General features: G+C 45.6%; 50 protein-coding genes and 2 pseudogenes (2 of these 52 cut by a window edge). 10 read left to right on the top strand and 42 right to left on the bottom strand.

All coding sequences use genetic code 11. The features are described 5' to 3' along the window. The 5 genes in view from HP568_RS17480 to HP568_RS17460 are tightly spaced (at most 37 nt apart) and all read right to left on the bottom strand, a layout consistent with a single transcriptional unit that may run on beyond the window. On the bottom strand, positions 1–1,184 hold the 5' portion of the coding sequence (locus HP568_RS17480; protein ID WP_173629765.1) for an aldehyde dehydrogenase family protein. The gene continues 316 nt to the left of window position 1, outside the view; 1,184 of the gene's 1,500 nt are visible here — the first part of the coding sequence; the start codon lies at positions 1,182–1,184; the stop codon falls past the left edge of the window. 37 nt (positions 1,185–1,221) lie between these two features. Then, entirely contained in the window at positions 1,222–2,910 is a 1,689-nt protein-coding gene (locus tag HP568_RS17475) for a flavin-containing monooxygenase (protein ID WP_305852942.1), read from the bottom strand. Next, entirely contained in the window at positions 2,903–4,342 is a 1,440-nt protein-coding gene (locus tag HP568_RS17470; protein ID WP_173629764.1) for a DUF1254 domain-containing protein, read from the bottom strand. The genes HP568_RS17475 and HP568_RS17470 overlap by 8 nt, the downstream gene beginning before the upstream one ends. Positions 4,343–4,360: 18 nt before the next feature. Next, a complete protein-coding gene (locus tag HP568_RS17465) occupies positions 4,361–5,779 on the bottom strand; it encodes a DUF1254 domain-containing protein (RefSeq protein WP_173629763.1) in 1,419 nt (472 codons plus the stop codon). A gap of 17 nt (positions 5,780–5,796) precedes the next feature. Continuing rightward, positions 5,797–6,741 (bottom strand): alpha/beta hydrolase, encoded by a 945-nt coding sequence (locus HP568_RS17460; protein WP_048032927.1) that lies wholly within the window; start codon positions 6,739–6,741, stop codon positions 5,797–5,799. A gap of 123 nt (positions 6,742–6,864) precedes the next feature. Here HP568_RS17460 and HP568_RS17455 point away from each other — a divergent pair, with 123 nt between their 5' ends. After that, positions 6,865–7,560 carry a response regulator transcription factor gene (locus tag HP568_RS17455; RefSeq protein ID WP_048032926.1) on the top strand — a complete coding sequence of 232 codons (696 nt, stop codon included), beginning with the start codon at positions 6,865–6,867 and terminating at the stop codon, positions 7,558–7,560. Positions 7,561–7,628: 68 nt separating this feature from the next. On the opposite strand, the gene HP568_RS17450 is transcribed toward HP568_RS17455, so the two are convergent. The 10 genes from HP568_RS17450 to HP568_RS17405 all read right to left on the bottom strand — a co-directional run bounded on the left by HP568_RS17450 (position 7,629) and on the right by HP568_RS17405 (position 18,138). Then, entirely contained in the window at positions 7,629–8,780 is a 1,152-nt protein-coding gene (locus HP568_RS17450) for an acyl-CoA dehydrogenase family protein (RefSeq protein ID WP_048032925.1), read from the bottom strand. A 16-nt stretch (positions 8,781–8,796) separates the two neighbouring features. Continuing rightward, a complete protein-coding gene (locus HP568_RS17445; protein WP_217366643.1) occupies positions 8,797–9,540 on the bottom strand; it encodes an SDR family NAD(P)-dependent oxidoreductase in 744 nt (247 codons plus the stop codon). Positions 9,541–9,579: 39 nt separating this feature from the next. Next, a complete protein-coding gene (locus tag HP568_RS17440) occupies positions 9,580–10,773 on the bottom strand; it encodes an acyl-CoA dehydrogenase family protein (protein WP_375154938.1) in 1,194 nt (397 codons plus the stop codon). A 135-nt stretch (positions 10,774–10,908) separates the two neighbouring features. Continuing rightward, positions 10,909–11,316 carry a MaoC/PaaZ C-terminal domain-containing protein gene (locus tag HP568_RS17435; RefSeq protein WP_048032922.1) on the bottom strand — a complete coding sequence of 136 codons (408 nt, stop codon included), beginning with the start codon at positions 11,314–11,316 and terminating at the stop codon, positions 10,909–10,911. A 27-nt stretch (positions 11,317–11,343) separates the two neighbouring features. Beyond that, positions 11,344–11,796 carry a MaoC family dehydratase N-terminal domain-containing protein gene (locus HP568_RS17430; RefSeq protein ID WP_173629760.1) on the bottom strand — a complete coding sequence of 151 codons (453 nt, stop codon included), beginning with the start codon at positions 11,794–11,796 and terminating at the stop codon, positions 11,344–11,346. Positions 11,797–11,833: 37 nt separating this feature from the next. Next, positions 11,834–12,649: an SDR family NAD(P)-dependent oxidoreductase gene (locus HP568_RS17425; protein WP_048032920.1), complete on the bottom strand. Its 816-nt coding sequence runs from the start codon at positions 12,647–12,649 to the stop codon at positions 11,834–11,836. 55 nt (positions 12,650–12,704) lie between these two features. Continuing rightward, positions 12,705–13,883 (bottom strand): lipid-transfer protein, encoded by a 1,179-nt coding sequence (locus tag HP568_RS17420; protein WP_082195929.1) that lies wholly within the window; start codon positions 13,881–13,883, stop codon positions 12,705–12,707. Positions 13,884–14,014: 131 nt separating this feature from the next. Next, entirely contained in the window at positions 14,015–15,601 is a 1,587-nt protein-coding gene (locus HP568_RS17415) for a long-chain-fatty-acid--CoA ligase (RefSeq protein ID WP_048032919.1), read from the bottom strand. Between the two features lie 185 nt (positions 15,602–15,786). Next, complete coding sequence (locus HP568_RS17410) at positions 15,787–17,322, bottom strand: long-chain-fatty-acid--CoA ligase (RefSeq protein ID WP_173629759.1); 1,536 nt, start codon at positions 17,320–17,322, stop codon at positions 15,787–15,789. A gap of 33 nt (positions 17,323–17,355) precedes the next feature. Then, positions 17,356–18,138: an enoyl-CoA hydratase/isomerase family protein gene (locus HP568_RS17405; protein WP_048032918.1), complete on the bottom strand. Its 783-nt coding sequence runs from the start codon at positions 18,136–18,138 to the stop codon at positions 17,356–17,358. Positions 18,139–18,415: 277 nt separating this feature from the next. Between HP568_RS17405 and HP568_RS17400 the strand changes: the two genes are divergently transcribed. The 3 genes from HP568_RS17400 to HP568_RS17390 all read left to right on the top strand — a co-directional run bounded on the left by HP568_RS17400 (position 18,416) and on the right by HP568_RS17390 (position 20,314). Beyond that, positions 18,416–19,339, top strand: coding sequence for a LysR family transcriptional regulator (locus HP568_RS17400; protein WP_173629758.1), 924 nt, complete (start codon positions 18,416–18,418; stop codon positions 19,337–19,339). 171 nt (positions 19,340–19,510) lie between these two features. Then, the gene (locus HP568_RS17395; protein WP_056494262.1) at positions 19,511–19,945 is read left to right on the top strand and encodes an SRPBCC family protein; all 435 of its coding nucleotides are present in this window, start codon (positions 19,511–19,513) and stop codon (positions 19,943–19,945) included. Continuing rightward, positions 19,946–20,314: an ArsR/SmtB family transcription factor gene (locus HP568_RS17390; RefSeq protein ID WP_048032915.1), complete on the top strand. Its 369-nt coding sequence runs from the start codon at positions 19,946–19,948 to the stop codon at positions 20,312–20,314. A gap of 117 nt (positions 20,315–20,431) precedes the next feature. Here HP568_RS17390 and HP568_RS17385 read toward each other — a convergent pair whose 3' ends face one another. The 7 genes from HP568_RS17385 to HP568_RS17355 all read right to left on the bottom strand — a co-directional run bounded on the left by HP568_RS17385 (position 20,432) and on the right by HP568_RS17355 (position 28,657). Continuing rightward, positions 20,432–21,007 (bottom strand): hypothetical protein, encoded by a 576-nt coding sequence (locus HP568_RS17385; protein ID WP_173629757.1) that lies wholly within the window; start codon positions 21,005–21,007, stop codon positions 20,432–20,434. Positions 21,008–21,181: 174 nt separating this feature from the next. Further along, positions 21,182–22,537, bottom strand: coding sequence for a M20/M25/M40 family metallo-hydrolase (locus HP568_RS17380; protein ID WP_173629756.1), 1,356 nt, complete (start codon positions 22,535–22,537; stop codon positions 21,182–21,184). Positions 22,538–22,573: 36 nt separating this feature from the next. Next, a complete protein-coding gene (locus tag HP568_RS17375) occupies positions 22,574–23,539 on the bottom strand; it encodes an ABC transporter ATP-binding protein (protein WP_173629755.1) in 966 nt (321 codons plus the stop codon). A 19-nt stretch (positions 23,540–23,558) separates the two neighbouring features. Continuing rightward, positions 23,559–24,524, bottom strand: coding sequence for an ABC transporter ATP-binding protein (locus HP568_RS17370; RefSeq protein ID WP_048032912.1), 966 nt, complete (start codon positions 24,522–24,524; stop codon positions 23,559–23,561). 10 nt (positions 24,525–24,534) lie between these two features. Then, on the bottom strand, positions 24,535–26,079 hold the full coding sequence (locus HP568_RS17365) for an ABC transporter permease (RefSeq protein WP_173629754.1): 1,545 nt from the start codon (positions 26,077–26,079) through the stop codon (positions 24,535–24,537). Positions 26,080–26,096: 17 nt separating this feature from the next. Then, positions 26,097–27,017 (bottom strand): nickel ABC transporter permease, encoded by a 921-nt coding sequence (gene nikB, locus HP568_RS17360; protein ID WP_048032910.1) that lies wholly within the window; start codon positions 27,015–27,017, stop codon positions 26,097–26,099. 29 nt (positions 27,018–27,046) lie between these two features. Beyond that, positions 27,047–28,657, bottom strand: a complete 1,611-nt coding sequence (locus HP568_RS17355) for a glutathione ABC transporter substrate-binding protein (protein ID WP_217366644.1) — start codon at positions 28,655–28,657, stop codon at positions 27,047–27,049. Positions 28,658–28,905: 248 nt separating this feature from the next. Between HP568_RS17355 and HP568_RS17350 the strand changes: the two genes are divergently transcribed. Together HP568_RS17350 and HP568_RS17345 are read left to right on the top strand one after the other, a co-directional pair. Then, positions 28,906–30,918, top strand: a complete 2,013-nt coding sequence (locus HP568_RS17350; RefSeq protein WP_173629752.1) for a sigma-54 interaction domain-containing protein — start codon at positions 28,906–28,908, stop codon at positions 30,916–30,918. 86 nt (positions 30,919–31,004) lie between these two features. Beyond that, positions 31,005–31,970 (top strand): DHH family phosphoesterase, encoded by a 966-nt coding sequence (locus tag HP568_RS17345; RefSeq protein ID WP_173629751.1) that lies wholly within the window; start codon positions 31,005–31,007, stop codon positions 31,968–31,970. 63 nt (positions 31,971–32,033) lie between these two features. Here HP568_RS17345 and HP568_RS17340 read toward each other — a convergent pair whose 3' ends face one another. Both HP568_RS17340 and HP568_RS17335 read right to left on the bottom strand, forming a co-directional pair. Continuing rightward, a complete protein-coding gene (locus tag HP568_RS17340) occupies positions 32,034–32,624 on the bottom strand; it encodes a dihydrofolate reductase family protein (RefSeq protein WP_173629750.1) in 591 nt (196 codons plus the stop codon). Positions 32,625–32,800: 176 nt separating this feature from the next. Next, a complete protein-coding gene (locus HP568_RS17335; RefSeq protein ID WP_173629749.1) occupies positions 32,801–34,282 on the bottom strand; it encodes an Lsa family ABC-F type ribosomal protection protein in 1,482 nt (493 codons plus the stop codon). Between the two features lie 418 nt (positions 34,283–34,700). Between HP568_RS17335 and HP568_RS17330 the strand changes: the two genes are divergently transcribed. Then, positions 34,701–35,330 (top strand): hypothetical protein, encoded by a 630-nt coding sequence (locus tag HP568_RS17330; protein ID WP_173629748.1) that lies wholly within the window; start codon positions 34,701–34,703, stop codon positions 35,328–35,330. Between the two features lie 119 nt (positions 35,331–35,449). Here the strand turns inward: HP568_RS17330 and HP568_RS17325 are convergent, their stop codons facing one another. From HP568_RS17325 to HP568_RS17245, 17 genes and pseudogenes are all read right to left on the bottom strand, one after another. Beyond that, positions 35,450–36,298 (bottom strand): VOC family protein, encoded by an 849-nt coding sequence (locus HP568_RS17325; protein WP_173629747.1) that lies wholly within the window; start codon positions 36,296–36,298, stop codon positions 35,450–35,452. Positions 36,299–36,504: 206 nt separating this feature from the next. After that, complete coding sequence (locus tag HP568_RS17320) at positions 36,505–38,550, bottom strand: (Fe-S)-binding protein (RefSeq protein ID WP_173629746.1); 2,046 nt, start codon at positions 38,548–38,550, stop codon at positions 36,505–36,507. Positions 38,551–38,677: 127 nt separating this feature from the next. Further along, complete coding sequence (locus HP568_RS17315; RefSeq protein ID WP_082195926.1) at positions 38,678–39,922, bottom strand: acyl-CoA dehydrogenase family protein; 1,245 nt, start codon at positions 39,920–39,922, stop codon at positions 38,678–38,680. 18 nt (positions 39,923–39,940) lie between these two features. Beyond that, a complete protein-coding gene (locus HP568_RS17310; RefSeq protein WP_173629745.1) occupies positions 39,941–40,321 on the bottom strand; it encodes a MaoC/PaaZ C-terminal domain-containing protein in 381 nt (126 codons plus the stop codon). 12 nt (positions 40,322–40,333) lie between these two features. Further along, positions 40,334–40,741, bottom strand: a complete 408-nt coding sequence (locus tag HP568_RS17305) for an FAS1-like dehydratase domain-containing protein (protein WP_173629744.1) — start codon at positions 40,739–40,741, stop codon at positions 40,334–40,336. 120 nt (positions 40,742–40,861) lie between these two features. Beyond that, positions 40,862–41,680: pseudogene (locus HP568_RS17300) on the bottom strand (acyl-CoA dehydrogenase family protein); the annotation flags it as partial. A 93-nt stretch (positions 41,681–41,773) separates the two neighbouring features. After that, positions 41,774–42,955 (bottom strand): lipid-transfer protein, encoded by a 1,182-nt coding sequence (locus HP568_RS17295; RefSeq protein WP_173629743.1) that lies wholly within the window; start codon positions 42,953–42,955, stop codon positions 41,774–41,776. A 172-nt stretch (positions 42,956–43,127) separates the two neighbouring features. Next, positions 43,128–44,306 carry a CaiB/BaiF CoA transferase family protein gene (locus HP568_RS17290; RefSeq protein WP_173629742.1) on the bottom strand — a complete coding sequence of 393 codons (1,179 nt, stop codon included), beginning with the start codon at positions 44,304–44,306 and terminating at the stop codon, positions 43,128–43,130. Then, the gene (locus HP568_RS17285; RefSeq protein ID WP_256434938.1) at positions 44,303–44,719 is read right to left on the bottom strand and encodes a PaaI family thioesterase; all 417 of its coding nucleotides are present in this window, start codon (positions 44,717–44,719) and stop codon (positions 44,303–44,305) included. Before HP568_RS17285 ends, HP568_RS17290 begins: the two co-directional genes overlap by 4 nt. A 240-nt stretch (positions 44,720–44,959) precedes the next feature. Further along, on the bottom strand, positions 44,960–46,864 hold the full coding sequence (locus tag HP568_RS17280) for an alkyl/aryl-sulfatase (protein ID WP_173629740.1): 1,905 nt from the start codon (positions 46,862–46,864) through the stop codon (positions 44,960–44,962). 60 nt (positions 46,865–46,924) lie between these two features. Next, positions 46,925–47,440, bottom strand: a complete 516-nt coding sequence (locus HP568_RS17275; RefSeq protein WP_254551300.1) for a zinc-binding dehydrogenase — start codon at positions 47,438–47,440, stop codon at positions 46,925–46,927. Further along, the gene (locus tag HP568_RS17270) at positions 47,431–47,745 is read right to left on the bottom strand and encodes a hypothetical protein (protein WP_173629739.1); all 315 of its coding nucleotides are present in this window, start codon (positions 47,743–47,745) and stop codon (positions 47,431–47,433) included. The genes HP568_RS17275 and HP568_RS17270 overlap by 10 nt, the downstream gene beginning before the upstream one ends. A 140-nt stretch (positions 47,746–47,885) precedes the next feature. Beyond that, on the bottom strand, positions 47,886–48,854 hold the full coding sequence (locus HP568_RS17265; protein ID WP_173629738.1) for an electron transfer flavoprotein subunit alpha/FixB family protein: 969 nt from the start codon (positions 48,852–48,854) through the stop codon (positions 47,886–47,888). Positions 48,855–48,875: 21 nt separating this feature from the next. Continuing rightward, positions 48,876–49,643: an electron transfer flavoprotein subunit beta/FixA family protein gene (locus HP568_RS17260; RefSeq protein WP_173629737.1), complete on the bottom strand. Its 768-nt coding sequence runs from the start codon at positions 49,641–49,643 to the stop codon at positions 48,876–48,878. Positions 49,644–49,676: 33 nt separating this feature from the next. After that, positions 49,677–50,212: pseudogene (locus tag HP568_RS17255) on the bottom strand (SDR family NAD(P)-dependent oxidoreductase); the annotation flags it as partial. A gap of 351 nt (positions 50,213–50,563) precedes the next feature. Then, entirely contained in the window at positions 50,564–51,814 is a 1,251-nt protein-coding gene (locus HP568_RS17250) for an MFS transporter (RefSeq protein WP_173629736.1), read from the bottom strand. A 284-nt stretch (positions 51,815–52,098) separates the two neighbouring features. Next, complete coding sequence (locus tag HP568_RS17245) at positions 52,099–54,165, bottom strand: sigma-54-dependent Fis family transcriptional regulator (protein ID WP_173629735.1); 2,067 nt, start codon at positions 54,163–54,165, stop codon at positions 52,099–52,101. A 211-nt stretch (positions 54,166–54,376) separates the two neighbouring features. On the opposite strand from HP568_RS17245, the gene HP568_RS17240 reads away from it, so the two are divergent. The 3 genes from HP568_RS17240 (at position 54,377) to HP568_RS17230 (ending at position 57,556) form a co-directional block, all read left to right on the top strand. After that, positions 54,377–55,573: an MFS transporter gene (locus HP568_RS17240; protein WP_173629734.1), complete on the top strand. Its 1,197-nt coding sequence runs from the start codon at positions 54,377–54,379 to the stop codon at positions 55,571–55,573. After that, the gene (locus HP568_RS17235) at positions 55,566–56,957 is read left to right on the top strand and encodes a M14 family zinc carboxypeptidase (RefSeq protein ID WP_053079573.1); all 1,392 of its coding nucleotides are present in this window, start codon (positions 55,566–55,568) and stop codon (positions 56,955–56,957) included. The genes HP568_RS17240 and HP568_RS17235 overlap by 8 nt, the downstream gene beginning before the upstream one ends. 134 nt (positions 56,958–57,091) lie before the next feature. Further along, a complete protein-coding gene (locus HP568_RS17230) occupies positions 57,092–57,556 on the top strand; it encodes a GbsR/MarR family transcriptional regulator (protein ID WP_235617693.1) in 465 nt (154 codons plus the stop codon). Between the two features lie 91 nt (positions 57,557–57,647). Here HP568_RS17230 and HP568_RS17225 read toward each other — a convergent pair whose 3' ends face one another. Beyond that, positions 57,648–57,671 carry the final stretch of a YdhK family protein gene (locus HP568_RS17225; protein ID WP_048035814.1) on the bottom strand. The gene runs 471 nt beyond the window's last position, so 24 of the gene's 495 nt are visible here — the last part of the coding sequence; its start codon lies beyond the right edge, outside the window; its stop codon occupies positions 57,648–57,650.

Genomic DNA, 57,671 nt, shown 5'->3' with positions numbered 1-57,671 from the left:
TTTTCTTCGAGATCAGTAAGGATGGTAGGCTCCAAATAGTTTCCGACCGCCAGCTCGCCTTCTTGTAGAATGTTTCCGCCTGTTAAAACGGTAGCTCCTTCTTTTTTGGCGATTTCAATATAATTTTTCACAGTTTGCAAGTGCTCTTTGGAAATCAGTGGCCCCATCTGTGTAGCTGGGTCTAGAGGGTTCCCAACTTTCATTTTTTGTGCCATTTCAACCAATTTAGCTGTGACCTGTTGAAAGACTGGCTTTTCAACATAGAGACGAGTCCCTGCCACACAGATTTGCCCCTGGTTCGTAAACATCCCAAGAAACGCACCTTGTATCGCTTTATCCAGGTCAGCATCCGCAAAAATAATGTTTGGTGATTTTCCCCCTAATTCCAAAGTGATTTTTTTCAAGGTGTCAGCGGATTTTCTCATGATTCCTTTGCCCACTTCCGTCGACCCTGTGAAACCGATTTTGTCAATATCAGGGTGATTCGCGATCGCTTCCCCGATTTTACGGCCAGAACCTGTTACAATGTTCACCACACCCGCGGGGAAACCTGCTTCCATAATCAGCTCACCAAGCAGCAAGGTCGTCAAGGATGTTTGCTGGGAAGGCTTCAAAATCACGGTATTCCCTGCAGCGAGCGGAGCGGCTAACTTCCAGACTGTCCCCAGCAAAGGATAGTTCCATGGCGTAATTTGTCCGCAAACACCTAATGGCACTCTAATTGTATAGGCATGAAAATTTCCGCCTGATGTAAGGGGTATCGTTTGTCCCGTTAATTTGGTCGCCCAGCCTGCATAATAGCGCAAGTGAGCCACGGCGCTTGGGACGAATGCATGACGAGTAAGCGTAATCGTGTTACCGCCATCCAGCGTTTCGAGATAGGCAAATTCTTCAGCACGTTGTTCCAGCAAATCTGCAAGCTTATGGAGGAGTAGTGTTCGTTCTACAGGGGATGTTTTTGACCATGGCCCGTTACATGCTGTTCTTGCTGCACGCACTGCCCGATCTACATCTGCCTCGTCTCCTTCATAGATTTTGGCGATCACCTCACCATTTGCTGGATTGATAGATTCATAGATTTTACCGGAGAGAGAAGGAACCCATTCGCCGTTGATCAGCATTTGTTTGGTGTCAAAAAGGAAAGTAGCCACGTTTTCCTGCGGTACAGCTCGTACTTTGGACATGCTATTCATCTCCTTTTGTTTGGAATGTTGCGTCTTTTTATGAAATGGTTTCTTTAGCCGACATAGGGGTTAAGGAGAAGCCCTCATAGCCTTTGGCTGCGACCTCGTCGCATATTTTGCGGTAGGCTCCAACACCGCCTACATAGATGAGGAATCCACGTGGTTTACCCTCAATATTTGCACCTGTATACCATGAATCTGTTTTCGTGTAGAGTGTCGCATCGGCCACTTCTCTGCAATGCGCGCTCCAAGCCTCCTCTGCCTCGGCTTTCGCCTCTATGGTTGTAATCCCATGCTCGCGCAAATATTCCAGGCAATCGCCAATCCATTCCACATGCTGCTCAATGGAAACAGGAACGTTTGACAGAGAGGAGGGACTCTCGGGACCCGTAATCATAAACATGTTCGGGAAACCAGCGTTTGCGATGCCTAGGTACGTTCTGGTTTGGGGACCTCCAGCCCATTTTTCCTTCAGGGAGATTCCGTCTTTTCCACGAATATCGATCTTGAATAACGGCCCTGTCATCGCATCGTAACCGGTTGCAAAAACGAGGATATCCAGTGCATACTCCTCTTCCGTCGTTTTGATTCCCTTGGGTGTTATCTCTGTAATTGGAGTACTCTTTACATCAACTAATGTGACATTGTCGCGGTTATAGGTCTCATAATAATTGGTGTCCAGAACAGGCCTTTTCGCAGCGAAATAATAAGTTGGTTTCAAAAGCTCCGCTGTTTTGGGGTCTTTTACGGTCTCACCGATCTTGCTGCGAATGAATTCGGCGACCGTTTCATTAGCTGTCGGGTTAATGATCAAGTCATTGTAAGTTGTACCTAACCCAAATCCTCCCCGATCCCAAACCTTTTGGTATTCCCGCTGGCGTTCTTCTGGAGAATCTGCCAGCGCGGATCGATCATGGATCAATTTGTGCAGATAGCCGGTCGCAGATTCACGCGTTTGCCGCTTAATCTCGCTATAGTTTGCTTTCGTTTGGCGGATGAACTCAGGATCATAGGCGTGGTTTCTCGCTGGCGTACAATACCCAGGTGTCCGCTGAAAGACGAAAAGATGACCTGCTTCTTCTGCAATGACCGGGATGGACTGGATACCACTCGAACCTGTACCGATCACTCCGACGCGCTTTTCTTTGAATTCTACCTTTTCAAGTGGCCAGTGTCCGGTATGGTACCAATCGCCTTCAAAGCTATCCAATCCCTTAAATTTGGGGATATTGGAGGACGAGAGATTACCGACGCCCGTAATAAAGTACGTCGCCGTTATATGCGTGCCGTCTTCCGTCTGGAGTCGCCACCTGTTATTCACCTCATCGTAATGGGCCGCCGTCATGCGCGTATTGAACTGGATGTCACGCCGCAAATCGAACTTGTCCGCCACATAGTTGAGATAACTCAGAATTTCTGCCTGCTCCGGGTATCTGGAGGACCATGTCCATTCCTGATAGAGCTCCTCGGAGAACATGTAATTGTAAATGATGCTTTCCGAGTCGCATTTCGCTCCGGGATAACGATTTGCATACCAGACACCACCAACATCTGGAGCGGCATCGTAAGCTTGCACAGAAAATCCTGCTTCACGCAAACGATAGAGCATGTATAGCCCCGAGAATCCTGCGCCGATGATCACCGCGTCGAAGTCGGTATTCGCATTCTTCTGGGATTTGTGCTGAGTAAATGTCATTTTTGTTCCAACCTCCTCATGTTTACTCATTCACTACTTTCACAGCCGGTACGACAAAGGTATTTTCCTGTAAAGACTCATCTGGGGTGTAGATTCTTAAGACCAAACTAAAATTCGGGGCTGTCGTTGAGGTAGGCGATGGTAGCCAGTTAGATTCTTTGCCCTCCGGTGGTGTGCTTTGAATGTAGATATCTAACGAACCATCCTCATTGTATTTCAGCCCTTCCGTGCGATCTCCAATCGAATAGCGATTCATCGGATTATCGATGAAGTGATTATCGGAATCATATATACTGAGCGACCAGAACGATTTTGTCTGTGGGATCTGATCTTTCTCAAAATGAATCACGTATTTTTTCTGACCGACCAAAGGATTCCCATCACCATCCACACGGGTTGTTGCGTATACAGCTTCTTTTGCCGTATTGGCTGCAAGTCCACGCTTGGCAATCATTGCTCTGTTTAAATAGTAGGTATCATAAATACCCACTCGTTCATTGTTTACCCGCCAATTTCCATTGTTGGGTCTTTGGAGAATACTCATGGAATTCTTTATGATCTCTTTTGCATCTTTTACCGCTTTCGTCAAGCCCTCCATAACCACTGGATCATTGTTTGCGTGAAATGTCCCTGCCTGGTAATCCAAGCCTATGAACTCAAGCTTGCTTAGAAAAGCCTCATCCTTTTGTGGCGGTGGGTTGAGCTTCATCAATTGGGCGAGTAACGGATAAAATTTTGACGGATCATCGAAGTCACCCAATTGAATTTTGGGTAGATGGATCGAACCCGGTTTCTGTTTGGCATCCAAGGGTGCTAATGTATACTCCTCCTGAATTTTATAAACATTGGGCAAATCTTTTTCGCCATTGACAGATGTTCTCCCCAGAAGCCAGAGCATATCCGTTGGCGCTCTGATGACCTCCACATCACTTGGCAGCTTTCCTTTCCACTCTGGTCCCACAATCACAACCTTTCCACCTTGATAGTCATCTAGATTGGAACCGCCGATATAATGGAAGGAGTTACTGTAGGCATCCATCATTTGCAGAGTGAAGTAACGGTCGATTTTGGGATAACGCAACACTTGTGGTCCCTTTGATAAATCAAGCCATGCACTTGAGTACAATGTGTCATTGTTTGGTGTAACAAAATCCCTGAAACTGGCATCAGCTAGCAGCTTGTCATGATGGAATGTGTTCAATGGGGTTTTTTCCGTGTATGTCTGCATGGTTCTTGCCATTTCAACCAGGGTATAGCCGTATATGTAAGCATCAACGCCTACACTGTACGCCAAATTGGTACGGAAGGGAGCTTGCACGAGTGGTACTGTATTTGGTGCGGCCGAAGCTTGTGACTGAACCATTCCTGCTTGGTATTGCCTGTTTTCTTTTGCATAAGCACTACCCGTCGCCATTGAAGTCAATACACTCAGTGCTGTAATGAACAGACCTGCCTTTTTCACAAGCACTTCCCCCTTTGCTTATTGTCTGCTTACTTTTTTCACCGTGGGAATTTCGTATTTGCCTTCCAGGACAATTGGCTTTGGCAAATACATTCTGAGCATCAAGTTAAAGTCTCCTTCTGGCGTCGGCAGCCAGTTCGATTCTTTTCCTGCTGGCGGTTCTTTCTGGAGGTAGATATCAAGAGAGCCGTCTGCATTGTATTTCAGCTCCCTCGTGCGGTCGCCAAGTGCATAACGATTGATATGGTTTGGTACGAAGTAGTAATCTGCTCCATACAGGGTTAGTGACCAGAAAGCCTCGACAGGAGGAAGGTTATCTTTTGCAAAGTGAATGACATAACGATTCTCTCCGGTTAATGGGTCCCCATTGTCATCCACAGCCGTTCTTTGATATACGCTTTCACTCGGGATGTTGGCACCAAAAGCCGTACGAGCTACGACAGCTCTCTTCAAGTAATCAACTCCATAAGTTCCGTAATCGAGGTTGAGGCTCCATCCATTTTCTCCTTGTCCTTTGCCAACACTTGCCGTTGCAATGATTTCTTCCCCATCTTTTACAGCTCGTCTTAACCCCGCCAGAGTGGCTTCATCAAGCGCAGTTTCATTAAAATTACCGGTAGCTGATATACCAATGTGTTCAAATTGCTTGACGTGAGCCTCATCCACTGGAGCAGGCTGATTGGCTTTCATGGAGTTGGTCAGCATACGAAAAAACGACAGCGGGTCCTGATCGTCGAATAAAGCAGCAGGTACATTTGTGGAAGAACTGGTCTGCGCAGATTGGACAAGGGGTGTAATCGTCATCTGCTTTTGAAGTTCTGTTACATTCGGTATGTCATTCTCCCCATCTATTAAAATACGTCCACCAGCGAGCACTGTATTGGTCGGGGACTTGATAACTTTCCTATTATCTGGCAGGTCACCTTCCCACGTTGGTCCAACGATCACATAGTCGCCTTCTTTTGTGCCTGTCGTTCTCGTCCCGATGTAGTCAAAGGAATTTGTCCATGCGTCCATCAATTGGATGGTATAATATCGTTTTCCGAAATCAGGTACGTGCAGGACCAGAGGACCTTGGGTAAGGTCAAGATAGGCAGCCGAGTACAGCGTATCGTGATTGGGGGAAACTACGCCCCGATAATCAGCAGCAGGTAGCGTTTGATGATGAAAAAACTGATTTAAAGGCCTTTTGTTTTGTATAGCATTCCGCTTCTTCATCTCCATGGTTACAAGAGGATAACCGTAAATGTACGCTTGGATACCCAGGCTGTACGCTAAATTCTCACGTGACTGTTTGGTTGATACCGTTCCTTGCTTCGCCAAGGGCACGATGGTGCTAGCCTGAGCAGGAGCTTTTAAAGCAGCATTACTAACAGAAAAGGACAGCGTTGTCAGGACAGTAGTCAGTGAGAAAATGAGTAGCTTTCCCTTCAACATTGATACACCCCCCTATCCTACTTGGTGATAATCTGATCGATCTTATGCAAAAATTCTGTTATACGAGAAATCGTTGCTTTTATACGCTCCGGAAATATAGCCATATTCGCAAAATACCCGTGTACCAAGCCTTTCTCACAAATCGATTCAACCTTTACCCCTGCATTCTTCAAGCGTTCGGCATAAGCCTTCCCCTCATCGCGCAGAACATCACATTCAGCGGTAATCACGATCGCTGGAGGTAGATTGCTCAAATCACTTGCTGAAAGTGGAGCGACATACGGATTGCTTTTATCATACTCATGATTGATATAATGGTTGGAAAACCAAATCATCAGGTCCCGATTCAGACCAAATCCTTCTTGAAATTCCATGTAAGACGAAGAGTCAAAGCGCATGTCCGTTACTGGGTAAATGAGGACCTGCGCCTTTATTGCAGGACCGTTTTGGTCTCTAGCAAGAAGCGAGAGCACAGCGGCAAGATTCCCTCCTGCACTATCACCGCCTATGACCAAATCAGAAGCGCTTCCATTCATAGAGGAAGCATTTTCACTCACCCACTTTAACGCTGCATAGGAATCTGCGACGGGAACAGGGAACTTATGCTCTGGAGCTAGACGATAGTCGACAGAAACGATGATTCTTCCCGTTTGATAAGCCAGCATTCGACAACTGGCATCTACGGTTTCAAGATCACCGATTACCCAACCTCCACCGTGATAATAGATAAAAAGTGGAAACGGACCTTGTCCTTCTGGTGTGTAAATCCTGATGGTTATTTCGCCTTCCGCTCCAACAGGAATCCGCTTGTCCTCCACTTTTGCGAGTGGTGCGAGCTTTACCTCGACAGGAGGGATCTGTGCGAATAAATCTCTCACTGCTTGCGGTTCTAACTTATGGAGAGGCGGTAATTGGTTAATCCTGTCCAAATAAACTTTTGCTCTTGGATCTAAATTTGCCACAAAACTTCCATCCTTCCCTTGCTATCATGTATGCTTTCTCTCTATCTAAAGCCTATCTTTTTCTGTATAATTGGAATATTCCCATTTTGTCGTATATAGATTCCCCCAAAAGGAGATGACAAAGTGACTGCAATCTATACCATTGAAGAACTAGTTCGAAAGCTGGATGCCATAACGAATCATGAAGAAAAATTATATAAAATTCTTGAGCTCTATATGGAGTTATTTCCAGTCCAGGATGCCTCGTTATATCGATATTCGCCTATTGGATATTTTGCAGAAGGAATTATATCCCTTTCTTCAAAAGGATTAAGTCATATACGGGAAAAACGGGATGATGCTCGGTCATACAATATTTTGCAGGGAGTCATCCGTGAAAGAAAAGCCAAGTACTGTTCTGGCATCGAATTTTTCAAACAAACCAGTAGCAATTACGCTCATTCCTCCAATGATCATGCTCTTTTAGTTTCCCCCATTTGCTACGGCTCTGTCGTCATTGGCTTAATATCCTCCAAACAATTTCATATAGGAGCGACTATTGATGAAGATCTCCTTACATCTGCCACTCTATATGGCAAACTCGTCGGCAGGGTTATTGAAGATTTTCAGGGTGCAGAAAATTCTTCTTCATTAAGCAAGAGAGAACTGGAAGTCATGCAGAGAATCGCGTGGGGACAAAGTACAAAGGAAATGGCTGATTCGATGAATATCAGTGAGTTGACCGTAAAACAGTACGTGAAATCCGCCATTCAAAAAACAGGTGCAAACAACCGATCTCACGCTGTTGGGGAACTCTATCGGCAAGGAATCATCTCCTAGACGAAGTAAAAAAACACCAAAAAGCCGACAGAGCTTTCTGTCGGCACTTTTACCACTCTTACAGACGATCAAGAAAAAGCGGAGATCCCTAAAATTTCTCGTCCAATAATCAGTTTTTGAATCTCATTGGTTCCTTCGGCGATCGTAAAATAACGAATATCACGGTAATAGCGTTCGACCGGAAACTCTTTTGTGTACCCGTAGCCGCCATGGATTTGCAAGGCTTCTTCCGCCACTTTGAGCACCTTTTCTGTCGCGAAGTATTTCGCCATCGAGCATTCCAGTTTGCACGGCTTTCCTTGATCCAGCAGATGGCTGGCTTGAAGACCCAACAAGCGCATCGCGTTCGTCAGCGTTACCATTTCACTGATTTTTGCTTGAATGAGCTGAAAGCCTCCAATCGGTTTTCCAAATTGCACCCGTTCTTTGGCATACCTCACAGAAGAGTCTATACACGCTTGGGCAATGCCTGTCGATATAAAGGCAACCATAGCACGAGCGCTATTGAGAAATTTTAGTCCCTGTCGTAATCCATCCCCTACTTTTCCTAGCAAATTCTCTGCCGGAATCTCACAATCTTCAAAAATCAACTCAGCAAATGGACAACTCACTGTGCCCATTTTTTCAATGGGCTTGGTTTGATAATGAGAGATCCCTTTTTCTACGATAAAAGCGGCAATCCCGTCATTTCCTTTGGATTTATCGGTTTGTGCGATGACGATCCCGATTTCTCCTTCCAGCCCATTCGTAATAAACATCTTGGAGCCGTTAATCACCCACTTGTCTCCCCTGCGTTCTGCACGAGTTTGAATGCTCGATGTGTCCGATCCCACATTTGGTTCTGTCAGGGCAAAAAAGCCAAATTTATCACCGCTCATTAATGGTAGTAAAAATTTTCTTCGTTGCTCTTCTGTTCCGTATTCATAGATATGAGTCAGTACCGAATTCGATAGTCCCACTGTCGCACGCAAGGATGGCCACACTCTGGACAATTCTTCGATCATAGTAAAGTAGGTTGTGTAATCGAGTCCGTTACCACCTGCTTCCTCAGGCAGCAGTCCTCCCAGAAACCCAAATGGCACCAATTTTTTCACGATGTCTTTTGATACCGCTTTTCCTGATTTCTCGTAATCATCAACCATGGGGTGTATTTCCTTATCCAAAAATCTTCGAAGGGTGTCCTTAATCATCGTTTGTTCATCGGATAATACGAGAGCCATGTTCAGTTCCTCCTTCTCAACCAAATCTTCCGCCGGAGACGTGCAGTAGATCACCGGAGATATATGAGGATTCATCTGATGCAAAAAACAAAACGGCATTCGCCACATCCTCCGGTAATCCAATCCGTTGTATGGGCGTAACTTTCTTTTGAAGCTCTTTGATTTTTTCATATTTGGGATGGTATAGGAGTGCATCCGTTTCAATAAGACCGGGTGCAATTGCATTGACAGTAATGTTGTTTTTTCCTAATTCTTTGGCCAGAGCGCGTGTTAATCCGACGATTCCAGCCTTGGCCGAGGAGTAGTTTGCCTGACCGGGATTACCTAAATGTGCTCGCGAGGAAATATTGACGATTTTCCCGTAATTTTGCTCGATCATATGAGAAGACACATATTTGGAGCATAAAAAAGCGCCCTTCAAACAAACATCGATGACAGAATCCCAATCATTCTCTTCCATGTCATTGATTCGCGCATCTTTCACAAATCCAGCGTTATTCACGAGAATGTCGATTCTTCCATAGGCCTCGATTGTCTTGTCAACAATCCTTCGTGTATCCTTCGCCTTGGAAACATCTGCCTCTACTGCGATTGCCCTTCCACCCGCCTGATTGATTTGCAGCGCAGTCTCTTCGCATGTTTGCTTATTGACATCCGTTACGGTAAGAAGTGCTCCTTCCTGAACCAGTTTTTGAGCAATCGTCTTGCCAATTCCTTTACCTGAACCGGTAACGATCGCGACTTTGCCTGCAAATCTCATACTCATCCTCCATTTCTGATTTTAGTAGATGATAGTCATTTACAAACCGAGGTTTTTGGCGATAATATTTTTCATAATTTCCGTTGTCCCCCCATAGATCGGCATCACAGCAACATCTCGGTAACGACGGGCGATCGGATATTCTTCCATGAAGCCGTATCCGCCATGAAGCTGCAAGCAGCGGGCTGACATCTTCCTTGCCATTTCGGTAATGAACCATTTTGCCATGGAAATTTGGGTCACGATATTATCACCTTGCATATGTTTTTCGGTTAAATTATCCAGGAAGGTCTGTGCCATTTTTAATTCGGTTGCCATTTCCGCGATCTCAAATTGCGTGTTCTGAAAGGAACTGATCGGTCTCCCAAAAGCCTGTCTTTCCTTCACATAGCTCATGGTTGTCTTGAGCATCTCTTCTGCTACGACCAATGCACCCAAAGCAATCAAGAGCCGTTCCTGTTGCAATTTTTCCATCAAGTAGTAGAAGCCTTGGCCTTCTTCTCCTAACAGATTTGCAACGGGAACTCGTGCATCCTCAAAAATCAACTCAACGGTATCTGTTGAATGCTGACCCAGCTTTTTCAATTTACGACCGCGGGAAAATCCGGGTGTATCCGCATCCACCAAGAGGATGCTGATGCCTTTCCGGGCTGGAGTTGCTTTTGGATCTGTTTTGACTGCAACGAAAAACAGCGATGCATTGATTCCGTTGGAGATAAAGGTTTTCTGTCCGTTTACGATATAGTGATCGCCATCACGAATAGCCATGGTACTCATACTGGCCAAGTCCGAGCCGATTCCAGGCTCTGTCATCGCTACCGAAGTCGTGATTTCTCCGCTTACACATTTCGGCAAGTATTTTTTCTTTTGCTCTTCGTTTCCGAAGCGCTCGAGATAAGGGACGATAATCGAAGAGCTCGTGCTAGCCAGTGTGCCTACGCCAACACGGTTTAACTCCTCCGCCAAGACGAGATTGAAACCAAAGTCGAGGCCAAGCCCGCCGTATTCTGGCTTTATTTGTGGACAAAGAAACCCTTGAGCACCCAGCTTTTGATAAAATTCTCGTGGCGTGTATTTTTCTTCTTCCCATTTTTCAATATTAGGGACTGCTTCTTTTTCGAGAAATTTTTGCAAGGACGTTCGGAACATCTCATGTTCATCTGTAAGAAAACGTCTTTCTCTTTTCCATAAATCAAAAGTAGTTCGTGTAGTTGAAGTTGATGGGCTTGACATCATATCATCCTCCCAATCATGATTCGTGAGTAGGCACATATAGGAAAGACCGTCTTTGAGAGCCGTGAAAGGCGAAAATTGCAACCAGTTTTCACGGCACTCAATCCGGTCAGTTAGGATACACAGCCTTATCTACTACCTGGAGGGCAATTTGGCTTCAAAAATGCCTGAAACTTTGACTTCGCCTTCCTTATTCTTTGCCAGTACTTCTCCCACTACGGTATTGTCCGGCTTTTTTTCCAACACTTTCCCAACAATCTGGATCGATTCGCCAGGCAGTGTCATTTTACTGAAACGAACTTGAATCTTCTGAACGTTTTTTCGAGTAACCCAGGAAGTGACTCCTTGGGACAGCATCCCCATGACTAGCATACCGTGAGCGATGATCTTCATTCCGGCTTTTTCTGCAAACTCTTCCACCAAATGGAGCGGGTGAAAATCGCCGGAAGCACCTGCAAATCGAACGAGTTGCACGCGGGTGATCGGTTCTTTTTCCAGAATGGGGAACTCATATCCTTCGCTTACATCCTCATAAAATATCATGTCGTTCTCCTTTCTTCTCATGCCTCATTAATGACGATGCACGATCGTGTTTCGCGTAATGGCTACCAGTTCGCCTCGCTGGTTTCGATACTGATTTTCAGAGGTGACCAAATCCATCGAACCGGTGCTTCCGGTTTTCGTTTCTGCATCCACAACCTTACTCGTGACAGACAGCACATCTCCCGCGAGAATGTCACCCACGTATTCGTAGGATTGCTGTCCATGCAAAACTCTCGCCAGTTTTAATCCCAGCTTCTCCATTTTTTCGACGGAACCCATGCCGCCCCATAAGTCAATGACTTGCAAAAAAGTTGGCGGAATCGGAATGCCAGCGTAACCTTCTTTTTTGGCAGCCTCCAGATCGTAATAGATCGGGTTGTCATCACCAATGGCGAGGGCCAATTCTTTTATTTTTCCTTTTTCTACTGTCATGGTGTACGGTTTAAACTCCAGACCGATCAAATCTTTCACATGTGACATGTTCATTCACCTCATCTACATAAATTGGACGAAATGATTACGTCAAGGAACCTCCGTTTACTCCAAGCACTTGTCCATTGATATAGTTGGACAATGGGGATGCGAGGAATAAAATGCTTTCGGCTGCTTCCCTTGCGCTGCCAACGCGCTGTTGAGGAATGTTGCTAATTAGCTTCTGCCGTACTTTCTCTGGAATGCCCGCGGCCTCGCCGTTGACGACCAGACCCTCTTCTTTTGGACGTGTAAGACGAGTATCAATGAAACCAAAAGCGACTGCATTGCTGTTGATATTGAATTGCCCCCACTCTTTCGCTACGACTTTGGTTAATCCGATAACACCTGCTTTTGCTGAAGAATAGTTAGCTTGACCCATGTTTCCTCTTACTCCAGAACCTGAGGAAACATTGATAATCTTGCGGTGATGAACGATGCCTTGCTCGATCTCTTTTTTGGCGACATCGCGCATGTATGGAGATGCCTCACGAATCAAGCGGAAGGGAGCGATCAAGTGGATGTCCAGCATCGCCTGGAACGCTTCGTCCGTCATTTTATGAAGCAGGCCGTCAATGCAATAGCCAGCGTTATTCACGATAATATCCAGTCGACCAAAGGCTGAGATCGTCGCATCTACCAATTGTTTCGGATAGGCTGGATCTGTTACGTTTCCGCAAAATGCGATCGCATCGCTTCCGAGATCCTTGATCGTAGAAACGACTTCTGCTGCCGGTTCTTCGTCTCGATCTGCCACAACGACTCGCGCTCCATTTTCAGCCAATACCAATGCCGTCTCACGGCCAATTCCGCGTCCTGCCCCTGTAACGATTGCTACTTGGTTTTCCAACATTTTCGTCATATCCACTCTTCCTTCCATTTCGTTATTATCCAACTCGTTATTATCCAACTCGTTATTATCCAACTCGATACATGGTTACGACGCAAGCGCCACCAAGACCCAAGTTGTGCTGCAAGGCGACTCTTGCATTGTCCACTTGCCGTTTCTGTGCTTGCCCGCGTAGCTGCCAGACTAGCTCCGTGCACTGCGCCAGACCTGTTGCCCCGATGGGGTGTCCTTTTGACATCAATCCACCTGAAGGGTTGACCACTACTTTGCCACCGTATGTGTTACTGCCGTCATTGATAAATTTCTCTGCTCCACCTTCTTCGCATATCCCCAGGCTCTCATAGGTAATGACCTCATTTGGGGTGAAGCAGTCATGGAGCTCCAGAACATCGACTTCTTCTGGACCGATGCCTGCTGCCTCATAGACCTGTTTAGCAGCACGACGTGTCATATCGGCACCCACCAGATTGAGGATATTGTCGTAACTGACGTTCATATCCGTTGTCAGCGCTTGCCCCACAATCTCGACCGCGTTGGAAATACCGTGTTTTTTGGCAAATTCCTCACTGCATACAATAGCCGCTGCCGCTCCGCAGGTTGGTGGGCAGGCCATGAGGCGAGTCAATGTAGGCATCAGCTCCGGCGCACTCATGACCTCTTCCACTGTCAGCTTTTGTGTAAAGAGCGAGTACGGATTTTGAACGGCATGATTCCTTGTTTTCACGGAAACTTTTGCAAAAATGTCGGGATTCGCCCCGTACTTCTCCAGATACTCCTTACCCGCCGAACCAAACAACCGGATTGCATTCGGTGCTTGCGGCACTTCCGGCCACAATTCCTTCAAGCGATCCTGCAACCAGCCTGTTGCCGGCGTTCGATCATCCCAATGGGATTTCAATGCGCCAGGCTTCATTTCTTCAAAGCCTACAGCCAATGCGCACTCTACGGTTCCAGACTCTACTGCTTGTCGTGCCAGGAACAGGGCATTGGAACCGGAGGAGCAGTTGTTATTGATATTAAAAATAGGAATCCCTGTCATCCCTACCAAATACAACGCTCTTTGGCCACACGTGCTGTCACCGTATACATAGCTGGCATAGGCTTGCTGGATTTCGGAATAGTTAATTCCCGCATCTTCCAGTGCACCTTTTACTGCTTTCGCTGCCATAACTTCATAGGGCTCGTGTGCCCCAGGTTTTGTAAACGGTATCATATTTACGCCGATTACTTTTACTTTTTTACCCAATAGTCTCGCCTCCTTTGTAAAATGGTGAAGTAGCTCAAAATATTTATGAATAATTTGAATCTTTAAATTAATAATAAATTTATGCTTGTATTTAATAAAGTTTAGAACGCTAAAGGTACATTAAGTAAATATTAATGGCTACGATTTTCCTCAACCAATGTACGGCGTAATATTTTGCCCACTGCCGATTTCGGCAATTGTTCCCTGAATTCGATCAATCTAGGCACTTTGTATTTCGCCAGCCGTTCTTTGCACCAATGCACAATTTCTTCTTCTGTCAGCGAATGGTCTTTCTTCACAACAATGGCTGCTTTGACGGTTTCTCCTCGGTAGGCATCCGGGATACCGAATGTACACGCTTCTGCAACCGCTGGATGCTGGTATAGAACCTCATCAATCTCGTTGGGATAAATATTGTATCCTCCAGCGATGATCATTTCCTTTTTCCTTCCGACTACATACAAGAAGCCATCTTCATCCAGCATGCCGGTGTCACCCGTGTAGAGCCATCCATCACGTATCGTTTGTGCAGTCTCTTCTGGTTTTTTCCAATAACCTTTCATGATTTGCGGACCTTTCAGGATAATTTCACCTGTAGCTCCTAGAGGCAGTTCTTCTAAACCCGTTTCCACATCCACGATTTTCACATCGGCATTAGGGACCGGGATCCCTACACTCCCTGTTTTTCGATCACCTTTTCCAAATACCCGAACGATAACTGCGTTGGATTCTGTAAGTCCATACACTTCAGAAATACGGACGCCTGACTTTTGTTCAAAGGCTCGAAGCACCTCCAAAGGGATCGGAGCAGCACCTGATCTGCATATTTTCAGCGTACGCAAATCATCGTCCCGAAAATCAGGATGGTTCACTAATGCTACAAAGACAGTGGGTGACGCTGAAAGATGAGAGGGTCGATACTTGCGAATGATGGGAAGTGCCTCGTGGATGCGGAAATGTCTGATGGGAATGTACGCACCTGCATGGAAGATAGAGGACATCATGACCATCAAGCCTGCTCCATGGAACATCGGGAAAACACCAAGAAACCGTTCACCGGGACGTTGAAGTGCCCCTTCGTCTGTGATAAAGGTATGGTATGTGCTCGCTACCGTGTTGAAATGCGTAATCATAACCCCTTTTGGTGTTCCTGTCGTTCCGCCTGTGTACTGTAAAACGGCAATATCTTCCTTGCTATTGATTTGCAAAGGAGGGAGTGTATCGTTTTGTTCTTCGATCCACTGATAGAAATAGGCATATCCATTTTGATTGTCATCTGTGGTTATGATCGTCAGCTTTTTTTGATAGCCGGTACTTTCTAGTTTCTCAATCTGACTGCTATCACAAATCAGCCAGCTCGGCTCCGAATCATCCAACATGATTTGCAATTCTCGCTGCTGAAACATGGGGTTTAGTTGGACGACAATCCCCCCTAATCGTTGAACGGCGAAATAGGCGATGATGTATTCCTTGCAATTGAATAGCATGATCCCCAAGCGATCTCCCTTCCTGCATCCACGTCGATACAAAGCAGCGGCAAACCGATCAACTGCGTGTTTCAGTTCGGAATAGGTCAGCTCCACATCCGCTTCGATCACGGCTGTCTGGTGAGGGAAATCTTGGGCAGCTCGCTCCAGGAAATGGTAGATTGAGCACAAAGGAATTTCCACTTCATACGGGATCGTTCGTGGATAAAAGGCATGCCATGGCTTTTTCAATACGACCAGCTCCTTTCCATATCTCAGGTCTTTAAAAACCCTTACATCGTTCTTCCATCCATTTGTCCAACTGTTTCGAATAAAGCGAGTCCAAACCTTCGGCAAACAACTCTCAAATGAAGAAAAGAATGTCTTATCATGGAGACATCCTTTCCTGCATGGCCATATATTGCTTGTTTCCACAATCACTGGGGAAAAGTAAATTCGGATGGATGATTCATGTAACGACTTCGCAATTCATACTTCAGGATTTTCCCGGAAGGATTTCTTGGTAATACGTCCATAAACATGACTTTGCGAGGGATCTTGTAGCCTGCGAGATGCTTTCGACAAAATTCAATCAACTCGGCCCTATCGATGGTACAACCAGGTTTTGCTACGATAATGGCTGCGACCGATTCACCCCATTTCTCATCGGGAACACCGATCACGGCTGCCTCTAATACACCATCAAAAGCGTACAAGATATTCTCCACTTCCACAGAATAGATGTTGCTCCCGCCCGAAATAATCATATCCTTTTTGCGATCCACAAGCGTTATGAACCCATCTTCATCAATAGAGCACAAGTCCCCCGTGTACAGCCATCCATCACGAATGGCCTGCGCAGTAGCCTCTGGATTTTTATAGTAGCCCTTCATAACCATCTCGCTCCGCAGAATCAGTTCCCCGATTTCTCCAGGTGCGACCTCTTTTCCACGCTGGTCAACAACTTTGGCTTCCGTCAAAAATCTTGCCTTTCCGCTTGTCCCGAGTTTTTCCTTATGATCCTCCGGATATAAGTAAATCCCGGAAGGACCACCTTCTGTCAAACCACATCTATTGTTAAACTGATCCGTCTTAAACAGCTCCATGCTTCTCTTGATCAGTTCGGGAGACATAGGTGCTCCCCCATACCTTAGGCTTTCAATCGAGGATAAATCGTATCGGTCTGCATCTGGAACTTGCAGCATCATGTTATACATCGTTGGGACGGCAATAAATGATTGAATTTTATACTGCTCAATTGCTTTCAATACTTCAACAGGATCAAATTTTCGTTGAATGACAAGCGTTTGGCCCAAAAATAAATCCTTGAAGAGGATACTGAAGCCTGCACCGTGGAAGAAAGGCATGAAATGCAGGATGCGGCTATTCATTATTTCCCCACTCATACCAAGCGAATGAAATACGAACAAAATAGCTCGGTAATGATCGAATAAAGCTCCCTTGGGTCTTCCTGTCGTGCCGGATGTATACAGGATGTGAGAATCATCATGCTGTTCAACTACAATATCAGGTTCATTTTCATTTTCAGTCAGAACCTGTTGCAACGACAAATGTCCTTCTGCTTGTGCATGGTGAACAGCAATACAATGAGCAACCTTGGCAGATCGAGCCTGTTCTATCAACTCTCCATATTCCTCATCATAAATGACCAGCTTGGCATCAGAATGATCGATGAGATATGCTGCTTCCGATTTCGTCAGCCGAACGTTAATCGGAACGGTAACAGCACCAATCTTGGCGGCCGCAAAAAAAGCGATCGGGAAGATATCTGAGTTTTTCATCATGAAGCATATCTTTTCATCTTTCGCGATGCCAAGTGAAAGCAAACCATGTGCCAGGCGATTTACGATTCGGTTTAGCTGTTCATACGTGTATGTCTGATCCTGATAGACGATCGCGACTCTATCCGGCATCATATTCGCGTTTCTGACAAGTGAACTCCCAATATTCACGATGACCCACCTCACCAACAAGGAACTCTCCTATCATTTCCCTTTAAATTGTGGAGCCCGTTTTTCAAAAAAGGCAGTAACTCCTTCTTTCAAATCTTCCGTCTGAAAGCATAATCCTTGACCAAAGGCTTCCAGCTCCAAAAACTCTTCCAAACTGACATTCGCGCTATAGTGAACGAGTTGTTTGATCAGTCCAATGGACAAGCTCGGCCCCTCTGCAATCTTTTGGGCTATGGAGCATGCCCGCTCCAGCAAGATACCATCATCGACTACTTCATTCACCATCCCTATCTGGTATGCTTGTTCAGCCGTGATGCGCTCTCCCAACATCATAAGTTCTTTAGCTCGGTGAGGCCCCAATGATTGTGTCAAAAAATGAATCCCACCGAAATCGGGAAGAGCCCCCACTTTCACGAAACTTTGAATGAAAAAAGCGGAACGGGCTGCAATAACCAAGTCACAGGCTAAAGCCAGGCTGACTCCTGCTCCTGCTGCGGCGCCATTTACAGCAGCTATTATGGGCTTTTCCACTTTTCTCATCATATGAAGCAGTTCATAATACTGTTTCATTCTTTTACGGGTAGCAAAAGCATCCGAAGTATCACGCTGAACGTTACCCAAATTACCGCCAGCACTAAACGCACGTTCTGTACCTGTGATGATAACGGCTTTGACTTGGTCGTCATATTGAATTTCCCTTAATGTATCGAGTAGTTCCCATGCTGCTTCCGTTAAAGGATTTCTAATTTCAGGCCTGTTCAATTTGATGATGCAAATGTTGTTTTCAATCGTGGTCAGGATGTTTTTTTCCTTCATACGACTCACCTCTTTGGTGTACTCGAACCGAGTTTTGTCAGATGCTACCAACCTTGCTTAAACGAAACTCTCCTCCTTCCTTTCAAAATTAACTTGGAAGCGTTATTATTAAAGTGACAATTCTGATTGTTCGAAATCTTACGTTCATGATATTCTTGTACTATCCATTTTTAAAGTTTAGAAATGAAAAGGTACGTTATGTAAATATTAATGGCTCATATTAGTAAGCATTCCTAAACACATTTTCCATGAAAATCAATGTTACTGGGGTGAAGCTATGCGTATCGAGCAGCTTATCTACATAACTGAAATAGCAAAAACAGGATCGATTGCGAACACCGCCGAACGACTTTTTGTGTCTTCTCCAGGTATAAGCCTTGCGATCAGCAGCTTGGAAGAAGAGCTCGGCGTAAAAATTTTTGAACGCTCACGCACTGGATTAGAGCCCACTGAAGTGGGAAGGAAGCTGATCTTACGCGCTCAGGAAGTATTAAACCACATCGAAGAATTCAAAAATGAGGCAAGATGTGATTCTTCTGAGTTCGAAGGACAGCTATCCGTCTCTATCGTCCCAGGCATCTGTCGAACACTCGTCCCGAAAACCTTGGCTGCGATTACGACAAAATTCCCGAAGGTCCATCTTCATGTCAAAGAAGCACATCTGATGCAAGTTCGAAAAGATGTTTTGAATGGGGATGTCGACATCGGGGTCATCTATTCCTTTCCCTCCTCCTATGAAGAAAACAAACTGCTTACTACAACCCACATTACAGATAGCTCCATGATGGTTTGTTTTCGAAAGGACTCGGAATTGGCTAGCAAAGAGATTGTTTACATGGAGGATTTATATAACTATCCAATTGTTGCCTCCACCAATTTGAGTGATACAAAAAAATTTTATTCCTATCTATTTGAGGAATTTCACAAAATTAACTTCTTCGTTCAATCCCAAAACTATGAAACAAAAAAACATTTCATCTCGCAAGGAATGGCATTGGGATTTGAAACTCGCCTGACGACGAAAACCGATCCATTTTTTCAAAGGGAAGACATTATTTGCAAGCCTCTCATTGCAAAGGAACCCGTAGTCTCCTATTATTGCATCAAATTAAAAAACCAATACGTTTCCACGGTCGGTAAGGAATTTTTGAAAGAGCTTCAAGTGCAAGCAGAGCCATTTAAAGAAGGAAGCAGACTATGAGTCGATCCATGAAAGTTACAAAGGAGCTTCAGTTAATCTGATCTCCTTTTTTTGTATAGTCTTATATCATTGGGGGAAAAATACCATTTACATAAAACCAAAAGGTGTTATATCATCATAAAGTAAAACCAAAAGGTGTTATATTTTCACTACGAAACGGAGAGATTCATCGTGGAACAGAACAACCAGCAAGCCGTAGAAGATATTAAACAAACCATCGTTTTCGACGCTCCTATTCAAAAGGTATGGGAGAAAGTATCCACTGCGGAAGCCATTTCAGCTTGGTTTATGCCGAATGATTTTCAGCCTGTAGTTGGTCATGAGTTTCATATCCAATCCCCTTTTGGGCCGTCACCATGCAAAGTGTTGGAAGTAGAAGCACCACATCGCCTTTCTTTTGCTTGGGATACAGACGGTTGGGTCGTCTCTTTTCTTTTAAAAGACCTGGGAGAGAAGACGGAGTTTACCCTCATTCATGGTGGATGGAAAGCGGCAGATGAGATCATCGGAAAAGCAAACGCGAAGAGCTCAATGATTCGCGAGAAGATGAATCAAGGTTGGGTTGGAATTGTTCACGAGCGCCTGAAAAAGGTTGTGGAAGGCTAAATGTCTGCCTCAGCAGAAAAGGTTGATGTATTTCAAGCGATTGCTGACCCTACTCGTCGAGAAGTACTTCGCTTGCTAGCTGAAAAAGAATTACCAATCTCAGCGATTACCTCTCATTTCCCCATAAGCCGAACTGCTGTGGTCAAGCATCTTCATATACTTGCCGACGCTGATTTGGTCACGGGACATAAGGTAGGTCGTGAGAAAATTTATCGGCTGCATCCCGGTCCCCTGACAGAAGTAAAGCAGTGGCTTTCCTTTTACGAGCAGTTTTGGAACAATAAGCTGTCTATGCTAAAGCACCTGGTAGAGACCGATGGCGACACGGCGTTAACTGTTGTGCAATCGGAACCAGATCAAAAAAGGTAATCATTTATCTTGCTCTTCCCTCTTGATCGGTTGCCCCAATATCAAGAGGGTTTTCTTTGATCAGGCATTTTAAATAGCAAAAAGACTGCCGATTGCTCGACAGTCTGGGTCGTTCGATTACTTATTCAACAGCTCGGTCAGTTCAGTGGATTCGGTCAATTGCAGCGGTGCAGTTCCATAAGCTTTGCCATCTTCTGAATCAAACATATGGTCTTTGTTTTCTCCGCTCAATACGAAGAACAGTGTCTTCGCCTTTACTTCTGCTTTGTTATCTGTACTAACAGTCGCTGGCAAAGTATTTGTCGTTACTTCAGCGTAGTTGAATTCAACCGCCAAAGCCTCTTTCTTGTCCTTCTCCACCGCTTGGGTACTCTCGTCAAAACGCATTTGGTTCGCTGGCGTTTCAAAGCGTTTGTTCATGAGCGCAAGAATTTCCTTGAACTTATCATCTTCCGGCTTCAGCGATGTTTTTTCCCCTTGCTTGTACACTACGATTTCCTGTGGAGCAGCGATCACCTGTTGCTCTTCTTTTTTCGCTTCTTCAGGCTTTTGCGTAGTTGCTTCACCTGCTGGCTGTTGGGTGCCTGTTGCTGCTTGATTTTGATTTACTGGTTGCTCCGTAGGCTGCGTGTTGCCGCAAGCAGTCAGGACTGCGAGCAGAAGTGCAGCGGGGATCAATGCAGACTTTTTCATGTTGAGGACCACCTTTTCCATATTCTCTCTCCACTATTTTACTCGTGTAATAGAAATAAGGGCGATCGCGAATAATCGCGAACACGCCCGTGCCGTTACTGATACGTGGAGTGCTATTAACCCAAGCATTATATTACATATGGATATGAATAGCAAATTACCACTTATTGATTCTTACTTTGAAAGCTCCCCTAATCGATGAATCACATGGCATGTACATGAAATGCCCTGATAAAAAAGGGCCACTTTCATATTTTCATTCGGCGCATGATTCGCCTCATCTGCGTTCGCATACGGGACCATCACGGATGGGACTCCGAGAATCTGAGTCCAGACATAATCGGGGAGGCTCCCGCCGACTCCAGGTACAAGAAGAGGATCTACTCTGTACGCGTCTCTGACTGCCTGTGTAACCACTTTCACGATCTCCAGTTCAGCAGAAGTACGTGAAGGTTTCATTTCTCCTTGATGCAAGACCTCTATGGAAGGATTGTGTTTTTTCACATGTTCGCAAAGCTTTTGAAAAATATCGTCTGGGTCTTGATCGATGACTAGCCGTATATCCATTTTCACACGCGCAGTGGCAGGAATAATCGTCTTGGAGCCGTCTCCCCCGTACCCACTGTGAAAACCGCAAATATTGAAAGTCGGTTCCAAGGATACCAAGCGATAAAAGGTTTCGGCGTCCGCTTCGATATCTGGATATCCGATCTGCTCGATTAACACCTCACGTTCAAAAGGAAGCTTGCGAAGCAAATCCAGCTCATAGGCAGTCGGTTGGCGGATATTATCGTAAAATCCTTCGATTAGCACCCTCCCTTGCTCATCACGCATCGTTTTTAACAAGTCAATAAGAATCCATGCCGGATTGGGTGCGATATTTCCCATATTTCCCGAATGATGATCCCATTTTGCTCCGTGTGCTACCAGTTCGACACCAAGAATACCCCTGACACCTAACTCAACAGAAGGGATACCACTTCCATGCATGGGCCCATCTGATGTGTAAACAAGGTCACATGCCAATAGCTCTTTATTCTCTTCAACGAAAGTCGCGAGATGAGGACTACTGTTTTCCTCCTCCCCTTCAAATACCAGCTTCACATTGACTGGCAACTCACCAAAGCTGTCCAAATACGTTTGAATCGCCAGTACCTGAGCCATTAACTGACCTTTGTTGTCACCTACTCCTCGACAATAAATCCTTCCGTCTCGTATGTTCGGTTCAAAGGGTGGCGACAGCCATTCCTCGAGCGGCTCAGGGGGCTGGACATCATAGTGACCATAGATCAATACTGTGAATGCATTCTCAGCCTTTATCCATTCTCCATATACAATTGGATATCCCGCTGTTTCCATTAGGCGACTCTGTATCCCACATGCCTGCATCATCTCATTCAACAGCTCCGCACATTCTCGTACGCCTACATTGGTTGTACTTATGCTTTTCTGTTTCAACAAGGCAAACAGTTGCTGTAAATATTGTTCTTTTCGCTCCTCTATCAGACGCTGAACAGTAGCCAAGCTCATTGTTATATTCTCTCCTATCGATTGTTTCCTTTTGGATCAGACATAGAGATGACAAGCCACACTATGCGCATCGGTCACTTGCCGCATATCTGGTCTGATTTCTTTACAAATCTCCATCACACTCGGACATCTACTGGCAAAAGCACAGCCCTGTGGAGGGTTGGCTGGCGAAGGCACGTCCCCTTGCAAAATAATTCGTTCCTTTCTCAATCGGGGATCTGCCACCGGGATGGCGGATAACAACGTCTTGGTATAGGGGTGTAATGGATTGGCGTACAATTGTTCCGTTTTCGCAAGCTCCGCCATTCTTCCTAAATACATCACCCCGACACGATTGCAGATATGTCGAACCACCCCGAGATCATGGGAAATAAACAAGTAAGTCAGTTGAAATTCTTCTTGTAAATCCTGCATAAGATTTAAGATTTGCGACTGGATCGATACATCTAGTGCAGAGACGGGTTCATCAGCCACTACTAGCTGTGGTTGAAGAATCAGTGCACGAGCAATGCCAATTCGTTGCCGCTGCCCACCCGAAAATTCATGAGCATACCGCTCAGCATACATGCGATTTAACCCGCAAACCTCCATCATATGATGTATTTTTTCCAAACGCTGATGTTCATCACCCAATCTATGGGCTTTTAGCGGCTCATCTAGAATTTCCTTTACCGTCAATCGTGGGTTAAGCGACGAGAATGGATCTTGGAACACCATTTGAAAATGCTTGCGCTGTTGCCTCAGTTCACTCGCTGATAAGGAGGACAGACTCCTGCCTGCAAAGCTGATATCTCCTGAAGTTGGCTTTATCAGGTGCAAAATCGCCCTGCCCATCGTCGATTTTCCACATCCGGATTCTCCTACCAGCCCGAGCGTCTCTCCTTGATTGATGGTAAACGAAACATGATCGACGGCCTTCACTACACTCTTCGTTTTTTGCAGCAGCTTGCTCTTCCCTGGATAAAACACCTGTAACTGTTGTACTTCTACTAATGGGTCCATCCCAACACCTCCCGTTCTCCTAGGCATGTAACCAGCAGCGGCACGTATGATTATTGCCGACCGAAACGATCGCGGGGTCTTCCCCCCAGCAACGGTCAATAACACGATCGCACCGTTCTGCAAAGCGACAACCCTTGGTGATCGACCCTGCTGGCGGGACTTGCCCTTTGATCGTATATAGGCGGCTTCTCTTTTCTACTGAAGAGGGCATGGATTGCAGTAGACCAATGGTATAAGGATGCTTAGGATTATGGAATAAATCATCGACGTCAGCTTCTTCCACGACTTCTCCTGCATACATCACCAGAACGCGATCACACATCTCAGCGACCACCCCCAGGTCATGAGTGATTAGCATGATGGCTGTATTTTCTTTTTCTTGCAATTTTTTCATCAGGTCTAAGATTTGCAATTGAATCGTTACATCCAGCGCCGTTGTTGGTTCATCCGCAATCAACAGCTTTGGCTGGCATGCCATCCCAATCGCAATCATTACCCGTTGCCGCATTCCACCCGACAATTCGAACGGATAGCTTCGGTAGATTTGCTCAGCACGGGATATACCGACGCGCTTTAGCATCTCAATGGATTGTTCTTTTGCTTCCTGTTTGGATGCGCACGTATGAAGTAGAATAATCTCATCGATTTGTCGGCCGATCGTAAAAACAGGGTTTAAGGAGGTCATCGGCTCCTGGAAAATCATCGAGATCTCGGTTCCTCGGACCACACGCATTTCTTCCTCGGAGAGTTGGGTCAAATCCCTGTTGTTATAAACAATTTGTCCATTCGTAATGCGGCCGGGTGGGTTGATCAGGCGCATGATCGATAGTGAGGTAATGCTTTTGCCGCAACCGGATTCTCCGACGATCCCCAAGGTTTCACCCGCATGAACAATAAAAGAAATACCGTTGACGACAGTTATCTCTTCCTTTTCTTTCTTAAAAGAAACCTGTAACTGGTTGACCTCTAAAATAGGCGTATTCATTCGTTCACTTCTACTCCTTTAGCTTGGGATCGAGCGTATCTCGCAGACCGTCGCCAAACAAATTGAAGCAGACGACAGTCAGTACAATGGCGATCCCAGGAAAAAATGTTGGGTAGAAAAAATTCCGGCTGTTGTCTTTGGCTGCGCTCAACATCGCCCCCCATTCCGGAGCTGTTATGTCACCACCTAGACCGAGAAAGCTAAGAGCAGCTCCAAGCAGAATCGCTGTACCAATTCTCATCGTCAAATAAACCATGACCACAGGAAGCATACCAGGCAAAATATGCCGTATGATAATCACAAAATCCTGCACACCGATTGATTTAGCCGCTTCCACATACGTCATTTGCTTTAACGCTAAAGCACTCCCTCTGACGATGCGGATGAAGATGGGAACCGTAAAAACTGCTACTGCAAAAATAATGTTCACCATCCCAGCCCCTAGCACGGCAATCACTGCGATCGCGAGCAATATCCCCGGAAACGCCAACAAAATATCGGTTAGACGCGTAATAATCGAGTCAATCCACCTTCCGTAATATCCAGCTAATAGGCCAAGCAGCGTCCCAATAACAGCACCGATCCCGACAGATACGAAACCAATGAACAGTGTTTCACGAGTCCCAGCCAAGACACGACTGAAGATATCCCGATTTTGATGATCGGTTCCGAACCAGTGCAGTAGGGAGGGCTGTTGATGTTTCCTATTGTCCATAAGTGCGATATGCGTCTGACTAGGCTGTATTTGGACGAGTACAGGCTCTTGCATCGATGTTTCAACAGCTATCGGGACAATGGTAGATACAGGCCCGATTGATACTTTCACTTGCCCGATACCCTGACCAAGCGCGGTCACCATCCCATCAGGCGTTACACGTACTACTTTTTCATCTGTCGACTGGTAATGAATTTGTCCGTCCTCTTCCGATTGCTTTTTCTTGGCTGTTACGAACCCGTTGTTTTCTTGTGAGACAGCCTTGTTCGCCCCCACTACTTGTTTCAGGTTGCTACGAATTTGTTCAAAGCCGATCAGCTTAACATCATTTGAAAGTCTGGCCTCTAGGTTAAGCTGGAAGATGTCCCCCTTCTTTACCATGCCTGCCGGACCTTGAAGCAGCAGCTGCGTAAGAATCGGTGGGGAGTCCTCTGCAGAAACGTCTAGCTTGATCTGCGAAGCGACATCTCCTTTTGCCATCAGCACCGTTGTGCTTCCTTGCCCGACTGGTGTTATGGTGATCGAGCCATTCGATTCACTGACGGTGGAAATCTGTCGGTTCGTACTTTGCAGCATAAGCTCAGACACAGGGAGTTCTGTACCATCACTCATGATCCCGCTTATTTGAATCGATCCGGTCAATTCTTTCGTTTTGTCGATTCCCTTTTCCTCATACTGCTCTGTCACAGGCCGATTCGGATCATAGGGTGTGATCCATGGCCCTGCCAACCCTAGCAGAAAGATGCCGATTAATATCCAGAAGGCTACTACCGCCATCGTCTGTTTCTTGAACTTTTTCAAAAATAGCTGAAAGGGAGAGTGAGTATTCTGACTTTTCATTCGTCTGCTCCTCTTTGTTATTCATAACGGATTTGCGGATTCACAAGACTGTAGCTGATATCTACAAGAAGATTGACGATGAGAAACTGGACGGAAAAGAGCAGAATGAGCGCTTGCATGGCCGGATAATCGCGAGCGAGAACAGAATCAATCAAATACGATCCCAGCCCTGGCCAGGAAAAAACTTGCTCAACTACGACTGCTCCTCCGAGCAAAAAGCCAAATTGCAACCCAGTCATCGTGATCACAGGAATCAGCGCATTACGCAATACATGCGTCCAAATGATGACTGACTCTCGCTGCCCTTTCGCCTTGGCTGTGCGTACAAAATCTTCCTGTAATACTTCAAGGACACTGGAGCGTGTAAAGCGGGCAATGATCGCAGACACTCCGAATCCTAGTGTTATCGACGGAAGCAGAAGGTGCGCAAAAGTTCCGCTGCCACTGGTTGGGAACCATCCCAACTGCACGGCAAACATTTGCATGAGCATGAGTCCGAACCAAAACTCCGGAATGCTAATGATCGTCGTGGTTGAGATAATCCCGATGCGATCCCAAATCGACTTGCGCCGAGCCGCTGAATAAATTCCGACAACCAGGCCTATAATCAGCGCCCAGAACATGGCGGCAAACGTTAATCCAAGCGTGTATAAGAACCGCTTACCGATCTCGTCAGACACATTGGTCTTTGTTTTATAGGAAACACCGAAATCGCCGGACAAAATTTGCTGAAGATAACGACCGTACTGCACATAGAGTGGATCATGAAAGCCTAGATTCGCTTTTACTTTCTCATAGGTGGCCATATCCATTTCCGCACCGTACATGATGCGGATCGGGTCGCCAGGGGTAAGATGTACGAACAAAAAAGAAAGGATCGAGATGATCACTAAAATGGGAATCATGCCCAATATGCGACCAAAAATATATCTAGCCATTTCCTACACCTTCTCTTTAGAAAACTAACTTATTGTTTGTATGCAGCCTGGAGACGAACTGTATCAAGAGTAACCCCAACATCCAAGACATTTTTCCGTTTTGCGATCACCACATCCGGGACGTACAGGAATATCCATGGGGCTTCATCCATGATGACTTTTTGTGCTTCGGTGTATTTTTGCTGTGCCATGCTGTTGGCTGTTGCTTTCAATGCTTCATTTAGCAGCTGATCGACTTGTTCGTTCTGATAATAGCCAGAGTTATTATAGTTCGGTGGAATTCGGTCAGATGCAAAGTTCGGCCGCATTCCCCAATCCGCTTCCGCTGTACCCGTACCCCATCGCCCGATATAGAGATCCGTTCCCTCTCCGGCATCCAGCCTTTCAAATAGCGTGCCGCTCTCGTAAGCTTGCACCTCTACTTTGATCCCTACAGCTTGCAGCTGCATTTTGATATTTTCAGCAATCGCGACGAATTCCGTTGAATTGCGCGTCCACAACGTAGCTGCGAAACCATCTGGATAACCAGCCTCTGTCAAAAGCTGTTTCGCTTTGTCAACGTTGTACGGATAGCCTTGCTGTTTCGCGTAGCCTTTTACCAATGGCGAAAGCGGTGAATCGGCAGCTGTACCAAAACCGTCAGCAACCTGACTGATCAATTGTTCTTTGTTGATCGCGTAGTTCATCGCCTGCCGCACCCGCTTGTCCTTGTACTTATCCAGCTTTGTATTCATACCGACATAAATCATGTTGAGCGATGGACCGGAGTAAACATCGAGATTCGGATCTGTTCCCATACTCCGCGCATCCAGGGTCGGCAAACTTGTCACAATGTCTACTTCGCTGGCTTTGAGCATATTGACCCGCGTACTCGCCTCCGTCACAGGCTTAAACAGAATCGCTGCTAGCTTTGCCGGCTTCTCTTTATCCCAGTAACCATCAAAGGCAGCTACCTTCACAAACTGCCCGTTCTTCCATTCGCGGAATTGGTAGGGTCCTGTCCCTACTGGATTGCGGTCCAAATTGTATTTCGGATCATCGATTTTTTTTTGCAATTCTTTCAGCGATTTAAAGGTGGCAGAAGGATGTGCCATAAAGGCAACCATCGCAGAATTTGGTTCTTTCGCCACAACAGTGATCGTGTACGGGTCTACTACAGTAACCTCCTTGATAAATCCAAAAAAGCTCGCTCTTGCCATGCCATTCTCCTTGTTGCGTACGTAATCCAGATTCTTTTTCACTACTTCTGCATCAAAGGGTGAACCGTCATGAAAAAGGATTCCTTTGCGTAAATGAAAAGTCAAAGAGGTTGCATCAGTGCTTAATTTGTAATCGGTTGCAAGAATAGGGACAACCTCCCGATTTTCATCCAGCGTAAGCAATCCTTCGAACATCGTGGACAAAATATGCAGCGTGTTGCTATCCGTGGAATTCCAAGGATCAAGTGAGGTGGCCTCCGCTTCAAGAGCCACTGTTAATTCCGCATTTCGTACTGCCTTTGCTGGTACTTCTTGTTGTTGAGCATTTCCAGGCGCTGGTCCGCTTGTTGGCGGGGGTTGACCAGAATTGCTCGTACAGGCAGATAGCATGGCTGTTGCCATCAAAAAGCTGACTGTGAGTAATCTCACTCTTCTTCTCATCTGCACGTAAATCTCTCCCCTTTCTATCAATGAAGTGAAACTACTGAATTAATTAGCATGATCTATGCCAAAAAAATAGGGAGCAGTCTATGCTGCTTCCTCGTCCTGAACCGTTGATATTTGCTGGTTTTCTCCATCAATTAATCGTGCAATGAAATACTATTTGGTTTACGATATAGAATATTCGGTTATTTCTTGCAATTAATTCAACCAAACACACCCAAATAACCAAAAGCGAGGAAGGCATGATGAACGAATTCATTTTACTAGCTGGCAGCAAAGACACCCGAATCGCGCTTGTCAATCAACTTCAGGAGATTATGGACGGGTATGTGCGGATGAGTAGTTATTCCGTCGAGGAGGAACTTCCAACAACCCTTCATAATCAATTGGTCGTCCTCTCCCACCCGCTCGTATTAGAAGAGCCAAAAATAAGAGCATGCCTTGGAACAAATTGCAAACTCATCATCGCCAATAGGATCATCAATTACGAAAACATCGACAGGCTCTTATACTTACCAGCTGGAACCAAAGCTTATTACGTCAATGACTCCTTAGAAACATGTTTGGAGTCCATTGAATCACTGAAAAAGCTGGGGATTGACCACATTCATTACATACCGTATTATCCCGGCATTCCGCACGTAGAAATAATTGATCTCGCAGTGACACCAGGGGCGTTCGAGCTAATCCCTGACCATGTTCAAGATGTAGTGAGTATCGGTCCCCGCCTGATGGACATCTCGACGATTCATCAAATACTCGACCATTTCCAACTGAACGGGCCAGGAGACGTGATCTCTCAGCGCTATTTGCGTAAAATCATTCAATTGAGCAAGCGGCTGGCTGATGCCAACCAGATAGCCACAGATTTGAATAAGCATTTGAATGAGGTGCTGGATGGCGTAAACGACGGGATCTTGACAATTACGCAAGATGGCAAGATCACGGTCTTCAATGAGGAGCTCGGCCTTCTGCTCGGTGTCTCTGCCAAGCGTGTTATTGGCAGACATATTCGTGATGTCATGGATCATCCTGAGCTCATCGACTTTTTATTTGCCCTCTCACAGGAAGAGGATCGCTGGTTTACGTTCGGTGAGGTTGAAGTCATTGTTCACCGCTTCCCTTTAAACAATGACCAATCACTCGTCGCTACGTTCAAGAATGCGAGAAAGACAATCGAGTTGGAAAGATCGCTGCGCTCCGAATTGAAAAAGAAAGGCTTTGTGGCCAAATACACATTTGACGATATGATTGGGGAAAGCTCAATCCTCACGCGCACAAAGGAAAAGGCAAAAAAACTGGCAAAAACAGACCTCACCCTCCTGATCCAAGGAGAGAGCGGCACGGGCAAGGAACTTTTTGCGAGTGCCATCCACAACGCATCGCTGCGGGATAAGAGGCCGTTTCTCGCTGTCAATTTCAGCGCCATTTCTGAGGATTTGATGGAAAGCGAGCTGTTCGGCTATGATGACGGTGCATTCACAGGGGCTAAAAAAGGTGGAAAAGTTGGCTTGTTCGAGCAAGCAAACGGCGGCACGATCTTTTTGGACGAAATCGGTGACAGTAGCCTGAAGCTACAGGCACGACTTCTGCGGGTCCTGCAGGAAAAAGAGATTATGCGCATCGGGGGAAGCCAAATCATTCCAATCGATGTTCGGATCATTGCTGCCACTAACAAAAATTTGCTGCATATGATCGAACAAGGAACTTTTCGGGAAGATTTGTATCATCGGCTACGTGTTCTCTTTGTCGATCTCCCCTCCCTGCGAACTCGAACCGATGACATCCCGCTGCTCGTTCGGCATTTTATCCGACAAAGCGTACACCCACAAGTGACTATCAAGCCGGAAGTCATCGAGAGGCTCACTACCCTACCGTGGTTTGGAAATGTGCGGGAGTTAAAGAACACCATCGATTACATGCTGGCTGTCTGTGACGAGGATATCATCCAAATTGAGGACATGCCGTGGGAAAATAGCTTTTTAAAAAGCGATCATTCACATACCGAAGCGCCGGTCATTCCTGATGAAGAAGACGAGCTGCTGCTTATCTTACGGAGTATTCAAACCATCGCTGAACGTGGCGAAAGGCCAAATCGACGGAGAATAACCGAGATGAGCAAGGATTGGGCAAAGCCACTGAGCGAGCAGCAGATTCGCAGCAGATTGGATGTACTTGAATCGCGTGGATATATTGTAAAAAGCCGGGGTCCTTTTGGGACGAGGTTAACCGATGCTGGATTGAGGGTATTGAAATAAAGATGGTCTATCTATTGCGGTCCTAGGAAAAATGATTTATGGTAGTGAACTACGAAATCTGGACTCATTTGATAAGGAGATGCTCAATGAATCATCAAAAAATCGTCCATTTCAGTGATAAGGACTTGGATGGCGTATCCTGTGCGATCCTGAGTCAAATTGCTTTTTCCAAGCAAGAAGTCGATTCCCGCGGGGTAACTCCTTACTCTGTCAATCAAGACGTACAAAAGTTTATCGAAGAAGAACTCACCCCCGATATGTATGTCGTCATTACCGATGTAAGTGTCAATGACGAGGTCGCAACGCTCATTCAGAAAAAGATCGATCAGGGTCATGCGTTTGTCTTGATCGATCATCACCCAACCGCCTTACCATTGGCCTCCAAGTACGAATGGGCAAAGGTTATTACGGAAGAATCAGGAAAAAAGACTTCGGCAACGAGCCTCTATTATGATTACCTGGTAAAGCAGGGATATCTGATACCAACTAGCGTTCTCTCTGACTATGTGGAGCTGGTTCGTGCCTTTGATACGTGGGACTGGGATGCAAGCGGTACTGTACAAGCCAATCAACTGAACATTTTATTCTATATGGTCGAGCGAGACACGTTTGTTCAAAATGTGCTGGGGCGCTTGCGAGGTGAAGGTGCTCATTCAGATCAATTCGTATTTGATGAAGTAGAATCGATCCTCATCTATACAGAAGAAAAACGAATCGATGAATTTGAGCAAAAAAAGCTGAAGCAAATGAAGCTGATTCCGGTTGAAATTGATTTAGACGAGCCAAAAACGTATCAAGTGGGCGTGGTTTTCCTCGAGCAATATCACTCCACGACAGGCAATTTCTTATGTAAAAATGCGGAGATGATTGATTTCGTCGCGATGCTTGATCCTGGAAAAGGTAGAATTAGCTTTCGAACCATTCGAGAAGACGTGGATCTGTCTGTGATTGCCCAGCATTACGGTGGTGGCGGTCATCCAAAGGCTTCTGGATGTTCCTTTACGGGTGTTACGTTAAAGGCTTTCGTATACCCTGCTTTACGAACAAATTAGTGTAAAAACCAAAAAGTCCAATTTCTCCATCCATGAAATTGAGAAATTGGACAAAAACCTTTTTTATTCTACTTGTGCCTTTCCGATCTCATATCGTAGTTGTATGGAACCACTTTTTCCGTAAAGCTTCGTTTCTATCAACTTCATGTCGTGACGTGTATGAATGTTATCAAAGTAATGTTTGCCGCTGCCCAATAAGACCGGATGAATAATCATTCGGAGTTCATCAAGTAAATCAGCATGGATCAAACCTTGAACAAGACCCGCGCTTGCAGGAACAATGATATCACCCTTGATTTGTGTTTTAAGCTCTTTTATTTTGGTCATGACATCAGAATGAAGGAGTGTAATCGTATTGCCGTAGTCACCCCAATGAACTTCCGTAAGCTCACTATTATTGGTTGCTACAAACTTTTGAGTCTTATTTATCGCATCAGCCCAATCTCCCTCTTGGAACGGCCAATAGCTTGCAAAGCCTTCATAGGTGACTCGCCCCATCAAGATGGCGTCAACCCTCTGGAATAACGCAAGACCGTCATCTGTGGCGTCGATGATTCCAGGCAATGCCCAGCTTACCATATTATCTTCTTCTCCTGTCGGCCCAGTATAGATACCATTTAATGTACTGCTTACATTTGCAATTATTTTCCCCATTGGATCTCCGCCATTCTTTTAAAAGTATTATCTAAAAACTACCACATTTCGCTGCTTACTATTTCTTCTCGATTGCTCAATTTTCCTTACGAACAGTCCCTGACCTCCTACGAAAAAGGAAGGTGAGGAAAACGAAACGGTTCTCCCCACCTTCCTTCTTTTAGACACTTTTCGTCCTAGTATAGTTCAACGATCTTTGTAGCGATGTTATTGCAAAATTCCCTGTCGTGCTCCACAAAAAGAATTGTTGGCGAGTGTTCCAGGAGCAGCTCTTCAATTTGCATGCGAGAAATGACGTCAATAAAGTTTAGCGGCTCATCCCAAATATGAAGATGTGCTTTCTCGCAAAGACTTTTCGCAATGAGTACTTTCTTCTTCTGTCCGCCACTAAAAGCGGAGATATCCTTCTCAAATTGCACGCGGGAAAAGTCCAGCTTGCGCAGAATTGATTTGAACAAGCTCTCTTCGATCCCGTTGTCTCGCGCAAAGTCAGTGAGATTGCCCTTTAGATGGGAAGTGTCTTGAGAGACATACGAGATTTTCAATTGACTCCCCTTTCGGAAGGTCCCCGTATGTTGGATGTTCTCCCCACAAATGAGCTTGAGAATGCTGGATTTTCCTGAACCGTTCTTGCCTGCCAGCGCTATACGCTCTCCCTGCTCAATCGTAAAGTTGACATCTGAACAAACTAGCTTCTCTCCGTAATAAATCGAGACCTTCTCCAGTTCGGCCAGTTGATTTTTATGATAAGCAAGCTGTGCAATCTTTAAGCTCTCCTGGTTTTCAATGTTTTTCAGCAGCTTCGACTTTTCATCAATGGCGGATTGCTGTCTTTGCTCCATCGATTTGGAGCGCTTCATCATTTTCGCAGCCTTGTGGCCAACATACCCTTTGTCTATTTTGGAACCGGAATTCAATGTTCCATTTTTCGTCTTTTCCACAGCGTCTGACCAGTTGCTTGTACGTTTGGCTGCGTCCGACAAGCGTTTAATGTCTTTTTTGAGCTTCTCATTCTCAGCGAGTTCATAGTTATCCTGTCTCTGTTTATTTTCCCACCAATCAGAGAAATTCCCTTTTTGCACCTCGATGTTCGTCTTGTTGATGGATAAGATGTGATCGACACAATTGTCTAGAAATGCTCGGTCGTGAGACACCAAAATATAACCGTTTTTGGAATGGAGATAATCACTGACGAGCTCCCTTGCATGCATATCGAGGTGATTGGTTGGCTCATCAATTAACAAAAAACTGTTTTCCTTTAGAAACAAGGCGGCTAACATTACTTTCGTTTGCTCCCCGTTAGACAAAGATTCAAAGGGACGATACAGAACATCCTCTGAAACCTTTAAGAGGGAGAACTCGCGCATTAATTCCCATAGCTGATAATCCGGGACAATGTCTTGAACGATATCAATGGTCAGATATTCTTTGTTCTCGACTTGGAAAGGAAAGTATTCAAAGCTGACATGAGCAGTAATCTTTCCGCTGTATTCATATTTACCAAGCAACAGGTTGAGAAAGGTCGTCTTCCCCCTCCCGTTTCTTCCCGTAAAGCCCAATTTCCAATCCGTATCGATTTGGAAGCTCACGTTTTCAAAAATATTATCGAAACTGCCTTCATAGGCAAACGTTAAGTTATTTACATTGATTAATGACATACAATCATCCTCCTGTATAAAAATAGAAAAGCTACAAGAAAGTTACCCTCTCTTGTAGCTCAAATAAATACAGCAAATCCAACTCAAAAAGAGTTAGATATGGATATATTGATTGAGTGAAAAGATAATGTAACTTTCTTGCGTATAAAGAATAAAACATGCGAAGGATATCGCTTTTTTGTTTTATTTTTTAAGCAAGAAAAGAATCCATTATACCTTTCAGCTCCCGTCATTAATTTAACAGTATTGTATCATATCCATTTTTTAGTTTCAACAAGTTTTACTTTTTATAATTCCGACGACACGACTCCCTCGTTTTTTTTCCAGAAAAAGAAGGAAATTTAAAAAATGTTTAGAATTCTCATGCTTATTGAAATTCTTTTTTTTACTTATTGCATTCATATGGAGGAGTTACGCTATGAAAAACGTGGTAAGAAGTTTGGGTATTCTCGTCTTGGCATCATCATTCCTGATCGTACCGACACAAGCAGCAGATGCAGTAGGAAAAGGAAAAGAATCTAACGTCCGTCCACAAAAGTATATCTTTGATGGAAACTGGAAGTACGGTGATACGTTAGTAGTCGCATACGACACGTTCTTTCCGAATGGATGGATTTCGATTGAAAAAGAGCCACATCGTGGAACACAGCTTGGATATGAAATAGCGAAATATATTAATGGCGCTAATTATGGGCAAGTGGAAAGAAGCTTGAGCTTTAACATCCCTTCTGGTTGGGTAGAAATCGGTCGAGGTTATAACAGCAAGAGACAGGCTTATATCGATATCAGAAATGAGAATAAAAAACGGTACCAACCTCAAGAGCTGGAGAATAAATGGGTCGGTACCGGGGTGCCTGTACCATATGGCTGGGTCGTGGTAAATGTAAGTCTCTATGAAAAACAAATCGTAAATATCACCAGTATCCCTATTGAATCCAGCATTGAAGCGGTCAAGCACCCTTCGCCAGCCTTTGCTTATGAAATCCCAAGAGGCTGGGAGATCACTGTAGACGGAGAGCATTCTCGAATCCTCACGAGAAAGTACTAATCATTAATCAATATCTGAGATAAGTAGTCGACCTGTAGGTAGCACGATGGAAAACCATTCATGCCAACCCACAGGTCGTTTTCGTTTATCGAGCTGAAAGCTCTCCTGCGGCTTCCAAATTATATGTGCAGTTGAATCCGATTGCCAGAAGGATCCTCCGTAACAAAATGACCGCTCTCCTCCTGAACACTTGCACCGATCTCTCTTAACTGAGTGATTACTTGATTTCTCGCTCTTTCATTCGGAAGCACCAGGATAAACGATTCGAGCCCCGGACTCTTCGGATGTGGCGGTGGAGCGCCGACACCCGCCCATGTATTCAACCCGATATGATGATGGTACTTTCCAGTGGAGATGAACAGTGCTTGTGCTCCATATCGGTTCACTACTTCAAAGCCAAGTCCTTTGGTATAAAAATGTTCAGCTTCATTCAACTTCGATACATGCAGATGAATATGTCCCATGATGGTACCAGCAGGCAGACCCTTCCACGCGGTTTGTTCCCCATTTGACAACAAATCTGTAAAATTCAATGGATCTGTTGCCATGTCTACGGTACCTTCATGCCAGCTCCATTGATCAGGATCACGATCGACATAAATTTCAATCCCATTTCCATCCGGGTCCGATAAGTATAGCGCTTCACTAACGAGATGATCCGAAGACCCGATACGCAAATTCAACGCAGAGAAGTGTCGCACAACGCTAGCCAAATCAGAGCGTTTTGGCAGTAGAAGCGCGAAATGATACAAACCTGTCGAATGATTTTGTTTCGGTAATGCGTCATGAAGTTGTTCGATGGATAGTAGCACTGTTTTGCCGTCAGCAGTCAGCTCCGCCTTTGTGGCAGATTGGTTCAAGATTTTAAATCCGATTACTTCCTGATAATAAGCCAGGGAGCGATCCAGGTTCTGTACCTTGAGATTGACCTGTCGGACAAACGTATGGGGACTTTGATGAAAAGTCATGAGCGTGTTCCTCCTCGTTTATATACATGGGTGTTCTTCATACTTCTGTCAAGCTGACCATAAACGACCTTCTCTATTCCGAGATGAAGTTCCGTTTTAACTTACGATTAGTAATAAAGTTACTATAATATATCAAATGCCGATTGTCACGAAAAATCCTCTCCAAACAAAAAAGAGCGGTCTATCGCTCTTTTTTCGACGTTCTTTTAGATCGCTTTCTCCACGATTTCTGCAATGTCCAGCGTTTTGACGAGGTGCTCCATCTCTTTTGCCTTTGTCCCGTCACTCATCATGGTCAGACAGTATGGACAGTTGCTGCCGATTGTCGTTGGATTTAGACGGAGTGCCTGCTCCGTACGCTCAATATTTACACGTTTTCCTTGTGTTTCTTCCATCCACATCATCCCACCGCCTGCCCCGCAGCACAGCGCATCTTGTTTGTTGCGCGCCATCTCCAGCATTTGAACACCTGGAATGTGGGTAAGGATTTGCCGCGGGATATCGTAAATATCGTTATACCGCCCGATGTAACAGGAGTCGTGATAAGCAATGGATTCGTCGACTTCCTTCGTCGGCTTGATCCGTCCTTCCTGCATCCACTTCCAGATCAATTCTGTATGATGATAGACTTCTGCCTCGAACCCGAATTCTTGATATTCATGCTTAAACGTATTGTACGTATGCGGGCAAATCGTGACGATCTTCTTGACGCCATAAGCTTGGAAGTTCGCGATGTTTTCCTGGCAGAGCTGCTGGAATAAAAACTCGTTCCCCATGCGACGAGCTGTATCCCCGGAATTACGCTCCTCATTGCCCAGAACAGCAAAAGAAATACCCGCCGTATTCATAATTTTGACGAAAGCCTGCGCGATCTTTTGGCTACGAAGATCAAACGATCCCATGGAGCCGACAAAGAACAAATATTCGAACTCCTCTACCTCACTCACGGTAGGCACTTGGATGTCTTCGCGCCCCTCTCGCCACTTCAACCGCTCTTTTCGGTTAATCCCCCACGGATTGCTCTGTCGTTCGATATTTTGGAAATAGCGAGATGCTTCATGCGGCATACTACCTTCCGTTAACACGAGATAACGGCGCATATCGATAATTTTTTCCACATGCTCATTCGCTACTGGACATTGATCCTCGCAATTTCTGCACGTTGTACAAGCCCATAGCTCTTCTTCCGTAATGACGTCTCCGATCAGCGTAGGAGCTTGTACTGCGGTAACAGCCACTTCATCATACATTGGATGGTTCCCTCTTGCCTGCGCAAACGCAAAGGAAGGCATCCATGCCGTACGTGATGTAATCGCTGAGCCTTTTTCCGTCAGATGATCGCGCATTTTCACAATCAGATCCATTGGCGATAGCGTTTTGCCTGTACCGGATGCAGGACACATATTGGTACATCTACCGCATTCCACGCAGGCGTACAGGTCAATCAACTGATTTTGCCGGAAATCCTCGATCTTTCCGACGCCATAAGTCTCTTGCTTTTCATCCTCAAAATCAATGGATGTGAGCTTCCCGACAGGTTTGGTATCGCGCAACATGATATTTACAGGCGCGAATAGTACATGCGCGTGCTTGGATTGCGGGACATAGACCATAAACGCAAGGAGCGTAAGTAGATGAACCCACCAAAACAGATAGAACAGTGCACCAGCTATCTCAGGGGGTATCCCAGCGAACAAGCTAGCGATCAACGATGAGATGGGAGCATGCGCCCCACCTGAATCTCCCAGCCATAGGTGCTCAAAGGCTAAAGTAAAGAAAATCGATAGCATCAGTGTTGTTAAAAAGATAATCACAAGCCCTGATTTAAACCCTCGTTTCAAACGCTTTACTTTCTCAATATAGCGACGATAGTAGGCATAACCAACTGCGAGCAGCACGAGAAAAGTCGTAATCTCCTGACTGAGACTGAAATACTTGTGAGCCTCTCCCATCGGGTATTCAAAGCCTTTGACGAACCCTTTGATAATGAGTTCAATCGCCCCAAACTGAAGAATGATAAAGCCGTAAAACATGATGATATGCATGACACCGCTTTTCGGATCTTTCAAGAGCTTTGTTTGGCCAAATACTTGCGTGAGAAATTCTTGGATGCGTATCGCGGCATCCTTCTTCAGGTTTGCTTTTTTGCCGAGCTTGATAAAGGCGATTCGGCTGTACACGATTTGTACGAATAAATATGTGGCATACCCTGTTATGGCGAGAAATGCTACAAAGTTTAGGAAGGATAACATGGATGAACCTCCTCAAGTAAGACCAGCAATGAATCGGAGCAACTTTTCATGCACCGATTCATTGCTTGGGAAGCCTACAGTGACGATAGCTACTTTCCCTTGAAATCTCATCTGGTTCCTCCAGATTCTACTGAAAGCTTTGATCGCCTTGGAGCAAGCGTCGGGCAATCGTACGCTTTTGGATTTCCGTCGTACCGTCAGGAATTCGCAAGGTTCTTGCCCATCTCCATACTTTTTCCAGCTTCATTTCATTCGTTAAGCCCATGCCCCCGTGGATTTGTATGCATCGGTCGACAACTTTCTGCAACATTTCCGTACAATAAGCTTTGATCATCGAGATTTCCTTGAGCGGGAGCTTTTCTTGATTTTCCATTTTCCACGCGCAATGCAGCAGCATATTACGTGCGGCATAGATCTCCATCGCGCAATCAGCGAGCATCATTTGTATCGCCTGATGGTTCCCTATTGTGACGCCGAAGGTCTTGCGTTCATTTGCGTATTGGATCGCTTTGTCCAGCGCCCACTGTGCCGCACCTACACATGTCGCTGCCATAACTACCCTTCCCACATCAACGCCGTGCAAGGCTTTACCGAAACCTTGATTTAATTCGCCGATGATATATTTTTCATGAACCCGCGCGTTTTCTATGGAAATGATCCCGATCCGCGACCCCAGGTGTCCCATATACGGAATGGATGAGGTTGCTACACACGTTTTTCCGTCAAACGGGACAAGGAAGCAGGTAATTCCGCCCTTTCTTTTTTCCACTAGTTCGGGATCGGTGATGGCGAAAATGATCCCGTATTTGGCGTAATGCGCATTGGTAATCCACTGCTTCGTCCCATTCAGAACCCAGTGTTCCCCATCCTTCACGGCTTTGGTCTTTATCGCCCATACATCAGAGCCTGCGTCTGGTTCACTCAGTCCGAAACATAACGTAATTTCGCCTCTGGAGATACCGGGCAATAACTCGGCTTTGGTATCAGGGTGCATCCCCAACAGTGCTGGTGTGAGTCCGCCTGTAAACAGACCCGCCGGGAACATTTCCATGACTAACGGGTCCAGACCGTATTTTTTCATGATGGCTTCATATATCAGAGCGACAGAAATCGGGCCAAAATCATCTCCCGATCCCCCCAGCTCTGACTCACCAAACATCGTATAGAATCCGGCTTCTGCTGATTTTAAGCGAACTTGTTTCAGCGCTTCTTGTACCCCAGGTGAAAGCAAGCCATTCTCGTCATAAAAATATCTTTCATTTTCCAGCTCTTTTTGATATTTCTTGCGAAGCGGGTCAATTTCTACTTCAACGAATCGATAAATCGCGGAGATTACCTCTTTGATTTCCTCTGAAACCTGAAAACTGATCATGTCTGATACCCTCCCTCATTATCCTTTTCTAACCTCAAACTGGGCACTGACCTTCACTTCTCCTGCTTCATTGACGGCTTCTGCTTCACATAGCCAACGATCTTCCTTTTCAGCTACAACGGAGCCTTTTACGATGATTTTTTCTCCCGGTCGCGTCATACCTCGAAACCGAACGGAGAACTTCAAGAGATCATCTGCATGAAACCACGTATGGATTGCTTGCCCGACAAAACCCATGATCATCATGCCGTGGGCGATGACGCCACCAAGCCCCGCTTTTTCGGCAACGGGCACTACCGTATGAATAGGATTGAAATCACCTGAGGCTCCGGCATAGCGGACGAGCTGGCTATGCGTTATTTCTTCTTTATAAAGCGGTTCGAATGGTTTACCGATCATGTTCAGTCCCCCCTAATGTCTTTCGATGATGGTCGAACGTCCAACGACAACGGTTTCACCATGTTGATTGACGAACTCTTTTTTGATGACGACGAAGTTCATGGCCGCTTTTGTGTATACGTCCTCCACTTCTCCATAAACCGTTATGTCATCCCCGATTCGGATTTTGCCTAAGTACTCATATTCTTGTCCACCGTGGAGAACTTTTTCAATTTTCAGACCCAAATTCATTGAGACGGACGTTTGAGAACCCCAAAATTCGATGACAGTGGGAAACGTTGGGGGAATGAACTCGTCCTCACCGTCAATGGACTGATTATTATCAAGGGCGCACAATAGCTCCCTGACTTTGCATCGCTCCACTTTATAAGTAAAAGGTTCCAGCTTGATCCCAACCCGATCGTCTTTTTGTTTGTTCATGAGTTTCCTCCCTGATATGGCATCGATTAACCGGTTGAGTTGTTCTTTCTTTTCTCTTCGCCCACCAAAGCTCTGCGGACAGTATTACGCCTACATCCCGAGATTTTTTGCGATAATGTCCATGGAGACTTGCGTCGATACATTTTCTCCATTCATATGCCGGTAGGTCAGATCATCGACAAAGGTCTGAGCCATGGAAATTTCCGTAGCCATCTCCGCCATCTCGAATTGTGTATTTTGAAAGGAACTGATTGGTTTACCGAAAGCGTGTCGCTCTTTTACGAAAGTCATGGTCGTCTTGAGCATCTCTTCAGCCACAACTAACGCGCCAATTGCGATCATAATCCGCTCTTGTTGCAGCTTATCCATCAGGTAGTAGAAGCCCTTGCCTTCTTCACCAAGCAGATTGGATACAGGGACACGTACATCCTCAAAAATCAGCTCTGCCGTATCCGTAGAATGCTGCCCCAATTTCTTCAATTTGCGACCACGAGAAAAACCCGGTGTACCGTCCTCAACTAAAAGGATGCTGATGCCTTTATGAGCAGGTGTAGCTGTTAGGTCTGTCTTGACGCAAATGAAGAATAGCCCTGCATTGATTCCATTAGAGATAAATGTTTTTTGTCCATTGATGATATAGTGGTCTCCATCTCGCACGGCAGTTGTCCGCATTCCCGCCAAGTCGGAGCCGATGCCTGGTTCCGTCATGCCGATCGCTGTCGTAATCTCACCAGATACGCATTTGGGCAAGTACTTTTTCTTCTGCTCCTCGGTACCGTAGCGTTCCAAATAGGGAACGATAATGGAACTACTCATACTTGCCAAGCCGCCTACTCCAACTCGACTCAATTCTTCGGCCAAAACCATGTGAAAACCAAAGTCGAGTCCAAGTCCGCCGTACTCAGGTGCAACTTGCGGGCATAGAAACCCTTGCTCGCCAGAAAAGGGCGATTTCTTTTAAATAAATCAAATGTCGCTGGCTTCGATGCCGGAATGGTTTGTGACATCAATTATCCCTCCAAGTACAGTTGATTAGCCGATACGATACATCGTAACGACACACGCCCCGCCAAGGCCCAGGTTATGCTGGAGAGCGACACGCGCACCCTCGACCTGCCGTTTGTCCGCCTGGCCACGCAGCTGCCAAACTAGCTCGGTGCATTGTGCCAGACCAGTTGCGCCCAATGGATGACCTTTTGACATTAAACCGCCTGATGGATTGACAACGTAGGTTCCACCGTATGTGTTATGGCCATCGCGGATGAACTTTTCTGCCCCGCCTTCTTCACACAGTCCCAAGCCTTCGTAGGTAATAACCTCATTGGGAGTAAAGCAGTCGTGGAGCTCTACTACGTTGACCTCATCGGGACCGATCCCGGCCATTTCATAGACTTGATCTGCTGCACGGCGGGTCATATCAGCTCCAACTAGATTGAGGAGAGACTCATGTGTCACATCGGTGTCTGTTGTGAGCGCCTGCCCCACAATTTCAACGGCATTGGTAATCCCGTGCTTAATCGCGAAGGACTCACTGCACACAATCGCTGCCGCAGCTCCACAGGTTGGGGGGCAAGCCATCAGCCGTGTCAAATTCGGCATTAAGGCTGGAGCGTTCAATACCTCTTCCACCGTCAGCGGCTTATGAAAAAGCGAATAAGGATTCTGAATGGCATGACTTCTCGTTTTCACAGATACTTTGGCAAAAATGTCTGGGTTGGCTCCGTACTTTTCAAGGTATTCCTTTCCTGCTGCTCCAAAAAACTTAATCGCGTTCGAAGTGGAATCCGGCACGTCTGGCCACAGCTCTTTCAAGCGATTTTGTGCCCACCCTAACGGAGGAGTCCGATCTGTCCAGACACTTGCCAGTGCGCCTGGTTTCATTTCTTCAAAACCAACTGCCAGTGCGCAATCTACCATACCCGATTCGACTGCTTGCCTCGCCAAAAATAGCGCAGTAGAACCGGAAGAGCAGTTATTATTGACGTTAATGATCGGAATCCCTGTCATCCCGACCGTATACAAAGCTCGTTGCCCACATGTACTGTCTCCATATACGTAGCTCGCATAAGCTTGTTGGATGTCAGAATAGTGAATGCCCGCCTCTTCTATTGCACCTTTGACTGCTTTGGATGCCATCACTTCATACGGTTCATGCGAGCCAGGCTTAGTAAACGGTACCATATTTACTCCGATGACTTTTGTTTTTCGACTCATGCTTCTTCCCCCTTTGGACGATCACTGAACTTTTCACATCTATTAGGTAAAGCAAATGTCGTGCCAACACGTTTTTTCGCCAATGATCGACTCTGTCAAAGTCTCCTTGCACATTGTGTATGTGTTGAATACAAAAACAACGATAGAACTGTATAAAATCCATACACTCCTCTTAAACAAATACCTCTTTTTCCTTAAGCACTGCAATTTGTGCGTCGGTATAACCCAGAGATTTCAATACCAGAATAGAATGCTCACCAAGTTTGCTTCCGATATGCTTATATTCTGGCTGGGCTGCGGAAAATTTGATTGGAAAACCAAATTGTCGCTGTGTTGTTCCGTCCGGTTTCGGTACATCCACAATCATCTCACGCGCCTTCAATTGCGGATGCTCGCACGCTTCTGCAAAAGTGAGTACGGGTTCAACACACGCTTCCATCTCCTGAAAAATAGCTGTCCATTCAGAGAAGGTTTTCGCTCGAAACGCGTTACGAACATAATCTTTAAAAGCTTGGACATCCTCTGGAGATTCGCTGAAAGACAATGGCAACAGATCCTCGCCTCCTATTGCCTCGCACAACAGCTTGCGGAATTGGGGTTCGAGACTTCCTACAGAAAAATACCGTCCATCTTTTGTTTCATAGTAGTCGTAAAAGATCCCGCCGTTTAACCGCATTGCCTCTGCCTGAGGCTCCACTCCACACGCAAGATAACCAGCGCCATGGATCGTATTCAGTACGAATGCAGCATCCGTCATGCTGACATCAATGTATTGACCTTCACCCGTCCGCTCGCGATGCAGTAAAGCTGCCAGCATCCCGATCACGGAATGAAGCGAACCACCCGCAATATCAGCGATATGAAAACCATGCGGAGACGGAGGCGATCCTTTGCGCCGGGAGTAATCATTGATTCCTGCAATGGACAAGTAGTTGTTGTCATGCCCAGGTCGATGATGGTACGGTCCAGTCTGACCATATCCGGTGATGGAACAATAGATTAGTCGTGGGTTAATCGCTCGCAGCGTCTCAAATCCAAGACCGAGTCGCTCCATGACCCCTGGACGGAACTGCTCAAGGACAATGTCGTATTCTTTTACGAGCTCTTTCACGATCTCTACGGCCTCTTGCTTTTTCAGATCCAGTGCGATGGAAGATTTCGAGCGATTCAAATAGCCATGGGCTGCCGTTACTCCCCCATCTACTTGCTTGCCTTGTCTGATACTGTCAGGTCGGGTGAACGATTCCACGCGAAGAACTTCTGCTCCCAGATCAGCCAGCATAGTCGTGGCAAAAGGCCCCGGCAGTAAATTCGAGAAATCTAGCACTTTATAGCCTCGTAACAAGCTCATTCTTTCACCTCATTCAGATTTTTGGGTAACTGTTTAAAGGTAGCGCTGGCTATCGCCAGAAGTTTGCCTGTACCGTTTCGTACTTCTCCCTCGCCTGTTGCAAGACTTTTGCCTATATGGCGGATTTTTGCTGTTCCGACGATGAGATCACCCTCTTTGGCAGAGGCCAAATAATGAATGTTTAAATTGACCGTGACCAAGCGATGCCCCGTATGCGTGCGGATTGTCAAACCAATCACGTGGTCGAGCAAGCTCGCTATGACACCTCCGTGCAACAAATTTCCGGCATTCAACAATTCAGGCGTGATGGGCAGCTCAACTACCACATGACCTTCTTCCATACGGGTAATTTGCATGCCAATATGTTGCTCGAATCCTGCTTCTATCCTTTTTGGGCGTTCTGTAATGGACATACTCTCACCTCGCTTTACTGTTTACTAAGACAACATCAGTGTTGGTTTATATAGAAATGCAAATGCCATGCCATGCCAAAGAAGCTTCGTTCATATTTGAATGAAATGCATGCGATGTAAGTTCTTTGCGCAAGAAAATCGTACACATCTAAAACAGTTGTATGAAATCTATACAAGATGACAGTCGACAACCAAAACAAAAAACCCTTGATTTCTCAAGGGTCAACTCACGGGCTCCTATTAAGGTGTCACAATAGCGGGAAATGGATCAAAGTCATCCAATAATGCTAAAAACCCGTTGATATGAGTCGCGTCACCGGATACTTCTATTTTTCCCGTTGCCATAGCTTGATCGAGTGGTAGACGACCAAGCATCAATGCAAAGAAGTTCATGCGATCCGTAACTATCGTAACATCTGGATGAGTGGCATGCTTATTTCCTTTGTTCACGAGAACGGAATTTTCCAGATACATCACAAACGATTGGTCTGAATCTGAGATCGTTACATTCATCGTGAGCTTTTTGCCATCTGCTTTTGGGCCGTTAAGTTTCACGGCTAACAGGGTTAAGAAATCGGAAATGGGCATGTAGGTAATGATTCCCGATACATCAACTGAAGAGTTGTCCTTATTGACCCCATTGCGCAGCTCTTCGGCCCCAACCAAATACATGTTTCGCCAATTCGCGGATTCCGCTTGATACCCCAATTGTTCAAACGCATTGGCCAGCAAATTCTTCGCTTCTGTATGAGTGGGATCAGCCATGACCACATGCTTGAGTACTTGCGCCACCCAGCGATACTCTCCTTTTTCAAAATCAGCTTTTGCCTGCTGCAAAATGTTACTTGCCCCACCCATGTACTGAACATATTTCTCGGCAGCTTCCACCTGTGGCAGCGGGTCCAAATCAGAAGGATGCGCACTGTAATAGCCGAGATAAAAATTGTAGATCCCTTTTACGTTATGCTTAAGCGTTCCATAGTACCCTCGATTTCCCCAGTATTTATCTAAGGTGTCGGGAAGCTTGATTGTTTCTGCTATTTCCTCCATTGTATATCCGTGATTGGCTAAACGCACCGTTTGATCGTGCATGTATTTATACAGATCGCGCTGCATTTTCAGATGCGCAATGGCGTTTTCTTTGCCCCATACTGACCAAGCATGGATCATTAACAGGGCATCAATTTCTTCTGCCTCAAACAAGTCAATCGTCTTATCCAGGGCGTTTGCCCATAGCAAAGCATCTCGCGTTTTTGCTCCTCTAACGGTGTAGATTTGATGCATGGTTTTATTGGCATTTTCCGAGACAAACAATGCTTTGTAATCGCGAATATAGAAATGCATTTCAGCAGGTGCTTCTGTATTGGGCGTTAATAAAAATTCGAAGGTGATTCCGTCGATTTCCATGGTCTGTGTCTCGTTTACGATATCAACCGTAGGCAGTGCAAAGCTGAACTTACCCGAATTGGTTACAGGGCCAATCCCTACAGAAATTGTTCCAGTAGTGCTGACGGGTAGATTTTTACCAAATTGATACCCAGCACGACGAGCCATAATCGTACCAAGCAGCACATTTTCGCTCAGTGCTTCTTTTGTAAAATGCTGTGGTGCGATAATCGGGATGTCGGGATTCTTCGCATACTGAAGTGCGGCTTCGGTACCAGCAAAATGATCTCCGTGACTTTGGCTGATAATAATGGCGGTAACCGGTTTTTTTGGACGATGCTGATAATATAACTCCATCGCGGCTTGCATGGATTCTACCCCTGCTAACGTATCAACAACAATGACTCCCTCTTTACCTTCGATGAAAAATGTCGTGACGATAGATTGTCCACGAATTTGATAAACGCCCTCTAGTACTTTGAACAACCCTGTAATCGCATGCAACTGAGAATTTCTCCACAAGCTAGGATTTACGGTATCGGGTGCTGGCTGATCAAGGAACCCGAGTTTTTCGATGTCCCAAACGACCTTTCCAGCCTCATTTTTTATGACTTTTGCTTCGATGGGAGCGAGGTAGCCTCTATTTGCATCCGCGAAATCTTGCTTGTCTTCAAAATGGAGAGAGGCATAAACGGCCTCTTGTGCTTTTTTAGTAAAAGGCGTCGCCGGCAATGACTGATTAATTTTCGAATCTGCCATTTCTATACCCCCAAAGGTTTATTTTTTTGAATATTCATCGGATATTTTGTCCATGGGCCCCTATTTGTATACATTTGGAAAAACACCAAGGCCATCGCTACGGCAAGAGCGATGGTCCGTAAAGCACGGCAGTTCATCCAAGAACTTGTTAATCACCGTAACTCCTACACCCGCATACGTATTCATTTCTTCAAAAGATGCATGGTTCTCTTCCAAGGAGATTGTTTTCGTGACCAGTTTCCCAGGGGCAAGACGCCCGCTTTTCACTAAACGAAGCATCGTTGAAAATTCAGGCAAAGGCATGCCGATCGACCCGATAATCTGCGCTTCTTGCCGGAGCAAAAAGTTAATAGGGACGGGAGTAAGACCGCCGTTCGGATTCGAGCTCATGCCAATCTGGACATGTCTTCCCCGTTTTGTGAGACTCAAGAGCGCATTTAAAAACGTTTCTTGGATACCAAGCGCTTCAATGGAGACGTTCGCACCGCCTTTTGTTATTTCGCGTACCGCTTCTGGCGCGTTTACTTGCTTGCTGTTTACGACAGCCACTGCTCCCAGCTCTTTCGCTACTGCCAATTTTTCGCAGTTGCCCCCACGCTTTGCGTATCGACTTCGACAGGCTGCATCCTTTGTTCCAAGTTGGCGATAAACCGATCAATCTCCTGAATAACGCCGAGTACTTCTGTTGTCACGGCTTCAAAAGAGGGCTTCTCCAAATCTTGCTGGAGCGCTTGTAAAATAGCTGGAGTGTGCGTACGATTGGCTGTTTTTAGTTTCTGTAATTTTTGGATACGTTCCGCGGCACTTGTTCCTTTGACAACATGCTGCTGTTTCTTTTGCAATTCGAATACTTGCTGAATTTGCTCCGTAACATCAACCATCAAGAATGCCCTCCGAACATTCGATGTGAGAAAGGATGTCTAGATAATCCTTCTATACAAAAGCAAGGATCATACCAAAAGAAAATCATTGTTTATTGTAGACAAATCGTCATTTGTTTGAGGGGAGTTGTTTGAAATCATTACGATACGAGCACTTTCTTCAATTCTTCCGTCAACAGTGGAACGACTTCAAACAAGTCTCCCACGATTCCGTAGTCGGCAATTTGAAAGATTGGGGCTTCCGGGTCTTTGTTAATGGCCACGATTATCTTTGAATTTGACATCCCCGCCAAGTGTTGAATAGCACCTGAGATGCCGCACGCAATATACAGATCGGGTGTTACTACTTTTCCTGTTTGTCCGATTTGCAAGGAGTAATCGCAGTAATCGGCATCACAAGCTCCACGGGAGGCTCCCACTGCTCCACCAAGTGCTTGAGCCAATTCTTGCAGTGGTTGAAAGCCTTCCGCGCTTTTCACACCACGCCCACCCGCGACGATGATCTTGGCCTCGCTGAGATCGATACCACTTGCTGTTTTTCGCACGACTTCCTTGATGATGGTACGAAGATCAGTGATTTCTGGCTGAAATTCTACGAGTGTAGTTTGCACTGCCGTCTCTATGATTTCAAAATTATTGGGGCGCAGGGTTGCGAACACCATTCCTTCTTGGAAGTTCTTTTTCTGAAACGCTTTCCCCGCATAGATCGGACGAACAAACGTGATTTGCTCTCCGTTTGTCTCTACAGCCGTACAATCTGAAATGAGTCCCGCTCCGCATTTGGCTGCCACTCTTGGAGAGATATCTTTTCCCAATGATGTATGACCAACCAAGACGGCGTCTGGTTGCACTTCGTGAATGAGTTGCATAAATGCTTGGCTATACGCCTCAGAAGTACCCGTAGATAGCGCTTCGTTTTTCGTTATATACAAGGTAGTGGCTCCGTATTTGCTGATATCCTGCACATACGCCTCCGCATTCGGCGAGAACAGCGCCGCGATGACTTCTCCTCCTGCCGCGACCTGATTCGCGACAGTTAACACCTCGAAAGATACATTTCGTAATTTTCCGTCCTTTACTTCGGTAAACACCAGAACCTTTTTGCTCATGATGAATCCTCTCCTTTTTCTTTATATGACCTTCGCTTCTGTGCGCAGCAGCTGTGCCAATTCGGTTACCTGTTCCTTGATTTCTCCGTTCATTAGGCGACCTGCTTGCTTCTTGGCTGGCAAATACTGCTCGACAATCGTTGTGCGGGCCTTTCTCTCATCAATGGCGAGAGCCAAATCTTCCGGAGTCAAGCGCTCCATTGGCTTTTTCTTCGCTTTCATAATGCCTGGCAAAGACGGGTAGCGCGGCTCATTTAACCCTTGCTGAGCTGTCGCCAAGAATGGAAAACTTACTTCGATGACCTCCATATCGCCTTCTACGTCTCTTTCGACCGTCGCTCTGTCGCCATCGATTGTAAGCTTCGTAATCGTGGATATATGTGGGATACCCAGGGCCTCTGCAACCCGAATCGCAACCTGTCCTCCCCCCGTATCTACTGACGTATTGCCCCCAAGAATCAAATCAAATGACTGATCCTTGATGGCTGCTGTGATCAAGCGAGCAATCGTATATTCATCAGCTTCGGTTTCACCTGGATCGACGAGTATCGCTTTATCCGCTCCCATCGCAAGTGCGGTTCGAAGTGCGCCCTCCGCACGTTCTGGGCCAACGGTGATCACGGTGACCTCTGCTCCGTTTTCTTCCTTGAGCTTGACTGCTTCCTCGACAGCATACTCGTCATAAGGATTCACGATAAACTCGATGCCTTCTTCATTGATCTGCCCGTTCTGAATCACGATTTTTTCTTCGGTATCAAAGGTTTGTTTTAACAAGACTAAAATGTTCATCTATGTTCTCCTCCAGGCTTCGTTTCTTTTCGTTTACTTCGGCTGCATTCGCAGTGCACCATCTAAACGGATGACTTCCCCGTTTAACATCGGGTTTTCGATAATGCTTTGAACGAAATGGGCAAATTCATTCGGCTGTCCTAAACGCTGCTGGAATGGCACCATGGCGCTTAGCGCTTGCTTGAGATGCTCGGGAGCTCTGCCTAGCATGGGCGTCTCAAAAAGACCTGGTGCGATTGTAACGACACGAATGCCATACGAGGATAGATCCCTTGCAATCGGAAGCGTCATCCCAACGACTCCTCCCTTCGAAGCACTCCTATTTTTCCTTCAAAGGCAGCAGCAGAAGCTGTATTGACGATAACACCTCTTTCCCCTTGCTCGTTCGGTTCGTTTTCGCTCATTTTCTCAGCCGCTAACCGAATGACATTAAAGGTTCCGATCAAGTTGACATGAATAATTTTGGTAAGCAGAACGAGATCGAATGGGCCGTTTTTGCCATACATTTTCTGGGACCCGCCGATACCTGCGCAGTTAACAACCGCCGTTGTCTTGCCGAATTTTTCCACACCTTGGTCTCATGCTGACCTGAAATTGGCTTCTTCGACGACGTTTGTCTTAAGTAGAGAACCTGTCCGCCCAGCGCTTCAGCGAAAGTGATGCGCAACTCTTCTTTGACCGCAGCACGTAATGCGTTCATCGGTGGATTGTCGATAGTGACAATCGCGATTCTCTCTCGTTTACAACCTTTACCAGACTCATCGCTGTCTCTCCTTACATCTCGATTTTGTAAAAAAGAAATAGCAAATGTCATGCCAACGCAAACAAGTAGTTTCATAGGACAAAATCAATACGAAAGCTGTCGGATTGTTTGATTTTCAAACAGGCATTCCAACCAAACTATCTTCTTTTCAGACATTTTACACGGTCTCTACATGAGGTGGAACTTCTTTGGACGGTTGATCCGGTCTGACAAACAACAAAAAGAGAATCCCCGTTACGATGAAAAGCCCCACAATGACGTACAGTGAGTAATGAAATCCGAGCACAAGGTTATTACCTGCTGCTTGCACTAAAATTCCTGTTATAACCGGAGCAACGATGGAAGCCATATTGGTAATGAACGAAAAAATGCTCGTCATGAAACCAGCGCGTTCAGGCATGAGCTTAATCAATATTTGCGGACCTACAGCAGCATTACTGTAACTCGATGTTTTGGCTAGACACAAAGCAATATAAATCCAGATAAAAGACTCAAAAGCAGGCATCATAGCGAGAAAAAGGCCACCGATGAGCGTGACGATCCCTGGTACCAGAACCCGCGATTTGAAATAGCTATTGGTTTTCTTATAAATGCGATCTGAAATGGATGAGAGCAGCAATACCATGACGGTGGCTGCAATACCGCTTCCAGCGACTGCATAAGCCATGTTCATTGGCTCTAGTTGCAGTACCTTTGTCATATACAGTGGCAGCCAAACGAGTAACCAAGTGGAGAGCCACAGCGCAGAGAACGCTAAAGCGAGGGTCAGAAAACAAGCGGGATTGCGCAATACGGGAGCTATATCAGCCCATCTCAACTTTTTCACATGGGATGGAGCCGTTTGATTACTTGGATGATTCTTGTTTTTTCGATCCACAAACAACCAGACGAAAACCAAAATCAGACTGACGACACCTAAAAGTGCAAACGTCAACCGCCAGCCATACTTTTCTATCAGGGCAACAAGAATCGGCGCTGAAATAATTCCGCCGACACTGGCACCAGAGACGATGACAGCAAACGCTATTCCTCGTCTTTCGGGAGGAAACCATTTGGCAGCGTGACTCATCGCTACCGGAGTAAACGGCCCCTCAAACGCTCCCAGCATTAACCGATACAAGATCAGCATCGGCAATGTCATAATGGCGTAGGAACCAAACTGCAGAACTGTCCAGGCAAGCAATAGAACCACGATCATTTTCGAAGTCCCGATACGATCTGACCATGTCCCTCCTAATAAAGCTGAGATGGCAAACAACCAATAAAAACTGCTTCCGACCATTCCCCATTGGGCACTATTCAAGCCAAGCTCCTTCATCAACGGATCAGCTGCATATCCAATGATCGCCTTATCCGCATAGTTGATGACATAAGCAAAAAACAAGAGTGTTAGGACAATCCAGCGCATGTAATTACTCCCCTTCCATTCTTTAGCTGTTATTGAAAACGGGGAAAATAGCAAGATGAGTTGGTAGGGTTTCCTCCTTTCGGGTACAACCTTTAATTAGACGCAATATTCAGAAATAGCAAATGTCATGCCAACCACACATGATTCTTTACTTTCTCTTCCTTTCCTTTTGGCTGGATGTTGTTATGTATAGTGATGAAACACACCTTACAGACAGATGTAGATAATACAGACAAGTTGGCATAAAAAAATGACTTCCGTCCCATCCAGAAGTCATCCACGCTTTACTCTTGTACCGTTAATTGGTATTTTTTCAGACGATCATATAGCACGGATCTGCTTACTCCCAGTAATTTGGCAGCCTTGGATTTGTTGCCGCCCGATTGCTCCAACGCTTGTTGTACGGCCGCTCTTTCTGCCTTTTCCATAAGGGAGCTCTCTGAATCAAATGAGAATGCGGTGAATTCATTTTTTCCATGACCCAACATGTATTCGGGCAAATCTGCCAGCTCGATTTTTCCGTGTTCACTGAACAGCATCGCGCGCTCCATGACATTTCGAAGTTCACGTACATTGCCCGGCCAATCGTAATCGATCATGGCTTTTTCGGCAAGCGGGTCAATTCCCGTAATGCTTGTCCCGTTCAAGCGATTTAATTCTTCCATGAAGAAAGGAATAAACACCAAAATATCTTTTTTCCTTTTCGCCAGTGGCGGGATTTCAAAAGAGATGACGTTTAATCGATAGAACAAGTCGTTTCGGAATTCCCCATTTCTGACCATTTCCTCCAGGGAACGATGCGTTGCTGCTATAATGCGTACATCGACTTGGATGCGCTCTGTTCCACCAACCCGATAAAATTCCTTTTCTTGGAGGACACGAAGCATTTTCGCCTGCAGTTGCAGCGACATATCTCCTACTTCATCTAGAAACAGAGTTCCCCCATTTGCCAAATCAAACTTCCCTTTTTTACCTTTTTGCTTGGCACCCGAGAAGGCTCCTTCTTCATATCCAAAAAATTCTGATTCCAATAAATGCTCTGGGATCGCGGCGCAATTGACCGTTACAAAAGGGCCATTACTGCGCCAGCTCATGCTGTGGATCGCATGGGCGAACAGCTCTTTTCCGGTTCCACTTTCGCCTCTGATCAGAACTGTCGAATTTCCTTTGGCTGACTTCATGGCGCTACGTATAATTTTCTCCATCTGGGGGTCTTGTGTGAGAATCTGCTCAAATGAGAAGCGGGAGGTCTCGTGCTGCACTTGTGGGGTTTGCTTCTCTTCTTTTTCACTCTTTTCCAGTCTACGTACAACTTCTTTCATTTCGTGCAGGCCACGGAAGGAGATTTTTCCGATAACCCCGATGATTTCGTCGTCTTTCATAATGGGGACGCGATGCACGGTATATCGAATGCCTTTTACCTGCATCATCTCGCTATATTCCGGTAGACCTGATTTCATGACGCGGTCGAGTCCCAATTGAGGGAGGACGTCATGGATTGGCTTGTATAAAATCTGCGATTCTTCAAACTCAAAAAGTTCAAGTAAGGATGGACTCACGAAGTTAACTTCTTTCCATTCATTGATCATGATAAGACCTTCGTACGCATTATCGATGACCGTCTGCAAAATACTCTTCCATTTGACTACGCTCTGTAACTCCTGGGCCATTTTTTCCACTTGTGATACATCTTGAAACAAAAGGATACACCCTTTTTTCCCAAAGCGAGAAATACGGGTAACAGCATGACTATTCCCTAGTTGTAGCCGATAATGATCGGAAGGCTCCATGGACTCTAATTGAATACCTGAAATGAGCGAAGTTACCTCACGCTGGAGCAGTTCTGCTTGTGTCAGCCCTGTCATTTTGCAAATTTTCTGATTTACGAAGGTAATCCGTTCAGAATCATCTGTGATGATCGCGCCGAGCTCTGATCGTACCAGAATTTCTTCTAGTTGATCCTTCAAAGAACTTGTAGCTCGAAACAATGTGAAAATGATGTCCGTTTTGGTAAGCATTCCGGTCACTTGGTGGTCATCATTCAAAATGACGATGTTCCCTACTTCTGCTCTTTGAATGATTTCTTGGATGTCGCTGACCGAACTGTCAATGTGAGTCCAAATGACGTCTTTTTTAATGAGTGGATGAATGACGCTCGTCAATGGTTGTCCATCCAGAATGGCTTGATTGAGGCTGCTTCTGGTCAGCACTCCATGCAATTTTTGATACTCATCGGTAACAGGAATCGTATCCCATTTAGTCCGCTGTACGAATTGAATAGCGTCAGACAAGGTATGTTCGGGGGAGAGACACTCATGTACGGGAGTAATGATATCCCTTAGCTGGGGCATTTCCTTCAACTCCATACATTTATTTTGGGCTGTTTTCATTTCTATCACATCTTTTATAGTGGAAACAAATCCCTTTTCCTATTGTAACATGGTTTCCCTGTTGGCTTAGGAGTTTTTTCAAGTGGCACTCATTTCAGTAATTTCAGTATTGACTAAAATAACTGAAAATACTTAATATAATACTCATAACATCTTTTAGGAAGTGATGCACATGAAAAAAGCAACTTCGATCAGTGCTGTGCTCTTGTTTGTCACTATACTCGTAGGGGTACTTGGCTCGTACAGCATCATTATTGCACTACCACTTATTGGAGAGGAATTTCAGCTGAATCCAGTGGAGCAAGGTGCAATCGTCAGTGTTTATTTTTTAGGCTTCGCGATATTTACCATTCCAGGAGGGATCATTGCTGATAAACGAGGATCGAAGCAAATTATTGTAATCAACTTGGTACTGTGGGCAATATTGACTACGCTTACAGGGGCGGTCACAAGTTTTGCAGCCTTACTCGTTGTCCGTTTTTTGTTGGGGTTTATCGATGCCCCCCTAATGCCTGCTATGTTAAAAGCGATTGCCGAACGAACACCTGCAAACATCCGTACGACCACAGTATCCATCGTTTCATCAGCCGAACCAATTGGGACTGGACTTGCCCCTTTTCTAGTAGCACCATTGATTGCGATACTGGGATGGCAGGAAGCTACTTTTGTTACAGCATTAATCGGACTGCTCTTGGCCCCCATTCTCTGGATATTCCTTCCCCGTCCTTTCGTGAATGAATCACCATCATGCTCAGTATCATCAGAGTCGAACCCCATCCCTTTTTTGTCTCTTTTCCGTAACGGGCATTTGTGGAAACTAACAAGTATGCTCTGCGGAATTCAAATCGTGATGGTTGGATGCTTAACATGGGTACCTACCTACTTAACAACGGAAAAACATCTCGCTATTACCCAATCAGGCTTATACGCATCGCTTCCTCTTCTCATTTCCATGCTTGGCTATTTGGCAGGAGGTTGGTTGTTTGACCGTTATTTTCATCAAAAGTTTCGATCGATGGTCATTCCGTCCCTTCTGTTCTCAACGATTCTCTTTACGCTTATGATCCTATCTGACAATGTCAACCAGTTTCTGTTGTTTGAGTCGATCTCTTTGTTTTTTCTCTCCCTTACCACTCAACCCATTATTGGACTTACCATGCGTATCATTCCCTCAGATGCTTTGGGCACTGCTGGTGGAATTCTGTTAACCGGAGGAAAACTGGCAAGTATTTTTACACCAATCGCGATGGGCGCATTCATTCAGGCGTTCTCCTTTCAAGCCGGTTTTTCCTTGTTGCTAATAGGTGCGGGAATTGCACTTGTTTCATCCTTTCTTATCCATATCAAAAGGAGTGAGGAGCTTGACTGATTTCATTCAAAGACTGCTGCAAGAAATGCCTGATTTTTCACATTTTCTAACCATTGAGGATTTGGACACCTCTTCCCGTGAATTAGCAGCCGCCTATCCAGATCTTGTTACCCTCAGTACCATCGGTCACTCAACAGAAGGTCACCCAATCCTCATGCTGCGAATTGGAAATGGACAGCATCGCGCGCTGTTTGTCGGTTGTCCGCATCCAAATGAGCCAATTGGAGCTCTATCGCTAGAGTATCTCAGCAAAAAGCTATGTGAGGATACTGCCCTATTAGAGCAAATGGATTATACCTTTTATATCATCAAAGAAATCGATGTAGATGGTTGCCGACTGAATGAAGGTTGGTACGGCGGCCCATTTTCTCCAGATCGTTACATCCGCAGCTACTATCGTCCCAGTATGCTCGAACAAGTTGAATGGACATTCCCGTATGCGTATAAAACGTTCAGCTTCAGCGAACCCATTCCTGAAACCGTAGCATTTATGCGGGCGATTGATGAAGCCAAGCCCCATTTCCTCAACAGCTTGCACAGCTCCGATCAAACTGGAACGTTTTATTATGTATCGACCCCTCTTCCCGACGCATTGTGCCAACAGATCATAAAGCTGACCCAGGATCATCAATTACCGCTGATGATCGGCGAACCGGAGGCACCATTCATGCCCCCTATCCAAGCCGGTTTTTATCAGTTGCCTGAGCTGTCTGCTATGTATGATTACTACCAAAGTATCCTGCCTACTGGAGAAGACCCTGCGAAAGCAATCCTCATGGGTGGCTCATCCCGCGATTATGCTGGGGCACGTTACCGTACTTTTTGCCTTGTTTCGGAAATATCGTTGTTTACGGACCCAAGGATGGGAGATAAATCTGAAACCACTCATAGCTACAAGGATGCTACGCTAGAAATAGCCAAACAAGAAGGTGAACAGATTGCTTTTTTATCCAAACAGTACCAAAGCGCACTTGCATTCATAACGGTACCAACCAGATTTCAGCGATCTGTAGAGGATTTTCTGATCGGTATGGAGGAAATTCGATCCCATCATTTACAATCAGCTGAAAGTGAGGCATCTTTAGCACGCTTCGCAACAGTAGCGGAAATGTTTGACCTGAAATTACGCACTTTATGGAGTTCTCTATGCTGCTGCAGCATGCTGATTCGCATGCTGGACGCCCAGCCCGACAACATCACCCTTTCAGAGATTCGAGCAGATTCAGAAAAATGGCTGGATCAAGGCTTACAGGAGCTGCTCTCCTTTTTTAACTGGTCGATGCGTCCGCTGCGCGAATTGTGCGGTGTCCAGCTAGGTTCTGCCTTGATGATAATGGAATATCTTCGTCAAACCCATGAAAGTACTGCCACGCCACTAAAATAAAGAATGACGTGAGCGCCTGTCAGCAGAGCAGGCGCATTTTCTTTTGGTATTTTCTGAAGAAAGCGATGACTAATGGTAGTATAATAGACTAAAGCATGGAAATCGGGCAAAACGAGGAAAAAGGAGTCATAAAGTTGGATAAATTAACGGCAGAAACGATGCAATTGATTGAAGAAATGGCTCTCCATCACGAAAATCAAGGATTATCCAGAATTGCTGGCCGGATTATTGGACTGTTGATGGTCTCTCAGGAACCCCTTTCATCTGAGCAGATTGCCACTACATTACAAGTCAGTCTAGGAAGCGTGTCTACCAATATGCGCATGCTTTTGAAAATTGGATTCGCGGAAAAAAAGAGTGTGACAGGCGACCGTGTGAGCTATTACATCATGGCACCAGACGCAATTGAGGAAGAGCTTATACAGGGTTTAGAGCGAATCCTATCATTAAAGAATGTCATAGAAAAAGGAATGCAAATGGAAAGTTTGAAGCAAAGTGAGCTAGTTATACAACGATTCCATGAGACGCTAGAAGCAATTGACCTATACAGAGAATCTCTCAACCAAATGCTCGCTGAGTGGAAGTCTCGTCGCATGTAACCTCTCACAGCTCGATCAATGGAAAAGCAGAAAGGCAGCTTTGGCACTGAAAAAGCCACGGCTGCCTTTTTTCATATAAGGATGGCATCGATCATTTGACTGGTGATAGCTCATC

This window comes from Brevibacillus sp. MS2.2 (assembly GCF_013284345.1).
Classification (GTDB): domain Bacteria; phylum Bacillota; class Bacilli; order Brevibacillales; family Brevibacillaceae; genus Brevibacillus; species Brevibacillus brevis_C.
Note: the sequence above shows the minus strand (reverse complement) of the source record. Positions and strands in the feature narration are given on the sequence as shown.

What these genes read in the sequence shown, in the direction of transcription:
- nikB (WP_048032910.1), bottom strand. Translation starts at nt 27,017, where the DNA reads ATGGCTAGATATATTTTTGGTCGCATATTGGGCATGATTCCCATTTTA.
- HP568_RS17370 (WP_048032912.1), bottom strand. Translation starts at nt 24,524, where the DNA reads ATGAATACGCCTATTTTAGAGGTCAACCAGTTACAGGTTTCTTTTAAG.
- HP568_RS17260 (WP_173629737.1), bottom strand. Translation starts at nt 49,643, where the DNA reads ATGAACATTTTAGTCTTGTTAAAACAAACCTTTGATACCGAAGAAAAA.
- HP568_RS17380 (WP_173629756.1), bottom strand. Translation starts at nt 22,537, where the DNA reads ATGAGCTTGGCTACTGTTCAGCGTCTGATAGAGGAGCGAAAAGAACAA.
- HP568_RS17280 (WP_173629740.1), bottom strand. Translation starts at nt 46,864, where the DNA reads ATGGCAGATTCGAAAATTAATCAGTCATTGCCGGCGACGCCTTTTACT.
- HP568_RS17285 (WP_256434938.1), bottom strand. Translation starts at nt 44,719, where the DNA reads ATGTCCATTACAGAACGCCCAAAAAGGATAGAAGCAGGATTCGAGCAA.
- HP568_RS17445 (WP_217366643.1), bottom strand. Translation starts at nt 9,540, where the DNA reads ATGAGATTTGCAGGCAAAGTCGCGATCGTTACCGGTTCAGGTAAAGGA.
- HP568_RS17245 (WP_173629735.1), bottom strand. Translation starts at nt 54,165, where the DNA reads ATGCCCCAGCTAAGGGATATCATTACTCCCGTACATGAGTGTCTCTCC.
- HP568_RS17295 (WP_173629743.1), bottom strand. Translation starts at nt 42,955, where the DNA reads ATGAGTCGAAAAACAAAAGTCATCGGAGTAAATATGGTACCGTTTACT.
- HP568_RS17350 (WP_173629752.1), top strand. Translation starts at nt 28,906, where the DNA reads ATGAACGAATTCATTTTACTAGCTGGCAGCAAAGACACCCGAATCGCG.
- HP568_RS17440 (WP_375154938.1), bottom strand. Translation starts at nt 10,773, where the DNA reads ATGTCAAGCCCATCAACTTCAACTACACGAACTACTTTTGATTTATGG.
- HP568_RS17320 (WP_173629746.1), bottom strand. Translation starts at nt 38,550, where the DNA reads ATGTTATCCTTCCTAAACTTTGTAGCATTTCTCGCCATAACAGGGTAT.
- HP568_RS17400 (WP_173629758.1), top strand. Translation starts at nt 18,416, where the DNA reads ATGCGTATCGAGCAGCTTATCTACATAACTGAAATAGCAAAAACAGGA.
- HP568_RS17425 (WP_048032920.1), bottom strand. Translation starts at nt 12,649, where the DNA reads ATGACGAAAATGTTGGAAAACCAAGTAGCAATCGTTACAGGGGCAGGA.
- HP568_RS17365 (WP_173629754.1), bottom strand. Translation starts at nt 26,079, where the DNA reads ATGAAAAGTCAGAATACTCACTCTCCCTTTCAGCTATTTTTGAAAAAG.
- HP568_RS17450 (WP_048032925.1), bottom strand. Translation starts at nt 8,780, where the DNA reads ATGGCTCTCGTATTATCCGATGAACAAACGATGATTAAGGACACCCTT.
- HP568_RS17305 (WP_173629744.1), bottom strand. Translation starts at nt 40,741, where the DNA reads ATGAACAAACAAAAAGACGATCGGGTTGGGATCAAGCTGGAACCTTTT.
- HP568_RS17345 (WP_173629751.1), top strand. Translation starts at nt 31,005, where the DNA reads ATGAATCATCAAAAAATCGTCCATTTCAGTGATAAGGACTTGGATGGC.
- HP568_RS17465 (WP_173629763.1), bottom strand. Translation starts at nt 5,779, where the DNA reads ATGTTGAAGGGAAAGCTACTCATTTTCTCACTGACTACTGTCCTGACA.
- HP568_RS17270 (WP_173629739.1), bottom strand. Translation starts at nt 47,745, where the DNA reads ATGGTTGATGTTACGGAGCAAATTCAGCAAGTATTCGAATTGCAAAAG.
- HP568_RS17355 (WP_217366644.1), bottom strand. Translation starts at nt 28,657, where the DNA reads ATGAGAAGAAGAGTGAGATTACTCACAGTCAGCTTTTTGATGGCAACA.
- HP568_RS17250 (WP_173629736.1), bottom strand. Translation starts at nt 51,814, where the DNA reads ATGCGCTGGATTGTCCTAACACTCTTGTTTTTTGCTTATGTCATCAAC.
- HP568_RS17430 (WP_173629760.1), bottom strand. Translation starts at nt 11,796, where the DNA reads ATGTCACATGTGAAAGATTTGATCGGTCTGGAGTTTAAACCGTACACC.
- HP568_RS17310 (WP_173629745.1), bottom strand. Translation starts at nt 40,321, where the DNA reads ATGATCGGTAAACCATTCGAACCGCTTTATAAAGAAGAAATAACGCAT.
- HP568_RS17240 (WP_173629734.1), top strand. Translation starts at nt 54,377, where the DNA reads ATGAAAAAAGCAACTTCGATCAGTGCTGTGCTCTTGTTTGTCACTATA.
- HP568_RS17375 (WP_173629755.1), bottom strand. Translation starts at nt 23,539, where the DNA reads ATGGACCCATTAGTAGAAGTACAACAGTTACAGGTGTTTTATCCAGGG.
- HP568_RS17335 (WP_173629749.1), bottom strand. Translation starts at nt 34,282, where the DNA reads ATGTCATTAATCAATGTAAATAACTTAACGTTTGCCTATGAAGGCAGT.
- HP568_RS17330 (WP_173629748.1), top strand. Translation starts at nt 34,701, where the DNA reads ATGAAAAACGTGGTAAGAAGTTTGGGTATTCTCGTCTTGGCATCATCA.
- HP568_RS17390 (WP_048032915.1), top strand. Translation starts at nt 19,946, where the DNA reads ATGTCTGCCTCAGCAGAAAAGGTTGATGTATTTCAAGCGATTGCTGAC.
- HP568_RS17265 (WP_173629738.1), bottom strand. Translation starts at nt 48,854, where the DNA reads ATGAGCAAAAAGGTTCTGGTGTTTACCGAAGTAAAGGACGGAAAATTA.
- HP568_RS17315 (WP_082195926.1), bottom strand. Translation starts at nt 39,922, where the DNA reads ATGATCAGTTTTCAGGTTTCAGAGGAAATCAAAGAGGTAATCTCCGCG.
- HP568_RS17340 (WP_173629750.1), bottom strand. Translation starts at nt 32,624, where the DNA reads ATGGGGAAAATAATTGCAAATGTAAGCAGTACATTAAATGGTATCTAT.
- HP568_RS17435 (WP_048032922.1), bottom strand. Translation starts at nt 11,316, where the DNA reads ATGATATTTTATGAGGATGTAAGCGAAGGATATGAGTTCCCCATTCTG.
- HP568_RS17385 (WP_173629757.1), bottom strand. Translation starts at nt 21,007, where the DNA reads ATGAAAAAGTCTGCATTGATCCCCGCTGCACTTCTGCTCGCAGTCCTG.
- HP568_RS17475 (WP_305852942.1), bottom strand. Translation starts at nt 2,910, where the DNA reads ATGAGTAAACATGAGGAGGTTGGAACAAAAATGACATTTACTCAGCAC.
- HP568_RS17405 (WP_048032918.1), bottom strand. Translation starts at nt 18,138, where the DNA reads ATGAAGGAAAAAAACATCCTGACCACGATTGAAAACAACATTTGCATC.
- HP568_RS17325 (WP_173629747.1), bottom strand. Translation starts at nt 36,298, where the DNA reads ATGACTTTTCATCAAAGTCCCCATACGTTTGTCCGACAGGTCAATCTC.
- HP568_RS17290 (WP_173629742.1), bottom strand. Translation starts at nt 44,306, where the DNA reads ATGAGCTTGTTACGAGGCTATAAAGTGCTAGATTTCTCGAATTTACTG.